The following is a 56,944-nucleotide window of genomic DNA, read 5'->3' on the forward strand; positions in this document are numbered from 1 at the left end:
GGGTGTCCTTTCCGTACCCCCCCCCCCCGCCCCCCCGGGCCCGGGATTTCCCCCACCCGGTTGTTGAACCCCCCCCGCCCCCCCCTTTCCCCCGCCCCGCCCCTTCACCCGTCCCCGCAGCCACCCCTCCCCGTACCCCTGCACGTATTCCTGCACGAAAGGACACCGCCATGCCCGCCACCACCCGGGTCCGCACCGCCCTCCTGCGCTCCCTCGCCGCCGCGGCGGCCCTCACCGCGACCCTGACCGCATGCGGCGGCAACGGCTCCTCGGCCGGCTCCTCGGACCCGGGCGCGGCGAAGAAGTCCTCGCAGAGCACCGTCACCGTCGGCGCGCTGTCCAACGGCGCCGCCCGGCAGACCGACCTCACCGTGCCGGTCGTCGCGTCGATCCGCGCCGAGCTGCCGCAGCGGGTGATCGACGCGAACGAGCTGGTGATCGGCGTGGGCGCGCTGCCGTCCGGCTCCGCGCCGATCAACTTCATCGGCAGCGACCAGCACACCCTCACCGGCTCCGAGCCCGACATCGGCCGGCTGGTCGCCGCCGTCCTCGGCCTCAAGCCGGTCGTGAAGAACTCCACCTGGGAGAACCTGTTCGTCGGCATCGACAGCGGTCGCACCGACGTGGGCTTCTCCAACATCACCGACACCGAGGAGCGCAAGCGGAAGTACGACTTCGCCTCCTACCGCCAGGACAACCTCGGCTTCGAGGTCCTCAAGTCCAGCACCTGGAACTTCACCGGCGACTACGAGGCCCTGGCCGGCCAGACGGTGGCCGTCGGCGCCGGCACCAACCAGGAGCGGATCCTGCTGGAGTGGAAGAACAAGCTCCAGAAGGAGGGCAAGAGCCTCACGGTCAAGTACTTCCCCGACAACAACAGCACCTACCTGGCGCTCAGTAGCCACAAGATCGACGCCTACTTCGCACCCAACCCCGGGGTCGCCTACCACTCCGCGAAGGACGCGAACACCCCCAACCCCACGCGCAGCGCGGGCACGTACTCCGGCGCCGGCGCCACCCTCCAGGGCCTGATCGCGGCGACCACCAAGAAGGACAGCGGACTGGTCAAGCCGGTCGCCGACGCCCTCAACTACCTGATCAAGAACGGCCAGTACGCGAAGGTGCTCGCCGCCTGGAACCTCTCCGACGAGGCCCTGCCGTCCTCCCAGATCAACCCGCCCGGCCTGCCGCTCAGCAACTCCTGAGCGCAACGCCCGCCCCCGCCGCCCCGTCCGCACCACCCCGGAGTCCGCCATGCCCGACCCGACCCCCGACCCGATCCCTGCCCCGGCCCCCGCCGCGCCCACGCGCATCGACCCGCGCGGACCGCGCTTCGGCGCCGCCGTGACCACCGTCGTCCTGCTGGCGGTCCTGGCCACCGGCAGCGGAGTGCTGCTCGCCGCGCAGGCCGCCGTCTTCGCCGCCGGCGCCGTAGGGGGGCTGCGGTTCTCCCCGTACGGCTGGGTCTTCCGGCACCTGGTGCGCCCGCGCCTCGGGCCGCCGCAGGAGCTGGAGGACGAGCGGCCACCGCGGTTCGCCCAGGCCGTCGGCCTCGGCTTCGCGGTGATCGGGGCGGCGGGCTATCTGTCGGGCACCGGCTGGCTCGGCATCGCCGCGAGCGCGGCGGCACTGGTCGCGGCGTTCCTGAACGCCGCGTTCGGCTACTGCCTGGGCTGCGAGCTCTACCTGTTCGCGGTGCGCACGGCCCGGCCGCGGGCGGGCCGGCCGTGAGCGGCTGGACCGGCCCGGCCGTCGCCGCCCTCGCCCTGGCGGCGGCGACCGCCTTCGGCCTGCTCCGGGCCCGCCGCGACGGCCGGCTCCGCGGCGCCGGGCGGGGCGGCGCCCTGCGGCTGACCACCGCCGACCTGGGCGCGGCACTCGGCGAGCGGGCCACGCTCGTGCAGTTCTCCACCTCCTTCTGCGCGGTCTGCCCCGGCACCCGGCGGCTGCTGGCGGACGTCGCCGCCACGGCGCCCGGTGTGCGCTTCGTCGAGATCGACGCCGAGGACCGCCTGGACCTGGTCCGCCGCGCCGACGTGATGCGTACCCCCACCGTGCTCGTCCTGGACCGCACCGGCCGCCTGGTCCGCCGCGCCGCCGGCGCCCCCACCCGGGCCGACGTGGCCGCGGCCCTGGAGCTGGCGACGGCACCCTGAAGGCCGCACCGTTTGCCGGAACGGCAACGATGATCGCGCCGCGGGTCCCCCGGGCCGCATGATCGACGGGTAGCCGCCCGCGCCTGCGAACCCGAGGAGAAGCCATGCGCCCCGAGCCGCCCACCGGACCCCGCCACCGCACCGTCGAGGGACCCGCCGGGCGCCTGCACCTGGTCGAGCAGGGCAGCGGGCCGCTGGTCCTGCTCGTCCACGGCTTCCCCGAGTCCTGGTACTCCTGGCGCCGACAGCTCCCGGCCCTCGCGGCGGCCGGCCACCGGGCGGTCGCCCTCGACGTACGCGGCTACGGCCGCTCCTTCGCGCCCGCGGCGACCGAGGCGTACCGGATGCTGGACCTCGTCGCGGACAACGTCGCCGTCGTGCGCGCCCTCGGCGAGGAGAGCGCGGTGGTCGTCGGGCACGACTGGGGCTCTGCCGTCGCGGCCACCTCCGCCCTGCTGCACCCGGAGGTCTTCCGCGCGGTCGGCCTGCTGAGCGTCCCCTACGCGCCGCCCGGCGGGCCCCGGCCCACCGACGTCTTCGCGCAGATGGGCGGCGACGAGGAGTTCTACGTCTCCTACTTCCAGCAGCCCGGCCGCGCCGAGGCCGAGATCGAGCCCGACGTCCGGGGCTGGCTCGCGGGCTTCTACGCGGCCCTGTCCGCCGACACCATGCCCGGGCAAGGCGAGCCCGACCCGCACTTCGTGACCCGCGCCGGCGGCCGGCTCCGCGACCGCTTCCCCGCCGGCCGGCTCCCCGGCTGGCTCACCGAGGACGACCTCGACTTCTACGCCGGGGAGTTCGAGCGCACCGGCATGACCGGGGCGCTCAACCGCTACCGCTGCATGGACCGCGACTGGGCGGACCTTGCCGGCTTCGCCGGAACCCCGGTCACCCAGCCCTCCCTCTTCGTCGGCGGCGCCCTGGACGCCTCCACCACGTGGATGGCCGACGCGATCGACGCCTACCCCGCCACCCTCCCCGGCCTGGCCGGCAGCCACATCCTCGACGGCGCCGGGCACTGGATCCAGCAGGAACGCCCCGCCGAGGTCAACCGGCTGCTGACCGGCTGGCTGGACTCCCTCCCGGCCTGACCGGCCGGGAACGCCCCGGCGCACAATGGCAGGCATGCACGACGACGCCGCGGCGCTGACCGCCGCCGCACGGGAGCGGGACACCGACACCGCAGAGCGGCTGCTCGCCGCCGGGGCGCCGGCCGACGAGGCGATCCACGGCATCCGCGTCCCGTACGACGAACTGGCCGACCGGGCGCTGGCCTTCGCCCCCGGTCACGCCGGGCGCTTCGCCGCCGCGGCGGCGCTCGCGGACCGCGTGGACGACGAGACGTTCGCCGTCGCCGCCCGGCAGCTGGCCACCGCCCCCGACGCCGGGCGACGCAGGTTCGCCGCCGAGGTCCTGCTGGTGTACGGCCTGTACGCCGAAGGCGTCGAGGACGCCGAACGGCTGGAGAAGGCGGCGGGCGAGGTGCTGCTGCGCCGGGCGGCGGTGGAGCAGGACCCGGGGGTGCTCACCGAGATCGTCTGCGGACTCGGGCTGCACCACGACCCGCGTGCCGTCCCGGCCATCCTGCGGCACGCCCGCAACCCCGAGCCGGACGTACGCGCCCAGGTCGCCGCGGCGCTGACCGGCATGGTCGCGCCGGACGACACCGAGGCGCTCGGCACGCTGCTCGCCCTCGTCGAGGACCGGGACCCGCGGGTCCGCCGGTGCGCCGCCGCCACCCTGGCCGACCTCCGGGCCGACCCGCCCGCCGTGCGCGCCGCGCTGGCCGGGCTGCTGGCCGACCCCGACCCGGACGTGGCGGTCGAGGGCGCCCGCGGCCTGGGGCTGCGCGACGACCCGCGCGGCGACACCGTCCTGGTGCGTGCCTTCGACAGCCGCCCGCCGGACAGCACCCCGGAGGCCCACCGCACCTACGAGGCCATCCGCCGGATGCCCATGGCCCGCTTCCTGGCCGCCCGCGCCGCCCTCGCTGCCCCCGGCACCCCCGGCACCCTCGGCACCTGAGCCGCGCTGCCGGCGGGCGGCTCGTGCCCGTGGCCTGTGCCGTGTGTTCGAGCGTGGGCGTATCGGTGCGACGTCATTCGTCCGCTGGTGGGCGTGCGGGATTCTCCGTTATTCCTGATCCCACTCACCCGGGCGAAAGGCGGAACAGGCCCGGGGTCCGCAGGCAAGGAGTCGCATTCGGTATGAGAAGAGCCGCAGCAAGAATCGTGCCCCTCACTGTCGCCCTCGGCGTGTTCGGCGCGGTCGCGTGCAGCAGCGGTGCGTCCTCGGGCGGGGACGACGCCGGCACCACCCTCAAGATAGCGCTGTGGGACTACACGACCACCCCGGAGTTCAAGGCACTCATCGACGGCTTCGAGGCGAAGTACCCGAAGATCCACATCGAGCCGGTGGACATTCCGTCCGCCACCTATTCGGACCGCGTGACCGCGCTGCTGGCCGAGGGCGACACCACCGATGTGCTCACGCTCAAGAACGTCACGGACTACGCGCGTTTTGTCTCGCTCGGGCAACTGCGGTCGGTCACCGGCGTCGTGGAGAGCCTCCAGGAGAAGTCCGCTTACGGCGGGCTCCCCGACTTCGAGTACAACGGCCGCTATTTCGCGGTGCCTTACCGGCAGGATTTCTGGGTGCTGTTCTACAACAAGGCGTTGGTGGGCAACGCCGACATGTCGCATCTGACGTGGAGCGGCTTCGCGACCCTGGCCGAGCAGCTGACGCACGGGTCGGGGCCGTCGAAGGTGTACGGGACGTATCTGCACACCTGGCGGTCGGTGGTGCAGGCGGTGGCGGCGGCGCAGACCGGCGGGGATCTGCTCGGCGGGGACTACTCCTTCTTCAAGGACCAGTACACGATGGCGCTGGACGTGCAGAAGGCCGGGGCGACGCTGCCGTTCGCGACCGCGTCCAGCCGGAAGACCACCTACGACGCGCAGTTCACCACCGGTAAGGCCGCCATGGTGCCGATGGGCACCTGGTGGGCCGCGGCGCTGCTGGCGGAGAAGGCGCAGGGCAAGAACGACGTCGACTGGGGCATGGCACCGCTCCCGCAGATCCGCGACGACGGCACCGTGACCACCTTCGGCTCACCCACCGCCTTCGCCGTCAACATGCGCTCCACTCATCTGGAGGCGTCCGAGAAGTTCATCGAGTGGGCGGCCGGTCCCGAGGGGGCCGCCGTGCTCGCCAAGATCGGCATCGTCCCGTCCTACACCGACGACGCGATCACCGAGGAGTTCTTCGGCGTGCGGGACATGCCCACCGACGTGACGTCGCAGCAGGCCATGCAGCCGGCGAAGGTGCAGCTGGAGATGCCGGTGAGCGCCAGGTCCGCGGGCATCGACCAGATCCTCACCGAGGAGCACCAGCGCGTGATGACCGGGCAGAAGTCCGTGGGCGCCGGGATCGCGGAGATGGACCACCGGGTGCGGACCGAAGTCCGCTGAGGGCGTTGCGCCACACCACGTAGAGGGCGCAGCCGGGAAGGACGGCCAGTCCCAGCAGCGGGGCGCGGTCCACCAGGGCCGCCGCGGCGACCAGCACGACCAGGTTCGCCAGCGCCGACGCCGGGCGCCGCAGCAGGCCGTACGGTGCGGCCAGGTAGTCGGCGGGGGAGAGCGGGCGCCCGGGCGCCGCCGTCGCCGCCAGCACCATGGCGTGCACACCGGACAGCGCCGAGCCCACCGCGACCAGCGCGAGGGCGGGGCACACCGCGAGGCCCACCGCGGTGTGCCGCAGCAGCACCGCGTCGGTCCCGCACACCGCGGCGAGCAGGGCGTACGGCGTCCACAGCGCCGCGGCGCGGCGGAAGAGCCGGCGGTAGGCGCGCGGCAGTTCCACCGCCCGGGCCGATCCGGCCCCGTCGTCCGCGGCCCGCTCCAGGTAGCCGAACACCCCGGCGAGCGCCGGTCCGACGCACAGCCAGAGCAGGGTGAAGGGCACCGGGTGCCGCCACGGCTGGTGCGTGGCGGCCAGCGCGGCCAGCAGCGGCAGGCAGCCGGCCGCGAACCCGGCGTTGACCACCAGCACCTGGTGGACATGGGACCAGATCAGCTCCCACGACCCGTAGGACACGTTGGTCGGCAGCCGCCGTGTGGTGCCCCGGGGCGTGGTGGTGGGCGAGGTCATGGCGGTCACCCCTTCATTCCGGTGGTGGCGATACCGCGGACGAAGTAGCGCTGGCCGAGCAGGAAGATGACGAGGATCGGGACGACCGAGATCACCGAGCCGGCCATGATCATGGCGTACTGCGCGTCGTACTGCCCGATGAAGGACCGCAGGCCGATCTGCACGGTCCACAGGTTGTTGTCGGTGAGGTAGATGAACGGGCCCATGTAGTCGTTCCAGGTGTTGACGAACGTCAGCAGGGCCAGGCTCGCCAGCGCCGGCTTGGACAGCGGCAGCATGATCCGCGCCCAGATCCCGTACTCGCTCAGCCCGTCGAGCCGGGCGGCCTCGCTGATCTCGTCGGGGATGGTGAGGTAGAACTGCCGCATCAGGAACACCCCGAAGGCGCCGAACGCCTGGATGAGGATGAGCGACCAGCGGGTGTTCACCAGGCCGAGCTTCTGCATGATGATGTACTGCGGCACCATGTACGCCTGCCAGGGCACGGCGATGGTGGCGATGTAGCCCATGAAGAGCGCGTCCCGGCCGGGGAAGCGCATCTTGGCGAAGCCGTACGCGGCGAAGCTGCCGGTGAGCACCTGGAGGAAGGTGATCACCACGCTCAGCAGAACTGAGTTCTCCAGGTACGTGGCGAGCGGTATCTGCGTCCAGATGTCGGTGAAGTTCTGCCAGTGGTAGCTCTTGGGGATCCACTGGATCGGGACGGTGAAGACGTCCCGGTCGGCCTTCACCGAGGAGCTCGCCATCCAGCCGAACGGCAGCAGGATCAGCACGGCGAGCACGGCCAGGAACACGTACATCAGCGCCCGGCCGACGGTGTGCCCCGCCCGCCGCCCGGGCAGGGCCGCGGGCGGGGCGGACGCGGCGCCGGCCGCGGGGCGGGTCTTGCGCAGCACTGTGGTGTTCATCGTTCGCTCCTGCGCTGGAACCGGAACTGGACGAGCGTGATGGCCAGCACGATCACGAACAGCGCCAGGGAGATCGCCGAGGAGTAGCCGAACCGGCCCTGGGTGATGCCCTCGCGGAAGATCAGCTGCGACAGCACCAGGGAGGAGCGGCCGGGTCCGCCCTCGGTCATCACCTGCACCAGGTCGAACACCTTGAAGCTGGAGATGGTGAGCATGATCATCACGAAGTACGTGGTGGGCCGCAGCCCCGGCAGGGTCACATGCCGAAAGCGCGTCCACGCGCCCGCGCCGTCCATCCGCGCCGCCTCGTACAGCTCGGCGGGGATGGTCTGCAGGCCGGCGAGGAACAGCACCATGTAATAGCCCATGTCGCGCCAGACGCTGGTGAGGATCAGCGCCGGCAGCGACCAGTCGGTCGAGGTCGTCCACCCCGGCGGGTGGGACCACCCCAGGTGCCGCAGCACCTGGTTGACCGGGCCCATGTCGGGGCTGAGCAGCATGTTCCACACCACCGCCACCGCGACGAGCGAGGTGACGTAGGGGAAGAAGAACGCGGTGCGCAGGATGCCGACGCCGCGCAGCTTCTGGTTGAGCAGCACCGCGAGGCCCAGCGAGGCCGCCAGGGTCAGCGGTATGTGCCCGGCCGCGTACCAGCACGTGTTGCGCACCGCGGTCCAGAAGTTGTCGTCGTGCCACATCCGGCGGAAGTTCGCCGTCCCGACCCAGTTGGGGGTGGAGTACGAGTCCCAGTCGGTGAAGGCGACGACGAACGCCCCGACCACCGGGACCAGGGTCAGGGCGGCGAAGCCCAGGAAGTTCGGCAGGACGAAGCTCCAGCCGACCAGCACGGTGCGCCGGCGCCGGCGGCGGCCGTTGTCGGCCGTCGCCGGTGCCGGGGAGGAGGAGACCGCCGTCACTGGACTTCGTTCTTGACTCGGCTGTCCATCTCCTTGATGCCGGCGTCGACGGACTTCTCGCCGGTCATCACGAGCTCGTGCTCCTCGGTCAGGATCTGGTCGATGTCGGAGGACTTGTCACTGACCGGCATCTCCAGCTGCACCTTCGACGGCTGCATGGCCTGCTTGGACAGCGCGTCGGTCGGCATGCCGGCGACCCCGAAGAAGGCGTTCATCACCGAGTCGCTGTGGTAGGACGGCACGATCCCGATCTTCGCCACGGCCGCGGCGCCCTCGGGGCCCGAGGCCCACTCGACGAACGTGGTGGCGGCGTCGGCGTTGCGGGCCTTCTTGTTGACGGCGAAGGCCGTCGGCGAGCCGAAGGTGGTGGTCTTGCCGTCGTCGGCGATCTGCGGGATCGGGGCCATCGCCCAGTCGACCGGGTTCTTGCCCTGCGCCTTCTCCGCCAGCAGGGCCGCGCCCCACCAGGTGCCCATGGGGACCATGGCGGCCTTGCCGGTGGTGAACTGCGAGTCGTAGGTGATCTTCTGGCTCTTGGCGGTGCCGAACGGGATGGTGGCGCCCGCCTTCTGGATGTCCAGGGCCACGGTGTACTGGTCCTTCATCCAGCTGTAGTCCGGCTTGAGCAGGTCGCCGCCGGTCTGCGCGGAGGCGATCGCCTGCACCACCGAGCGCCAGGTGTGCAGGTAGGTGCCGTAGACCTTGGAGGAGCCGGAGCCCTTGGTGGACTGCTTGGCGAGCGTGTCGAACTGGTCCCAGGTCAGATGGGACATGTCGGCGTCGCCCACCAGGGCCTTGTTGTAGTACAGCACCCAGAAGTCCTGGCGGTAGGGCAGCGCGTAGTACTTGCCGCCCAGGTCGAAGTCCTCCAGGCCGGAGTACGACGCCTTGTCCGGCAGCTTGCCGACGTAGTCGGTGAGCGGCAGCAGCTGCCCGCGGGTGCCGTAGCGGGCGTAGTCCGTGACGTTCTTCATGGTCAGCACGTCGGTCTTGTCGCCGCCGGCGAGCATCGTGGTGACCTTGTCGGAGTAGTCGTCGGCCAGGATGTCGACCGGCTCGACGTGGATCTTGGGGTACTTCGCCTCGAAGCCGTCGATGAGCGCCTTGAACTCCGGGGTGGTCTTGTAGTTCCACAGCGCGATCTTGATGGTGGTCCTGCCGTCCGACGTCGTGCTGGAGCCGCCGCCGCCGCAGGCCGCGGCGCCGAACAGCGTGGCGGCGAGCGCGACGGGGAGGACTCTTGCGGTCGTCTTTCTCATGAGGGTGCGGCTCCTTGTGCGGTGGATGCGTGGGGTGCGGTGGGGTGTGCGATGGAGTGTGCGGTGGGATGTGCGAGGGGGTGCGGTGAGGGTGCGGTGCGTTTCGGAGGCGGGAGGGAAGTGTGGATGGTTGCGTAAACGTGGGTCAAGCGCTGAGACCGGACGCCCAGTGCTCCGCGGTGATCTCGGCCGTCAGCGGCTGGTGCGCCGTCCAGCGCGCGAGCTCGTCGAGGGTGTGGTCGGTGAGCCGGCCGATCTCGCTGCCCAGCGACCCGGCGATATGGGGTGTCACCATGACCCGGTCCGTCCGCCGCAGCGGTGAGTCGGCCGGGAGCGGCTCGGGATCGGTGACGTCGAGGATCGCGAACAGCCGGCCCGCGGCGCACTCGGCGGCGAGCGCCTTGCCGTCGATGAGACTGCCGCGGGCGGTGTTGATCACGGTGGCGTGGTCCGGGAGCCGGCTCAGCTCCGCGGCCCCGATCAGATGCCGGGTCTCGGCGAGTTCGGGGGCGTGCAGGGTCAGCACCTCCGCCCTGGGCAGCAGTTCGTCCAGGGGCACCAGGGTGGCGCCGGCCGCCGCGACCTCGTCCGGGTCGGCGTAGGGGTCGGCGACCAGGCAGGTCGTGCCCTCCAGCAGGCCCAGCAGGTCCACGACCCGGCGCCCGATCCGGGAGAAGCCGACCACGCCGACCGTACGGCCGAGGTTCGACAGGTCGCCGTAGCCGGTGACGCTGCCCCACCCGCCGTACGCCAGGCGTTCGTCGGCCGCGAGGAAGGGCGCCTTCTTCCCGGCGAAGATGATGGCCGCCAGGGTGTACTCCGCGACGGGCACGGCGTTGGCGTCGGCCGCGCTGGTGACGCGGATGCCGCGCTGCCACACCGGATCCCCGACCAGGCCGCGTACGCTGCCCGCGCAGTGCAGTACCGCCCGCAGCCTCGGCGCCGCGGCCAGCCGGGCGGGCGTGAGCTCGGGCGCGCCCCACGAGGTGAGCAGCACCTCGACATCGGCCAGCCGCCTTCTCGCCCGCCGGCTGTCGAGGTCGTCGGTCCACAGCGGGTCGCCCAGCGTCACCAGCGAGTCGAGCCGGTCCAGCCGGCCCCGGTCGAAGTGCGCCTCGAAGCTCGACCGGCTCATCGCGACCAGCGCGTGCGGCTTGGTCTCCATGGGTCGTCGGATCCTTTTCCTCGGAACGAGTGCTACACCGGTGTTTCCGATGAGTTCCGTTCCAAATACGTTGGAACAGAGATAGTGGTGTTCGGCATATGTTCACTAGAGTCCGAACAGAGCCGCAACCAAACGTTCAACTTCGAACACAGGGAGAGGCGCCTCGATGGGCGACGATCGGCTCTTCGCACTGCAGCGGCGTGAGCGGGTGATGGACGAACTGCGCAGGCACGGCGCGGTGCGGGTCCGCGACCTCGCCAGAATCCTGGAGGTCAGCGAGCTGACCGTCCGGCGGGACATCGCGGCCCTGGCCGCACGCGGGCTGCTAACCCGGGTGCACGGCGGTGCGACGCTGCCCACCGAACTCGACCCGGCCACCCCGGCCGTGCCGAGCCGCCGGCCGCGCACCGCCGCCACGGCGTTCACGATCGGCATGGTGGTGCCGTCGCTGGACTTCTACTGGCCGCCGATCGTCAGCGGCGCCCGCGCGTCGGCCGCCGCGCTCGGCGTGCACATCCAGCTGCGCGGCTCCAGCTACGACCAGGCGGAGGACCGGCGGCAGATCTCCCGGCTGATCGCCGCACAGCAGGTCCAGGGACTGCTGCTGGCGCCCAACCTCGAAGGCGAGGGGGCCGACGAGCTCATCGACTGGATCGGGAACCTCCCGGTGCCGACGATCCTGGTCGAACGGCAGACCCCGGACTGGACCCCGACCCCCCGCCAACTGGAATGGGTGCGCAGCGACCACGCCCTGGGGCTGGAGACCGCGGTACGCCATCTGCACGAGCACGGCCACCGCCGGATGGGGCTGGTGCTCTCCAAGGGCAGCCCCACCTCGGCCCATCTGAGCGTGGGATGGCAGCGGGCCTGCGCGGACCTGGGCCTGCCCGCCGAGTTCGTGGTGCGCGAGAGCGTCGCGCTCGACGTCCCCGGCCACCGCGAGATCATCAGCAGGATCCTGGAGCGCTGCCGGCACCACCGCACGACCGCGCTGATCGTGCACAGCGACCCGGACGCGATCTCCATCGCCCAATACCTCGCCGAGCAGGGCCTGTCGATACCCGGCGACATCGCCATGGTCAGCTACGACGACGAGGTGGCGCAGCTGGCGGAGCCGGCCATGACGGCGGTCCGCCCGTCGAAGTCCCGGGTCGGGCGGGTGGCGGTGGAGATGATGGTCGCCCGCCTGGTCGAGGGCAAGCGCCGCCCGCCGCAGCGCGTGCTCATCCTGCCCGAGCTGGTCATCCGCAACTCCTCGGTGAACTCCACCGGGCAGCTGTGGTCGGCCGCCACCGGCGACGCGGCGCCGTACACCTGACGCGGGCCGCACCGTACGGGCGCGACCGCACGCGCGAACGCGTTCGATCGTGAACGGTCGGTTTCGGATACGTTCCCGGCTGTTGACCCGGCGGCGTCCGGCGGCTTGGGTGGGCGGTCATCCGCCACCGGCCTTTTGCACCCACGGAGTTCGCCATGACGGCCGTCCCGCCCCCCGAAGACCGCAGCCGGTCGCCCTTCACCGGCTGGACCCGGGCGCACTGGACGGCACTGGCCGACCACGGCCTCGCGGCCGTCGAGCCCTACCGCTCCCCGAAGGGCGCCTACGTCGACCTGCCCGGTCCGGCCAGCCGCAACGGCCGGGTCTCGGACGGGCTCGAAGGCTTCGCCCGCACCTTCCTGCTCGCCGGATTCCGCGTCGCCGGCGAGGGCGGCGACGACCCGGCCGGGCTGCTGGAGCGCTACGCCCAGGGGCTCGCCGCCGGAACCGACCCGCACTCGCCCGAAGCCTGGCCGCGCCCCGACGTCCTGGACCAGGCCAAGGTCGAGGCCGCCTCGATCGCCCTGATGCTCCAGATCACCCGCCCCTGGCTGTGGGACCGGCTCGACGACCGGGTGCGCGAACGCGTCGCCGACTGGCTGGGCGCGGTCGTCGGGCAGCCGTACCCGCCCATCAACTGGGTCTGGTTCCGGATCGTCGTGGAGTCGTTCCTGCGCGAGGCCGGCGGGACCTGGAGCGCCGCCGACATCGAGGCGGACCTCGCCGTGCACGCCTCGCTGCGCCGCCCCGGCGGCTGGCTCAGCGACGGCCAGGAGCGCGCCTACGACCACTACACCGGATGGGCCCTGCACCTCTACCCGCTGCTGTGGACGCACGCCTTCGACGTGACCGGGACGCTGTGCCCGCCGCAGCTGCGCGACCGCTGGGCCGGCGACCTGGCCCGCTACCTGGACGACGCGGTGTGCCTGCTCGGCGCGGACGGCTCGCCGCTGCTCCAGGGCCGCAGCCTCACCTACCGCTTCGCCGCCGCCGCGCCCCTGTGGGTCGGCGCGCTCACCGGCACCGGGAACCTCGCGCCGGGGCTGGTGCGGCGGGCGGCCAGCGGCATGCTGCGGCACTTCCACGACGCGGGCTCCTTCGCGCCGGACGGGCTGCTGCGGCTGGGCTGGCACGGGCCGTGGCCGCCGATCCGGCAGGCGTACTCCGGCCCAGGGTCGCCCTACTGGGCCGCCAAGGGCATGCTCGGGCTGATGCTGCCCGCCGGGCACCCCGTGTGGACCGCCACCGAGGAGCCGCTGCCCGTCGAGCAGGGCGACGTGGCCCGGACCGTGACCGCGCCGGGCTGGCTGGTCTCGGCCCGCAGCTCCGACGGCCTCGCCGTTGTCGTCAACCACGGCACCGACCACGCCAACCCCGGCGCCACCTGCGCCGACAGCCCGCTCTACGCCCGCCTCGGGTACTCCACCGCCACCCTGCCGCCGCTGACCGGGCCGACCACCGCCGATCCGCTCGACAACAGCGTCGTCGTCCTGGACGCGGCCGGACGCGCCTCGCACCGCAGCGGATTCAGCACCCTGCTCACCGAACAGCGCCCCGGCGGCGTCCTGGTCGGCGCCTCCCGCGGCCGGGTCCGCTGGGTCGACACGGCCGGCGACACCACGCCCGACCACGGCTCCGGCCGCACCGGCGGATACGTCCAGGGTCCGCTGGTCACCGTGGCGTCCGTGCTGCGCGCCGGGCACGAGGTCCGGCTGGTCCGGGTCGACGCCCCCGAGGGCGCACCGCCCTCCTGGCGCGCACTGCGGCTCGGCGGCTGGCCCGTACCGCTCGCCGCCCCGCCCGCGCAGCAGCCCGGCCAGGACCGTACGGCGGCGGAGGTCGCCGGCCCCCGGCTGCGCAGCCGGCTGCGGGCCCTGCGCGGCTTCTCCCGGGCCGGCGTCACGTCCGAGCCCGCCACCGGCCCGCTCGCCGCGTGGACCGCCGTGCCCTGGCTGGCGACCGAGGACCCCGTGCCGCTCGGCGAGGTGCTGGCCGCCTCCGTCGTGCTCGACCGGGGCGCCGGCGACACCGCGGAGCCCACCGTCACCGTCCGGGACGCGGACGAAGGCGGACACCGGGTCACCGTCGCCTGGCCGGACGGCGTCCGGGCCGCACTCACCCTGCCCGCACCCTCATGAACCCGCAGGCCCCCGGCGTCCTGGCCCGCCGGTTCGCCGCCGCCCTCCCGCCCGGCGCCCGGCTGGCCGGCTACGCCCGCGCCGGCCGGCCGCCGGTGCCGGCCGCGGAGGACCGGGCGGTGTGGGACGCGGTGGACCCGGCGACCCGCGAGCGCATCCTCGCCGACGCCCAAGCCCACCTCGCCCGCCCCGCGCCGGTGCTGCGCGCCTCGGACTGGGCCCGCACGTTCCGCGACGGCGTGCGGACCGCGTACGAGGACCGGGCCCGCGCGCTGCGCGACCGCGTCGCCCTGACCACCCTGGCCGCGGTGCTCCGCGACGAGACCGCGCCGGCCGGTGCGCCGCCGGGCACGGCACCGTGCCTGGACGCCGCCGCGGACGGCCTGGTGGCGCTGCTGGAGGCGAGCACCTGGTGCTGGGCACCCCACGAGCGGTTCGCCGCCGAACGCGGCGAGCAACTCCCCGACCCCGACCGGCCCTTCCTCGACCTCGGCGCGGCCGAGACCGCGCTGGTCCTGGCCTGGGCCGACCATGTGCTCGGCGCCCGGCTGGACATGCGGCTGCCCGGCATCCGCCGCCGGATCAGGCGCGAGATCCGCCACCGCGTCCTCGACCCGTTCCGGGACGTACGCGACTGGCACTGGCTCGGGCTCGCCGGCGACGCGCACAACTGGAACGCCTGGATCCACCACGCCGTCCTCACCTGCGCCCTGCTGCTGGTCGACGACGACACCGAACGGGCCGCTCTCGTACGGCTGGTGGTCGAGGGCCTGGACCACTACCTGGCCGTGCTGCCGGACGACGGCGGCATCGACGAGGGCGTCGCCTACTGGTGGCTCGGCGCGGGACAGCTCCTGGAAAGCCTCGACCTGCTGGCGACCGCGGGCGGCCCCGCCCTGGACGCCCGCGACCTGCCGCTGCTCGCCGAACTCGTCCGCTACCCGCTGCGGATGCACCTGGCCGGCCCCTGGTACGTCAACGTCGGCGACGCCCCGGCGCGGCAACCCGACCCGCAGCCCTGGCAGTTGCTGCACCGCTGGGGCCTGCTGCTGGGCGCCGCCGACGTCACCGCGCACGCCGCGGCGCAGGGCCACGCCCTGGCCCTCGACGCGCACCCCGCGCAGGGCCTCGGCCGTACCCTCGCCGCCCTCGCCGACCCGCGCTGGCGCGCCGCCCGCCGCGCCGAGCCCGACCCGCGGGCCGGCCGGCCGCCGGCGGCCGTATGGCTGCCCCGGGTGCAACTGCTGGTCGCCAGGGAGGCGGAGGGCACCGCGGCCGGCCTGACGCTGGCCTTCAAGGGCGGCCACAACGGCGAGCGGCACAACCACCTCGACGTCGGCTCGTTCACCGTCGCGCTCGACGGCCGGCCGATGGTCGTGGACGTCGGCAAGCCCACCTACACCGCCGCCAGCTTCGGCCCCGACCGCTACCGGGCCTGGCCGCTGCGCTCCGACTGGCACAACGTGCCGCAGCCCGGCGGCCAGGGCCAGCTCCCCGGAGCCCGCCACGGGGCCAGGGACGTCGTCGTCCGGCTCGCCGGCGACTGCGCCTCCTGCGAGGCCGACCTGGCCGCCGCGTACCCCGACGGGCTCGTACGCTCCTGGCGCCGCACCGTGCGCCTGGTGCGCGGCCGGCGCGGGGGAGCGGCCCATGTGCTGGTCCTGGACACCACCGGGCAGGTACCGGCCGGCGGCGTGCTGCTGCGGCACGTCCTGGCCGGCGAGGTGACCCTCGACGACGCCGCCGGCACCGCGCTGGTGACCGCCGAAGGCGGCCGGGCGCTGCGACTCGGCTGGGACCCGGCACTGCTCACCGCCCGGCTCGACCACCGCGACCTGGACGACCCGCAGCTCCGGGCCTCCTGGGGCGACCGGCTGGCCCGGCTCACCCTCGCCCCGCGCGACCCGGAGGACGGGAGCACGGGGCTGCGCGCCCGGGTGCGGATCGAACGGGCGGGAAAGGCCCCGCACCCGCAGGCGCAGGTGCCCGGCGAAATGCCCCCGGGATTCACCGGAAGATGAAGCGCGCCCTTCCTGCCGCCGCCCGGCACGGCATTATGCGACGCCTGCGCGGGCGGCCCCATTCCGTACGGCCGGCTGCGGCACCGCAACGGCATATTCCGGCGAAGTCCCTTTCGCGCGCGGAAGGTTACGGGAATAATGAATACCCGCCGGAACCGCCGGTCGCCAGGGCGTGTTCGTACCCGAAGCGGAAAATCCACACTCGTACACGGAACAGGCTGCGGTAATGCCTTCGAGGCGGTGCCGGCGGCCTTTTGTTTCCGCGGTATTGACTCCGCCTCAGCCCGGCTGTAACAATCCTCGGCACATGGCTGTGAGCGATAACAGCCATCGGCGGCCGACAAAGCCGAACGCCACCGAATACCGGCCCCGGCGGTGGGCCGGCACCACGGGGCGGCAATTGGCGGAACGCCGCGAACCGACGGCATCACCCGGCCGTCATAGCCCCGCGCTCATGCGCTCGCCGATCCCCGTACGCGAGCCCCGAACCGGATTCCGCACCGCGCATGTGCCCGCGGGTGCCCGACCGTTCCGGACACCTCCCCCACAGAAGGGCAACGACCATGGCCGACGACACCCCCACCGGCGCTCCCCCCAGGGCGCCGTCGCGTCGCCAGACCCTCGGCATGCTGGGCGCGGGACTGCTCGCCGCCGCCGGCCTGCCGGCGACCCGCGCCGCCGCCGCCACCCCGGCGAGCACCAGTGTGCTCATCTCCGGGTCGCTGGCGTCCTACAGCACCTTCGAGAGCAAGTGGAACTACCTCTACCCCTGGGGCGACAGCCACAACGGCTCGGCCCTGATGGTCGCCAGCTCCTCCAACCACAACCACGTCTCGCTGTCCGGCGGCGTGCTCACCCTCACCTCGACGCCCTACGTGGGCGACGGCTTCAACTACCACTCGGGCACCGTCTACGCCAAGCAGCAGGTGCTCGTGGACAGCTCCTGGCCGTCGTGGGAGGTCAGCGGTGACTTCCAGGCGCCCTCCGCCAAGGGCACCTGGCCGGCCTTCTGGCTCACCGGCGTGAACAGCTGGCCCCCCGAGAGCGACATCCTGGAGTTCAAGGGCTCGGCGACCAACTGGTCCAACACCTACAAGAACACCTCGGGCGCCTGGTCCAACACCCTCACCCCGATCTCCGACCCCGGGGCGTGGCACACCTACCGGGCCGTGCTCAAGAAGTCCGGCAGCAGCAATGTGCAGATCCAGTACTTCATCGACGGCGTGCTGAAGGGCACCCACACCGGAGCGGGATTCGTCGGGCAGCCGATGTGGCTCATCATCGACTACCAGATGGAAGGCTCCTCCGGATCGCCGGGCCCGACCACGACGACGTACTTCCGGGCGCGCAACCTCTACCTCGCGCGCAGCTCCTCCTGATCCCCGGGGCCGGCCACGACCGGCCGTCCGCCCCGCCGGCGGCGCGATGTTTACGTAAACATCGGCCGCCAACACCCCCCACACCCACGGAAGGAACGCGGCAATGAGAACGCACACCCCCGCCACGACCGGCGTCACCCGCCTGGTCGCCGTCCTGGCGGCAGCGCTTCTGGGCTTCTTCGCCATGACCCAGACCGCCCAGGCCACCACCGTGACCCGCTATCCCGGCACCGTCGCCTACGACACCTCGGGCAACGTCATCCAGGCCCACGGCGAGGGCCTGATCAAGGTCGGCAGCACCTACTACTGGCTGGGCGAGGACAAGACCAACGGGTCGCCCTTCCAGAACATCAAGTGCTACTCCTCGACCGACTTCAAGAACTGGACGTTCGTCCGCAACGTGCTGACCCGGCAGTCCAGCGGCGACCTCGGACCCAACCGGATCGTGGAGCGCCCGCACGTCATCTACAACGCGGCCACCTCGACGTACGTGATGTACATGCACATCGACAACAGCAACTACTCCGAGCGCAAGGCCGGTGTCGCCACCAGCAGCAGCGTGTGCGGCGCCTACACCTACCGCGGCAGCTCCAAGCCGCTCGGCCACGACAGCCTCGACGACAACCTCTTCCTCGACGGCAGCACCGGCTACTTCATGAGCGAGGACCGCACCAACAAGAAGCTGCAGATCTACAAGCTCTCCTCGGACTTCCTGAGTGTGTCCTCCCTGGTCAAGACCCTCGACCAGTACGAGGCGCCGGCCATGGCGAAGATCAACGGCACCTACTTCGTCTTCGGCTCGCACCTGACCGGCTGGTCGACCAACGACAACCAGTACGCCACCGCGAGCTCGATCAGCGGCACCTGGTCGTCCTTCAGGAGCTTCGCGCCCTCCGGCACCAACACCTGCAACTCCCAGACCACCGCGATCGTGCCGGTCTCCGGCTCCAGCACCACCAGCTACATCTTCCTCGGCGACCGCTGGAACTCCGGCAACCTCGCCGACTCCCGCTACATCTGGGAACCGCTCACCGTCAGCGGCACCAGCGCCTCCCTCACCTGCCGCGACTCCTGGACCATCGACACCTCCACCGGTGTCGTCGGCTAGCTCTCCCCCCCCCACCCCCCCGGTCCGGCCGCGTACGAGGCGGCCGGGCCGGGGCCTGCGGCGGCGCGGGCTCACTCCTCGGTCGGCCCCAGGTCGGGGGTGCCGCACAGGCCGACCTCGGCGCGGGCGGTGGCGTGCAGTTCCAGCACGACGATCTCGTTGCGTCCCGGGCGCAGCGCCGGCCCCGGGACGTAGAGGCGGCGCTGCGGGCCGCGGGACCAGTAGCGGCCCAGCGCGAAGCCGTTCACCCAGGCGCAGCCCTTGGTCCAGCCGGTCAGGTCGAGATACGTGTCGGCCGGTGCGGCGACGTCGAACTCACCGCGGTGGAAGACCGGTCCGACCAGCGGGGCCGGCCCCGGGTCCGCGAAGGCGAGGCCGGACAGGTCGGTCAGCGGCAGCGCCGTGCTGGACCAGCCGGTCAGCGCGGCCCCGTTGGCCGTCACGGTGCCGAGCAGCCCCTTGCGGTCGTGGATCGCCCGGCCGTAGTTGACCCGGCCCTGGTTCTCCACCAGCAGCGACAGCAGCGCGCCGCCCTCGGGCACGGTGAACGCCAGCGCGTGCTCGTGGTTCTCCCGCTCCAGGACGCCGGCCGGCTGCCCGTCGAGGAAGACCTGCGCCCGGTCGCGCACCGCCGGCACATGCAGCACCGTGGCGCCGGGGACGGTCAGCCGGGCCTGGTAGAAGGCGAAGCCCAGGCCGTCCCCGGCGCCGTGCCGGGCGGCCAGCTCCTCCAGCGTCAGGGGCCGCTCGCCCGGGACCGCCGTCCCCAGGGCCGGCAGCTGCGCGAGCAGCGCGGCGCGCCGGGGCAGCGCGATGCCGGGCAGGTCGAGCTTCTTGGACGGTTCGGGCAGCGGCGCGTCGGGGACGGGCGCGTAGCGGGCGATGACCTCGCGGAAGGCCGCGTACTTCGGGGTCGGGTCGCCGGCTTCGTCCAGCGGCGCCCCGTAGTCGTACGAGGTCACGGTCGGCCGGTAGGTGTGCTTGTCGTTGGCGCCGTTGGTGAAGCCGAAGTTCGTGCCGCCGTGGAACATGTAGAGGTTGACGCTCGCCCCGGCGGCCAGCAGCCGGTCCAGATCCTCGGCGGCGCTCTCCGGGGGCCTTGCCGCGTGCAGGCCGCCCCAGCGGTCGAACCAGCCGTTCCAGAACTCCCCGCACATCAGCGGGCCCTCGGGCTGGTGCCCGCGCAGCCGGGCCAGGCTCTCCGCCACCCGGCTGCCGAAGTTCGCGGTGGCCAGCACACCCGGCACCGACCCGCGGGCCAGGTCCGCCGGCTGGTCGCAGGTGAACAGCGGGACGTCCACGCCGTGCGCCCGCAGCATCTCGGCCAGCCGCAGCAGATACGGCCGGTCGTCGCCGTAGGCGCCGAACTCGTTCTCCAGCTGCACCGCGAGCACCGGCCCGCCCCGGGTGCCCAGATACGGCGCCGCCCTCGGCAGCAGCGCGGCGAAATACCGCTCGACCGCGGCGAGGAAGCGCGGATCGGTGCTGCGCAGCCGGATGTCCGGCTCGGCCAGCAGCCAGCCGGGCAGCCCGCCGCCCTCCCACTCGCCGCAGATGTACGGGCCCGGGCGCAGCAGGACGTACAGGCCCTCCTCGGCCGCCAGCCGCAGGAAGCGCTCCAGGTCCAGGCCGCCGTCGGCGGTGAACTCGCCGGGCCGCGGCTCGTGCAGGTTCCAGGGCACATAGGTGTCGACGGTGTTGAGCCCCAGCAGCCGGGCCTTGCGCAGCCGGTCCCGCCACTGGTCGGGGTGCACACGGAAGTAGTGCAGGGCCCCGGAGATGATGCGGAAGGGCGCGTCGTCAAGACGGAAGCCCTCCTTGTCTATCCGCAGTACGGGCATGGGGTCCTGGTCCTCCGCGGTGGGTTGCTTCCGAAGATCGATGTTTGCGTAATCATTTCCCTCCGCGAGTCTGACCAGCGCCGAGTGCGGTGTCAAGGCTCGGCAATCGGGCGGCCGGCGATCGGCGATCGGCGGGGGAGAGGGGCAGGGGGGAGGGGGGAGGGGGGAGGCGGCGGTGCGGCTCAGCGGGCGGTCGCCGGCGGCGGTGGCGCGGTGCTGCTGCGGACCACCAGCCGGGTCGCCACCAGGTCGGTGCCGCGCTCGGCCTCGTCGTTGCGGATCTGCCGCAGGACGCTCGCGACGCAGCGCCGCCCGACCTCGGCGAAGTCCTGGTGGACGGTGGTCAGCGGCGGCAGGTACGACGCGGCCTCCGGGATGTCGTCGAAGCCGACGACGCTGACGTCCTCCGGCACCCGGCGGCCCGCCTCGTGCAGCGCCCGCAGCACCCCGAGGGCCATCTGGTCGTTGGCCACGAACACCGCCGTGCAGTCCGGGTCGGCGGCCAGCGCCAGCCCGGCCCGGTAGCCCGACCGCGCCGACCAGTCGCCGCGCAGCACCTGCGGCTCCGGCCGGCCGGCCGCCGCCAGCGCCGCCCGCCAGCTGTCCACCCGGCGCTCCGCGGCGTACGACTTCTCCGGCCCGGCCACATGCCACACCGTGGCGTGCCCGAGATCCAGCAGATGCCGTACGGCCGCCTCGGCGCCGCCGGCCTGGTCGGTGTCGACCACGCTGTAGCGGTCACCGGCGTTGGAATCGACCACCACCACCTGCGCGTTGGGCGGCAGCGTCACGGTGGCGGTGTCCAGCAGATGCACTTCCATGATGATCACGATGCCGTCGACGGCCAGTTCGCCGAGCCGGGTGAAGGCCCCGCGCACCTCGTCCTGGGTCGGGACGGTGACCGGCAGGAGGGTGGTGGCGTAGCCCTCCTCGGCCGCCGAGGTCGCGACGGCCTCCAGGGTGCGCATGTTGCCGGTGGTCGACAGGTTGAAGAGGATGACGCCCAGCGTGCGGAACTCCCCGCGCTTGAGGGCGCGGGCCGCGCTGTTCGGCCGGTACCCGAGCTCCTTCATCGCCGCGAGCACCTGCTGCCGGGTGCTCTCGACGACCCCGGGGAAGCCGTTGGAGACCCGGGAGACGGTCTGCGCCGAGACGCCGGCGAGCTTCGCCACGTCCGCCATGGACGCGCCCCGCCTGCGTCGCGGCCCGCTCACGGCCCCGCCCTCGGCGGCCGGCACCGCCGGCTGTGCCTGGCCGGGGGCGCCGCGCCGGCCCGGCCGGGCTTTCGTGCTGTCGCTCACGCCGTCGTCCACCTCGTTGTCGCGCCCGCCGTGCGGGCCTTCGCGCTCGTCGTCCTCAGGCGCCTGACCTGCCCGTTCTGGTGGGCGGCAGAGGCGCGGGGGTGATTGCGCAATCATATGGGCCGCCCACGGACCCGCCGCCCGCGCACCCGCCTGCCGGGGCCGGGTCCGCTCGGGCCCGCTCGGGCCGGCGAGTGGCGGAGCCGCGCCCACCGGGCCCCGCCACTCGGCTTGGATGCGGGCGTCAGCCCACGCTGAAGCCCTGCTGCTTGCCGTAGGAGACCGACCGGTCCTGCCACGCCTTGAGGCCGTCGGCCAGCGTGGTCGAGGACACGTACGCCTTGCCGACGGTGTCGTTGAAGACCGAGTTCGCGTACACCTGGTAGGGCAGGTACGACCAGCCGGGCAGGACGTTCTTCGCCGACGCGGAGAAGATCTTGTTGGCCTGCTGCCCGCCGAAGTACGGGAACGGCGTGTCGAGGAACGCCTGCGAGTCCAGGTCCGCGGTGGTCGCCGGGAAGGCGCCGCCCTTGATCCGGGTCTGGACGCCGGCGCCCTGGTCGGCGTACTGCGCGAAGGCGTAGGCCAGTGCCTTGTTGCCGCCGGCCTGCATCACCGCCAGCGAGCTGCCGCCGTTCTCGGCGCTGGCGTTCGCCCCGGCCTGCCACTGCGGCAGCGGCGCGGCGCGCCAGTCGCCCGAGGCCGCGGCGACGCCCGAGCTGAAGTTGGCGGGCATCCACGCGCCGGTCGCGAGGGTGGCGATGGTGCCGTCGGCCAGGCCCTTGTACCACTGGTCGCTCCAGCCGGGCACCGGCGACACCAGGTGCTCGGAGACCAGCTGCTGCCACACCTTGGTGTAGGCGGCCGTCCCCGGGTCGTTCGCGAAGTCGACCTTCACCTTGGTGCCGTCCACCGTGTACGGCTTGCCGCCGGCCTGCCAGATCAGGCTGGTGGTCATGCCGGCGTCACCGGTGTCGCTGGTGATGTACGCCTTGGGGTCGGCGGCGTGCAGCTTGCGGGCGTCGTCGAGGTACTGCTCCCAGGTGGTCGGCACCGGCAGCTTGTAGGTGTCGAAGACCTTCTTGTTGTAGAACAGCGCCATGGGCCCGGAGTCCATGGGGAGCCCGTAGACACCGCCGTTGATGTTCACGGAGTTCCACGGGCCGGGGGAGTAGGTCTTGGACAGGTCCTTGGCGCCGTAGGGGCTCAGATCGGCGACCGACTTGCCGAGCGCGAACTGGCTGAGCGCGTAGTACTCCACCTGCGCGACGTCGGGCACGCCCTTGCCGGCCTGGACGGCGTTCTGCAGCGCGGTGTACTGGTCGTTGCCGGTACCGGCGTTGACCAGCTTGACGTGCACCTTGGGGTAGGCGGCCTGGAAGTCGGCGACGACCTGCTTGAGGGTGGGCTCCCACGCCCACACCGTGAGGTCGCCGCCCTTGGCGAGCGCCGACCGGACCGCGCTCGCCCCGGAGCCGCCGTCCTTCGCGTCCGACCCGCCGGAGGAGCCGCATGCGGTGAGCCCCAGTGCGGCGGCGGCGACCGCCGCGACCGCGGGCGCCCAGCGGCGAAGTGCTCTGTTGGTCATCTCGTTTCACTCCATTGTGCTTGTGTCCCGTAAGGAGGGGATGTCAGAGGGGGCGGGGCGTTCGGGGCGCGGGCGCGGGGTGCGCCCTCGGCCGAGCGGGGGGCGGCTACTCCTTGACGCTTCCGGCCGCCAGTCCCGACTGCCAGTAGCGCTGCAGCAGGAGGAAGGCCGCGACGAGCGGGACGATGGTCAGCAGCGAGCCGGTGACGACCAGGTTGAACACCGGCTGGCCGCCCACCGTGGACGCCTGCTGGTTCCAGGAGTTGAGGCCGATGGTCAGCGGGTACCAGTCGGGGTTCTTGATCATGATCAGCGGCAGGAAGTAGTTGTTCCAGGTCGCGACCATGGTGAACAGCAGCACCGTGACGATGCCGGGGGCCAGCAGCGGCAGGCTGATCCGGAAGAAGGTGCGCAGCTCCCCGGAGCCGTCCACCCGGGCCGCCTCCAGCAGCTCGTCGGGTATCGCCTCGGCGGCGAACACCCACATCAGGTAGAGGCCGAACGGCGAGATCAGCGACGGGATGACGACCGCCCACGGGGTGTCGGTCAGCCCCATCTTGCTGAACATCAGGAAGGTGGGCACCGCGAGCGCCGCGCCGGGCACCGCGACGGCGCCGATCACCACGGCGAACACCGCGCGCCTGCCGGAGAAGTCGAACTTCGCCAGCCCGTAGCCGCCCAGCACCGCCAGGAACGTCGCCCCGCCGGCGCCGAGCACCACGTACAGCAGGGTGTTCAGCAGCCACCGGACGAAGATGTGGTCGTCGTAGGTGAACGTCTGACGGATGTTGTCCCACAGGGCGAAGTGCCCGGAGAACCACAGGCCGAAGGAGTCCAGCAGCCTCGGCTGGGTCTTGCAGGCGTTGACCACCAGCCAGGCCAGCGGGAGCAGCGCGTACAGGACGACGATCGAGGTCAGCGCGGTGAGCAGCACGCTGCGGCGCGGCCGGCCGGGGGTGTGCAGCCGCGCGGTGTGCGGGCGGGCCATGCCTCACACCTCCTTGCGCATACCGCGCAGCTGCACGACGTAGGCGACGATCATCGTGACGACCCCCATGACGATGGCGATCGTCGCGGCGTAGTTGTGCTGCTGGCCGGAGAAGGACAGCGAGTAGGTGTAGAGGTTCGGGGTGAAGTAGGTGGTGATGGCGTTGGGCGCCAGGTTCTTCAGGATGCTCGGCTCGTTGAACAGCTGGAAGCTGCCGATCACCGAGAAGATCGTGGCGATGACGAGCGCGCCGCGGATCGCCGGCAGCTTGATCGCGGCGATGATCCGCCACTGGCCGGCGCCGTCGATCGAGGCCGCCTCGTAGAGGGATGCCGGGACCACGCGCAGCGCCGCGTAGAAAATGAGCATGTTGTAGCCGACGAACTCCCAGGTCACGATGTTGCCGATACTGGCCAGCACCCAGCCGGGGGCGAGCGGGTCGGGCAGCGAGGTGTGCAGGTGCTCGTTGACGCTCGCCACCAGGCCAAAGCGCTTGCCGTACATGAAGCCCCACATCAAGGTGGCGACGACCGCGGGCACCGCGTAGGGCAGGAAGATCGAGATCCGGAAGAAGCCGCGCCCGTAGAGCCGGCCGCTGTCCAGCGCCAGGGCCACCAGCAGGGCGATGCCGAGCATGACCGGCACCTGGACGACCAGGAAGAGCCCGACGCGGGACAGGCCGGACCAGAACGCGTGGTCGTGCAGGGCCTGCGTGTAGTTGCCGAGGCCGACGAAGTGGTTGCCGCCGATCAACTGGTCCCGGAACAGGCTCAGATGGATCGAGTAGGCGATCGGGGCGAGGAACACCAGGGCGAAGACCAGCAGGAACGGGGCGACGAACGCCCAGCCCACCTGCCGCCGCCCGCCGGCCCGCCCGCCGCGGCTGCGCCCCCGGCCGGCGGCGGGGCGACCGGCCGCCGAGGGGGGCGTGAGGACCGCCATGACTCATCCCTTCGTTCACGGTTGCAGCCTCGCCGCGGACGCATGGCGAGGAGGGATGGTTACGCAATCATCACGGCTGTACGCCGCCTCTGTTTACGTAAACATCGACCGCCCGTGATGCTGGCACCGCCGTCCGGTGCCGTCAAGGTCTGCGTCAGGGCCGGGTCGGGTCCTCGCCCAGCCGCCAGCCGTGGGCGCGGGTGCGTTCGGCCCAGAAGGCCGCGTAACGGCCGCCCGCGGCCAGCAGTTCGGTGTGCCGGCCGGCTTCGACGACCCGGCCGTCGTCGAGGACGGCGATGTGGTCGGCGGCGGCGATGGTGTCGAGGCGGTGGGCGATCACCAGCACGGTGCGGTCGGCGGCGAGCTCGGCCAGGGCGGCGTGCACGGCGGCCTCGTTCTCCGGGTCGAGCGCGGCGGTGGCCTCGTCGAGCAGCACGACGGGGGCGTCCTTGCACAGGGCGCGGGCGATGGCCACGCGCTGCCGCTCGCCGCCCGACAGCAGCCGCCCGCCCTCGCCGACCCGGGTGTCCCAGCCGTCCGGGAGGCGGTCCACGATGCCGTCCACCCGGGCCCGGCGCGCGGCGTCGCGGACCTGGTCGTCGGTGGCGTCGGGATTGCCGAAGCGGATGTTCTCCTCGATCGTGGCGTCGAGCAGATGGACGTCCTGGAAGACGATCGCGACCCGGTCGAGCAGGTCGCGGCCCGGCAGGTCGCGGACGTCGGTGCCGTCGAGCAGGACGGCTCCCGAAGTGACGTCGTGGAAGCGGGCGATGAGCTTGGTGACGGTGGTCTTGCCGGCGCCCGAGGGCCCGACGAGCGCGGTCGTACGGCCTGCCGGGACGGTGAGGTCCACGCCGCGCAGGACCGGTGGCCGGCCCGGGTAGCCGAAGTGGACGCCGACGAGCTCGACGCCCCGGCCGCCGGTCGCGGCGCCCGCGGGCGGGCCGGCGGCGGGCGGGGCGGTGGCGGGTTCGGGCAGCGGCGGGACGTCCAGCAGGGCGCCGACCCGCCCCGCCGACGCCTGGCAGGCGCGCAGCGCGGTGCCCGCCGTGATCAGCGACTCCAGCGGGCGCAGCAGGCTGATGCCGAGCACGGCGAGCGGGATCATCCGGGTGGAGCCGAGGTGGTGGCCGCTCGTCAGGGCGAGGCCGGTGAGCAGGACGGCGGTGAAGGCGAGCTGCACGCCGAGCTGGCCGAGGTAGCGGCCGGGCAGGGACCCGGCGACCTCGCGCCGGGCCGCCCGGTGCTGGTCGGCCAGCGCGGTGTCCAGGGCCCGGCGGCCGACCGCGGACTGCCCGGCCGCCCGCAGCGTCGGCTGCGCGGCGGCGAACTCGACCAGCCGGCTGCCGGCTTCCGCGGCGGCGGAGTGGTGCGCGGCCTCGGTGCGCTCGGTGATCCGCCGGCCGAGGGTGAGCGCGACCAGCACGACCGGCGCCGCGATCAGCGCGGCCAGGCCCAGGCGCCAGTCGTAGCAGAGCAGGAACACCGCGACGGTGGCCGGGGTGAGCACCGCGGAGAACAGCGGCGGCACGAGGAAGACGGTGTTGGCCGTACGGGCGACGTCACCGGTGATCAGCTGCGGGACCCGCTCGGCCGACGGGCTGTCGAACCAGCCCAGCGGCAGCCGCAGCAACTGGTCGCCGATCCGGGCGTAGAGGTCGCGCCGCCACGCCGAGGACAGCCGCAGCGCCCGCAGCCCCAGCGCGTAATGGACGAGCCACCCGACGGCCGCGGTGAGCGCGAGCGGCAGCAGCCACCACCCGGCCGCACCCACCCGGTCCCGCAGCAGGTTGCTGAGCACGGGCACGAACAGGCCGTACGCGGCGCCTTCGCTGACCGCGTAGACCGCGACGGCGAGCAGGTACCGGCCCCACGCGCGCCGCTCGCCCTCCGGCACAAGGGCCCGCAGCGCGCCGCCGGCGCCGGATGCGGTCCCGGCCCCGGGCTTGGCTGCGCCGCGGGCCGCGCCGGCTCCGGGCCTCGCCCCGGCGTCGGCCTCGGCTGCGGCTTCCGGCGCGGGAGCCTGCGGTGGCGGCGTCTTCTTCATGCGCGGTCCCCCTGCTGTGCGCGCCACAGGGCGGCGTAGCGCCCGCCGAGGGCGAGGAGTTCTTCGTGGCGGCCCTGCTCGGCCAGCCGTCCCTCGTCCAGGACGAGGATCCGGTCGGCCGCGGTGATCGTGTAGAGCCGGTGGGCGATGACCAGGAGCGTGCGGCCTGCGGCGAGTTCGGCCAGCGCGTGCTGGACCGCGGCCTCGGAGTCCGGGTCGGCGAAGGCGGTGGCCTCGTCCAGCACCACGATCGGCGTCCTGGCCAGCAGGATGCGGGCGATGGCGATGCGCTGGGCCTCGCCGCCGGACAGGTGGGCGTCCTCGCCGACGACCGAGGCGTAGCCGCGCGGCAGCGCGAGGACGCGGTCGTGGATCGCGGCGGCCCGGGCGGCGGCCTCGACCGCCGCGTCGTCGGCGTCGGGGACGGCCAGCGCGATGTTGTCCCGGACGGTGCGGCGCAGCAGGACGACGTCCTGGAGCAGGAAGCTCACATGGCGGTACAGCTCGTCGCGGTCGAGGTCGCGCAGGTCGGCGCCGCCGATACGGATCGCGCCGCCGGTGACGTCGGCGAAGCGGGCCACCAGCGTGGCCAGCGTCGACTTGCCGGCGCCGGACGGCCCCACCACCGCGGTCACGGTGCCCGGTTCGAGCCGGGCGGTGATGCCCTTGAGCACGTCGCCGCCGCCGTCGGGCCGGTCCTCGCCCGCGTGGCGCGCCGGGTAGCGGAACCGTACGTCGTCGAACTCCACGGTCAGCGGTGTGCCCGGCTCCCGGGCGGCACCGGGGGCGACCTCGGGCTGGCGCGGCTCGCGCAGCAGCCCGCCGATCCGGTGCGCCGCGGCGCGGGCCCGGTCGCGCTGGTCGCGGGCGGTGTAGATCGGGGTGAGCTGCTCGAACAGCCCGACGCCGAGCAGCGCGAAGGCCACCAGGTCCACCGCGTCGGCCGGGCCGGCCCAGCCCGCGGCGGCGAGCCCGGTGCCGGCGGCGGCCAGCACGGCCAGCGTCGTCGCGGGGGCCACGGTGGCGCGGGCGAGGCTGCGCGGGCGTACGAAGATCAGCGCGGCCTGCTCGTCGGCGTCGGCGTGCTCGGCGGCGGCTGCGGTGAAGCGCGAGGCGCCCCGCCGGCCGGCGAACGCCTTGACCACCGCGATGCCCCGCACCGTCTCCAGGACGGCCGCGGTCAGTTCGAGGTGTGCCGCCCCGATCCGCCCCACCGGCTGCGCCGCGAGGCGCTTGAGCCGCATCCGGATCGCCTGCGCGGCGAGCACCAGCGCGAGCGTCACCAGCGCCAGCCGCCAGTCCAGCCACGCCAGGTAGCCGAGCACGACGACCGGCGCGGTGACCGCGGCGGCCAGGTCGCCGCGGGAGTGGGCGACGGCGTGGTGCAGCGTCGCCACGTCGTCCTGCACGGTCGTGCGCACCCGGGCCGACACCCCGCCGGCGAACCACGCCAGCGGCAGCGCGGCCAGCTGGTCCACCAGCCGGCTGCGCAGCCGGAACGCCAGGTCGGCGTCGGCGACATGGCTGAGCAGCCCGGCGGCGGCGTACAGCACGAACCTGGCCAGCAGCAGCCCGACCGCGAGCCACGCCAGCGGCCACACCGTGCGGTCCTGGTCGCCCAGCAGCCGCCGGCCGATCTCGACCAGCACCAGCGTCGGCGTCACCGCGAGGACCGTCGCGGCGGCCTCCAGCGCGGCGGCGACCGTGACCCGGCCGCGTACCGGCCGTTGCAGCGCGGCCAGGTCGGCCGCGGCGGTACCGGCCGCGGCCGGGGAAGCGGACTGGCTCATGTGTGCGGCCCGCCGGCTCAGGCCCTGCCGGCGGCGGCGACCAGCTGCGGGACCATGGTCGCCAGCCCGTACGGGATGCTCAGCACGGACGGGAAGGCCAGCGACACCGCGGCCCCCATGTCCAGGGCGATGTACGAGCCGCGCTGGACGGCGGGGAGCTGCTTGAAGACCGGCAGCGCCTCGAACTTCGCCCGGGTGGCCGCGTCCTGGTACGACAGGATCACCACGTCGGCGTCCAGCAGCGCCAGTTGCTCGGCGGAGATCTGGGCCCGGCGCGGCGTCGAGGAGTCGGGCAGCGAGGTCACCTTGGGGGACAGGACCATCCCGAGCTGGGCGAAGAACTGCGCGCTCGCGTCGGCGGTGTCGTTGATCGTGTAGATCGAGTTGAGGTTGCTGACCGGGCCGAAGGTGAAGGTCTTGCCGGCGAGCGAGGGGTTGTCCGCCTTGGCCTTCGCGATCGCGGCCTGCGTCTGCGTCACCAGCTGCTGGGCCTCGGCCTTCTTGCCGACCGCCTCGCCGACCCGGGTGGTCATGGTCTGCCAGGTGTCGGCGCCCACGCCGGTCTCGTAGCTGAGGGTGGGGGCGATCCGGGCGAGCTTGGGGTAGTCCTGGGCCAGGCCGTAGTCGTCGCCGGCCAGGATCAGGTCGGGGCGCAGCGCGGCGATCTGCTCGAAGGGCAGCCCGTCGGTGGTGTCGAACAGCTCGGGCTTCGTGGTGGGCTTCTGCCAGGGCGCCAGCCCCGAGGGAAAGGTCGCGTTGCGCGAGCCGCCCACCAGCGGCAGCCCGAGGGCCAGCGCGAGGTCGGTGTCCCGCAGATAGCCGGCCGCCACCACGCGCCGGGGCGCGGACTTGACGGTGAGCGAGCCCTCCTTGCCCGGCACCGTCACCGGGAACGATCCCTGGGCGGCGTCCGCCCCCGCCGTCCCGCCGGCCGAACCCGCCCCGGACGCGGGCGCCTTGGCGTCCTTCCCGTCGCTGCCGCTCCCGCAGCCGGCCAGCACGGCGGCGGTCGCGCCGAGTCCCGCGAGCAATATGCCGCGCCGCGGCAGCGCCTGCCCTGCGCCGGCCGGCCAAGACCCCAGTCCCCTCACGGTTGCACCCCTTCGTCCACGTTCGGCGGTCCGCCGACCAGGCTTGATGGTTAGGGAAGGCTATCCTAAGTAAGATCGACCGGCCAGGGGGGTGGGGGACCGGGGCCGGGCCACCCCGCCTTTACGGCACCGGTTAGGCAAACCTAACCTGTCCGGGTGGCTGCTCCCGTTCTCACCCGTGGTCCGCGCAGGACCCCCGCCCGCCCGGCAACGGGCCCCGTACCGGTCGGGTCGTCCCGGCAGCTGCTGTGGGGCGCGCTGCGCACCCGCCGCCGCGACCTGCTGGCCGCGTCGGTGCTCTACAGCACCCACCAACTGGGCGAGTCGATGGTGCCGGTGGTCATCGGCCTGACCATCAGCCACGCGGTGGACCACGGCAGCCGGGCCTCGATCGGGCTGTGGCTGGGCGTGCTCGCCGCCGACTTCGTGCTGCTGTCGATGTCGTACCGCTTCGGCGCCCGGGCCAGCATGCGCGCCAAGCAGCACACCGGCCACCAGGTGCGCATGTGGCTCACCGACCGGGTCGTCGGGCCCGCCGGCGGGGTGAGCCATCCGCCGGGCGACCTGCTCTCGCGCGCCTCCAGCGACGCCGACCGGGTGGGCGCCTACGCCGGCATGTTCGCGATCGCCGTCGCCGCCGCGGTGGTGCTGACCGCCGCCACCGCCGTGCTGCTGTCGTTCTCGCTGCTGCTCGGCGCGGTCATCGTGGCCGGCACCGCCGTCCTGCTGGTGGCGCAGAACTCCGCCTCCCGGCTGCTGCGCAGGCGCAGCGGTACCGAGCAGCACCAGCGCGCCCGGGCCACCACGCTGGCCGAGGACCTGGTGCGCGGGCTGCGGGTGCTCAAGGGCATCGGCGCCCAGCGCAACGCCGCCGACGCCTATTGCCGGGCCAGCCGCACCGCGGGCGCCGCGTCGCTGCACGCGACGTCCTCGCAGGCCACGCTGGCGTCCGTCGGCGCGCTGCTGACGGGCCTGTACCTCACGGCCATCACCGGCCTGGGCGGCTGGCTCGCGCTGGACGGCCGCCTGGACCTCGGCCGGCTCGTCGCGGCCCTCGGCCTCGCGCAGTTCGTGATCGGCCCGATGCGCGTGCTGTCCGGCGCCTCCGCCGCCTACGCCCGCGCGCTGGCCTCCGCCGAGCGGGTACGCGAAGTCCTCGCCTCCGAAAGCGCGGTGCAGGATGCGGTGCAGGTGCAGGTGCAGGTGCAGGTGCAGGACGCGGCGCAGCAGCAGCACACGGCCGTCGGCCGCGGCGGGAAGGGCGCGGGCGAGATCGCGTTCGCCGGCGTCGCCCTCGGCGGCGCCGCGGACCGGGCGGCCCTCCGGCTGGAGGCGGTCGTCCCGGCCGGCACGATGACCGGCGTCGTGTGCGGCGACCCGGTGGCCGCCGCCCGCATCCCGCACCTGCTGGCCCGCGAGCACGACCCGTCCTCGGGCACCGTCCTCCTCGACCATGTGCCGATCCGCGACCTGCCCCTGGACGACCTCAGGGCGCGCGTCCTGGTCAGCCCGCACGAGGCCGTGCTGCTGCCGGGCACCGTCGCCGACAACCTGGCCGCCCTCGCCGCCGAGCCCGCCGCGGTGGAACGCGCCGCCGCGGCGGCCTTCGCCGACCAGGTCGTCGAGGCCGTCCCGGCGGGGGAGCGCACACCGGTGGGCGACCGGGGCGAGGCCCTGTCCGGCGGGCAGCGGCAACGCGTCGCGCTCGCCCGGGTCCTGGCCGCCGCCCCGCCCGTCCTGGTGCTGCACGACCCGACGACCGCCGTCGACGCCGTGACCGAGGCCGGCATCGCCGCCCGGGTCGGGCGGCTGCGCCAGGGCCTGACCACGCTGGTGGTCACCACCAGCCCCGCCTGGCTCGCGCGCTGCGACCAGGTCGTCCTCCTCACGCCCGGCGGCTGCCGGGTCGCCCCCCACACCGCGCTGCTCGGCGAGGACGCCTACCGGGAGCTGGTGGCCCGATGAGCGCACCGCACGCGCAGCCGGCCCTCCTCCCGGTCGCGACGGGACGTCAGGTCCGCGACTATCTGCGCACTCTCCTACGGGGCCGCCGGCTGCTGCTGGCCGGCACGGTCGCCGCCATGGCGGCGCAGAGCGCGCTCGCGCTCGCCGGGCCGGTCGCGATCGGCCGGGCCACCCAGGCGGTCGTGGACCACCGGTCCTCCGCAGCCCTGGCCGGCCCGGTCGCGCTGCTGGCGGCTGCGGCCCTGGCCGCCGCTGCCACCGGATGGGCGGCCACCGTACTGCTCGCCCGCCTGGTGCTCCCGGCGATCGCCCGGCTGCGCGAGGACGCGGTCACCACGGTGGTCGAGCTCCCCGTCGACGCCGTGGAGGCCGGCGGCACCGGCGACCTGGTCTCCCGCGTCTCCGGCGACGTCGAACTCGTCTCGGACGCCGCCTCCGGCGCGCTCGGCAGCTTCGTCGGCTCGGCCCTGGCCATCGTCTCGGCGCTCGCCGGACTGGCCGCGCTCGACTGGCGCTTCGCCGTGGCGGCGCTGCCGGCCGTCCCGATCCAGGCCGGCACCCTGCGCTGGTACCTGCGCACGTCCCGGCCGATCTACGCCGCCGGCCGGATCGCCGACGGGCGGCGCGCCTCCGCGCTGCTGACCGGCTTCACCGCGCTGCCGACGCTGCGCGCCCTGCGCCTGGGCGCGTCCCAGCAGCAGCGGATCGGCGCGGCCTCCGCCGACTCGATGGAGTACGAGTTCCGCGCGACCCGCGCCGCCACCCGCTTCTTCGGCCGGCTCAACCTCGCCGAGTTCACCGGCCTCGGGGCGATCCTCCTGGTCGCCTTCCTGCTCGTCCGCTCGGGACAGGCGGACGTCGGCGCCGCGACCACCGCCGCGCTGTTCTTCGCCGGCCTGTTCGACCCGATCAACGCCCTGCTCGGCGTGTTCGACAGCATGCAGCAGGCCGGCGCGGGCCTCAGGCGCCTGGTCGGCATCACCACCGTCCGCCCCGCCGCCGCGCCGCCCGACCCCGACCCCGGCCCCGACCCCGGCCGCCGGCCGCCCACCGAGCCGAGCCTGGCCGCCGACGACGTGCGGTTCGGATACGGCCCCGGGCCCGATGTGCTGCACGGCGTGAGCCTGCGCGTCGAGCCCGGGCAGCGGCTGGCGGTGGTCGGCACCACGGGCTCGGGCAAGTCCACCCTGGCCTCGCTGCTCGCCGGCCTGCGCGAACCCGGCGCGGGCTCGGTGACGTTCGGCGGCGCCGCGCTGACCGCACTCGACCTGCCGCAGAGGCACATCGCGCTGGTCACGCAGGAGACCCACGTCTTCGCCGGCTCCGTCGCCGACAACCTGCGCCTGGGCCGCCCCGGCGCCGGCGACGCCGAGATCCGCGCCGCGCTCGCCGCCGTCGGCGCCACCGCGTGGGTCGACGCCCTGCCGGACGGCGCCGGCACCGCGATCGGCGGCGGCGGGCATCCGCTGACGGCCGGTCAGGCCCAGCAACTCGCCCTGGCCCGGGTGCGGTTGCTGGACCCGTCGGTCGTGATCCTCGACGAGGCCACCGCCGAGGCCGGCAGCGATGCCGCCAGGGCCCTCGACCACGCCGCCGCGGCGCTCGTCGAGGGCCGCTCCGCGGTCGTCGTGGCCCACCGCTTCACCCAGGTCGTCGACGCGGACGCGATCGTCGTCCTGGAGCAGGGCCGGGTCACCGCGCACGGCACCCACGACCAACTCCGGTCCGCGGGCGGCGCGTACGCGTCGCTGTGGCGGGCCTGGTCGCAGGGCCGTCCCGCGGACGAGGACTGACGGGCGGGGGCGCCGCCACCTGCGTTGACATCTTAGGTTAGGCTGACCTAACTTGATCGCGGGCGGACCGCCCCGACGTGCGGGAGGGTGAATGGTGAGCGTGGCCGAAAGACCTCCGCGACCGGCCGAGGCGGCCACCGGGAGCCGCCCGGCGAGCCGGCGGACCGTCACCCTGCGGGCGGCCGGACTGCTGGTGGCGCTGGCCCTGCTCGCGCTCATGGCGCTGCTGAGCGTCGCCGTCGGCTCCAAGGCGATCCCGCTCGGCACGGTCGTCCACGAGCTCTTCCACTACGACGGCTCCGACGACGGCGTGGTGATCCGCAGCCTGCGCATCCCGCGCACCCTGCTCGGCCTCGCCGTCGGCGCCGCACTGGGCCTGGCCGGCGCGCTCATGCAGGCGCTCACCCGCAACCCGCTCGCCGACCCGGGCCTGCTCGGCGTGGACGCCGGGGCCGCGGCGGCGGTCGTCACCGCGGTCGGCGTCCTGCATCTGGCGAACCCTTCCGCGTACGTCTGGTTCGCCCTGCTCGGCGCCGGCATCGCCTCGGTGCTGGTGTACGTGCTCGGCAGCCGTGGCCGCTCGGCGGCGACCCCGATCCGGCTGGTGCTGGCGGGGGCGGCCATCAGCGCGGTGCTCACCGCGTACGTCTCCGGGCTGATCCTGATGGACCAGAAGACCTTCGACAGCTACCGGTTCTGGTCGGTCGGCGCGCTCGCGGGCCAGCCGCTGTCGGTCCTGCGGCAGACCGGCCCGTTCCTGCTCGTGGGCGCGGTGATCGCGCTGGGCCTGGCCCGCCCGCTCAACGCGCTCGCCCTCGGCGACGACGCCGGCCGGGCGCTCGGCGCGCGGCTCGGCCGCACCCGCACCCTCGGGGTGCTCGCCGTCACGCTGCTGTGCGGGGCGTCCACCGCGGCCACCGGCCCGATCGGGTTCGTCGGGCTCACCGTGCCGCACATCGCCCGCGCCATCACCGGCCCCGACCAGCGCTGGGTGCTGCCCTACTCCATGGTGCTCGCCCCCACGCTCCTGCTCGGCGCGGACGTCGTCGGCCGGGTCATCGCCCGCCCCGGCGAGGTCGAGGTCGCCATTGTCACCGCCTTCATCGGCGCCCCCATCTTCATCCTGCTCGCCCGCCGCCGCCGGCTGGTGCAGCTGTGAGCGCGCTGCTGGCCGACGGCACCCGCACCGGCCGGCCGCGCCGCCGGGTCGTCGCCCACCTCGGCGGAGGGTACGCGGTCCGGCTCGACGTGCGGACGTGGCTGGTCGGCGCGGTGCTGCTCGCCGCGCTCGCGGTCGTCAGCGTCGTCACGCTGTCCACCGGCGACTACCATGTGCCGCCCGCCGACGTGGTCCGCACCCTCCTCGGCGGCGGCGACCCCGGTGACTCCTTCGTCGTCCGCACCCTGCGGCTGCCCCGGCTGCTGACCGGCCTGCTGGTCGGCGCGGCGCTCGGCGTCGGCGGCGGCATCTTCCAGAGCGTCTCCCGCAACCCGCTCGGCTCGCCCGACATCATCGGCTTCGACACCGGCGCCGCCTCCGGCGCGCTGGTGGTGATCCTGGCGCTGCACGGCTCGATGGCCGAGATCGCCGCCGGATCGGTCATCGGCGGCGTCGGCACCGCGGTCCTGGTCTACCTGCTGGCCATGCGCAAGGGCGTGCAGGGCTACCGCCTCATCCTGGTCGGGATCGGCATCGCCGCGCTGCTGGCGTCGGTCAACTCCTACCTGCTCACCCGTGCCTCCGTCACCGACGCCCAGTCCGCCGCGGTGTGGCTCACCGGCAGCCTCAACGGCCGCGGCTGGAGCCAGGTGCGGGCGGTCGCGCTCGCCGTCGCCGTCCTGCTGCCGCTCGCGGTGCCGCTCGGCCGGCTGCTGCGTATGCTCGAACTCGGCGACGACACCGCGCGGGCCCTGGGCCTGGCGCCCGAGCGCATCCGGCTGAGCGCCATCGTCGTCGGCGTCGGCCTGACCGCCACCGCCACCGCGTGCGCCGGGCCCATCGTCTTCATCGCCCTGGCCGCACCGCAGATCGCCCGCCGGCTGACCAAGGTCCCCGGCCCCAACGTCGTCCCCGCCGCCCTCACCGGGGCGCTGCTGCTGGTGGCCGCGGACCTGGCCGCGCAACGGGTGTTCGACCCCAAGCAACTGCCCGTCGGCATCGCCACGGGCGTCCTGGGCGGCCTCTACCTGGCCTGGCTGCTCGGCCGGGAATGGCGCAGGGGGCGCGGATGACCACCGGCGACGACAGACGACGGCTGCCGGGGACGCAGCCACGACAGCGGACGGGACGGACGGAGCGGACGATGGGCCGGAAGACACCCACACAGCGGCAGCCCGGCGACAACCGGCTGCACGCCGCGGAGCTGACGCTGGCCTACGAGCAGCGCACGATCATCACCGACCTCGACGTCAGCATCCCCGACCACGAGTTCACCGTGATCGTCGGCGCCAACGGCTGCGGCAAGTCCACGCTGCTGCGCGGCCTGGCCCGGATGCTCACCCCGCACCGCGGCGCGGTCTACCTCGACGGGCAGGCGATCGGATCGCTGCCGTCCAAGCAGGTGGCCCGCCAGCTCGGCCTGCTGCCGCAGGGCCCGATCGCCCCGGACGGCATCACCGTCGCCGACCTCGTCGGCCGCGGTCGCTACCCGCACCAGGGCCTGCTGCGGCAGTGGAGCCAGGCCGACGAGGCCGCGATCGACCAGGCGATGGCCGCCACCGGCGTCCAGGAGTACGCCGACCGCTACCTCGACGAGCTGTCCGGCGGGCAGCGGCAGCGCGTCTGGGTCGCCATGGTGCTCGCCCAGCAGACCCCGATCGTGCTGCTCGACGAGCCCACCACCTACCTCGACATCGCCCACCAGATCGAGCTGCTCGACCTGTGCGCCGCGCTGCGCACCGAGCACGACCGCACGCTCGTCGTGGTCCTGCACGACCTCAACCACGCCTGCCGGTACGCCACCCACCTGATCGTCATGCGCGAGGGCCGGATCCTCGCGCAGGGCCGGCCGGGCGAGATCGTCACCGCCGAGCTGATCGAGGCGGCCTTCGGCCTGGCCTGCCGCATCATCACCGACCCCGAGAGCGGCACCCCGCTGGTCATCCCGCGGGTCAACAAGACGCCCGCCCGCGGCGGCGCCGAGCCGCACGCAGGCGCGGAAGCCCTCACGCCCAGCGAGCGCTGACGCCGTCCCTGCCGTGCCGGCGCACCGCGCACCGGCTCCCCGGCGCACCGGCTCCGCGGCTCTTCCGCTCTTCCGCTCCACAGAACGAAAGCGACCCCCTCGTGCCGACATCCCTGCACCCCCGCGCGGCCGACACCCCCGCCGGCCGCACCCCCGAACCCCGCGCCGCCGCCGGCCGCATGACCCGCCGCGGGCTCCTGGCCGGCGGCATCGGTGCCGCGGCCCTGCTGGGCCTGGCCGCCTGCGGCTCGTCCGACGACTCCGCCGGCTCCCACAGCCCCGGCTCCGGCTCCGCGCCGCGGGCGAGCTCCGCCACCAGCCGCCGGGTCTCGACCCTGCACGGCGAGGTCACCGTGCCGGCCGCCCCGAAACGTATCGTCCCCTTCGACTTCCCCGAGGTCTGCGCGCTGCTCGACCTCGGCATCATCCCGGTCGGACGCACCACGTACGTACCGGACTTCGCCGCCTACAGCACCGCCCTGAAGGGCGTGCCCGCCATCGACGAGGCGTCGAGCGGGAACCTGGCGATCGAGAAGATCGCCGCCCTCAGGCCCGACCTGATCATCGGCGACGACTGGGCCGACCCGGGCAAGCAGCGGGCACCGTACGCCACGCTCCAGAAGATCGCGCCTACCGCCGTCTTCGCCTGGGAGCAGGCCGCGGGCAACTGGCCGGCGCTGGCCGCCCAGACCGCGGCGGCGGTCGGCAGGACGGCCGAGCTGAAGGCGCTGCAGGCCACGTACGCCGACAAGGCCGCCACGACCAAGAGCCGGTACGCCGCGCTGCTCGCCGCCACCCGCTGGGACGTCATCGACTGCGGCAAGGACTCCTGGGACCTCTACAGCGCCAACTCCTCGCACGGCAAGGTCCTGGCCGGCGCCGGGCTGCGGCTGGGCGCGGGCGCGAGCCAGAGCGACGGGTACAAGCAGTACTCCCTGGAACGGCTCGGCATGCTCTCCGCCGCCGGCGCGATCATCACCACCCCGGCCAGCCTGCCGTTCCTGCGCGCGCAGCCGCTCTTCACCGCCCTGCCCGCGGTCAAGGCCGGCCGCGTCTACACCACCAGCCTGTTCTTCCCGGCCAGCTACGGCATAGCGACCGCCCTGCTGGACGAATTCGCCACCATGTGCGGCACGCTCCAGAAGGGCGCCTGACGATGACGACCACGCTCCTGCCGCCGCCGGCCGGCCCCGCCACCGACGAGGAATTCCGCCGTATCGCCGCCGAGCTGACCCGCCGCGGCCTGCTGGCCGGCGGCGCCGCGGCGGCCCTGCTGGGCCTGTCCGGCTGCGGCCCGGGCGAGTCGCGCTCCACCGCGTCCTCGCCCGCCGCCCCGGCCACCCGCCGGGTGCACACCGCGGACGGCGAGGTGACCGTGCCCGCCGACCCGCGACGGGTCGTCAGCATCGACTACTTCACCGCCGTCTTCCTGCTGGAACTGGGCCTGACCCCGGTCGGCGGGATCGACTACTCGTGGGTCGACGACACGACGATGTACCCGCCCTACGTCGCACCGCTGAAGAAGCTGGCGGACATCGGGCAGATCACCTCCACCGACTACGAGAAGGTCACCGTCCTGCGGCCCGACCTGATCCTCGGCCCCAAGCAAGGCAGCCGCTACGACAACTCCAAGGGCGCGATGAAGACCCTCAGGACGGTCGCCCCGGTGGCGTCGGTGGACTTCGGCAACACCGGCGACTGGCGCGGCCCGCTCGCCCAGGCCGCCGCGATCGTCGGCCGCACCGCCCGGCTGCAGCCGCTGACCGCCGCGTACCGGGCCGCCGTCACAGCGGCCCGCAGCCGCTACGCCGACCTGCTCGCGACCACCAGGATCGCGGTGCTCGACTACGCCCAGGACGGGCAGTACACCGTCGACCTGGCGAACTCCGGCAACGGCGTCCTGCTCGCCGACCTCGGCGTCCGCTTCTCGGCGGTCGCCTCCCGCACGGGCGACCAGGGCGTCAGCCTCTCCTTCGAGCGCGTCCACGAGCTGGCCGACTGCGACCTGATCCTTTACCGCGCCGACGCCCACGGAAAACCCGGCCCGGGCCTCGCGGAGATGTTCGCCCTCGCCTCCTGGAAGGACCTGCCGGCGGTCGAGGCCGGCCACGCCTACCCGATCGGCTGGTGCGACCTGTGCACCTACCGCTGGGCCGAGGCCGCCCTCACCGACCTCACCGGCGTCTTCGACCGCTACCGCGGCCACGCCTGACGCCCCGGCACGATCCGCCGACCGCGGCCGTACCGGCCGGGCCGGCCGCCGGTGCAACCTTCCCGGCGGCGGCGGGGTGAGTAGGGCGGAACCGGGCCCACGGCGGGCCCGGGCGGCGCCGGCCGGCGCCGTACGCGTACACCACCGGGAAGTGGGGCAGTGCGATGAGCGGTATCGGCAGGCCGGGCGACGGGCACGACGGTGCGGGGGCCGGGGCGCTCGCGGAACCCGCGGCGGGCAGGCGGGTGCGCAGGCGGCCCGGGGCGGCGCGCCGGCTCGCGGTGCCCGCGGCGGCCTGCGTGCTCGCCGCCGGCGCACTCGCGGGCGCCGGGCAGGCGACGGCCGCCCCGGCCGTGAGGGCGACCGCCGCCGCGGTCACCTGGCAGCAGACGCCGGTGGACATGCCCTGGGGCAATCTGCTGGCCGTCGGCGGCGACGGCACCCCCGGCAACACCTGGGCCACCGGCTTCTCCCTCACCGACGACGGGCAGGCCACCCTCGCGGCCTCCGCCGCGCGGTGGAACGGCACCTCATGGATGTCCACCTCCGTGCCCGTGGCTGCGGCCGGCGGCTACCGCGTCTACGGCAGCCGGCTGGACAGCCGGGTCGGCGTCGTCGCCCCCGACGACATCTGGGCCGGCGGCGACATCATGACCGACGGGCCCGGCAGCGGGACGCAGCCGCTCATCGAGCACTGGGACGGCACCGCCTGGCACCAGACCCCGGCCGACGCCCTTCCGGCGGGCAGCGAGTTCTACGGCATGGCCGCGCTCGCCGCCGACGACGTCTGGGCCGGCGGCCTGATCGCCGACGCCCCCGGGCTGGCCCACTGGGACGGCCGGACCTGGACCCCGGTCACCCCGGCCGCGCTCGCCGGGCTCCCGGAGTACAGCTACGTCACCTCCCTCAGCGCCGCCGGGCCCGACGACATCTGGGCGGTGGGCGCGGCCGGCCTGGCGGTGCACTACGACGGGCACTCCTGGAAGAAGGTGCCGCTGCCCGCGGTCGGCGACGACGAGATCTGGCTCGAAGGCGTACGCACCGACCCCGTCCTCGGCACCTGGGCGGCGGGCTACCGGGTGGGCGCCGACCACATCCGCCACCCGCTGGCGCTGCACGCCGTCGGCGGCGCGTGGCGGCAGGTGCCGCTGCCCGCGGCGGACGCCACGCAGCTGGAGGACGTGGCCTTCACCTCGGCCGGGGCCGTCGCGTTCGGGTACGTCGACAGCGCCGCGGAGATCGGCGCGTACGGCGTGACGCTGCCGGTGGCCGGGCGCGGCCGTGAGGTCCCGGTGCCGACCGGGGTCGGCAGCCTCAACGGCGCGCTGGCCGGGCCCGGTGGCCGCAGCGTGTTCGTGGTCGGCGCCGGGACGTTCGGCGCTTCCGCCTTCCCGCCGTTCGCCGCGCGGACCACATCCCGCTTCTGAGCCGCGGCAGGGGAGCCCGGCCGGCGGTCGCGGGCCGGGCTCCCCGGGGCTGCCCCTGAGCTGCCCTCAGCCCGACGCCGGGACGGTGACCGTGGCCAGGACGCGGCCCTGCCGGTCGTACGCCGTCACCGTCGCCTCGGGCAGGCTGCCGGGGAACAGGAGCGGCACGGCCAGGTAGCCGGCGGTGTAGCCGGGGGTCCCGGGCAGCACGGCCATCCGCAGCGGGTAGCGGTGGCCGCGGGTCGCCAGGGTCATCCGGGCCGGGCTGGCGGGGCCGACGTAGAGCGGCACGTACACGGTGCCGTCCGGCGCGGGCCGCGCCTCGGGCCTGATCCACGCGGTGCCGCCGTCGTCGCTCGGGGCGGCCTCGCACTGCCAGGCGCCGCCGGCGGCGGAGAAGCAGACCTTGGTCGGGGCCAGCCGCATCCGCAGGCCCGCCCCGACGTCCACGGACCGGTCCGCCGGCACCACCTCGGCCGCCGGCCCGTCGGGGAGGGCCGTGCCGTGCCCGGTCGGGTCCGGCACACCGCCCGCCGCCCGGTCCCGTAGCTGCGGGGCCGTCAGGACGGCCGCGACCGCGACCGCGGCCAGCACCGGCAGGACGGCCGCGAGCCGGCGGGCGCGGCGCCGCCGGCCGGCCCGGGCCCGTACCGCCGCCGCGGGCCAGGGCGACGGGGTGAGCGCGCCGCCCGCGGCCAGCAGGCCCTGCCGGACGGCGCTCTCGGCGTCGGACGGCTCGTCGGAGGGCTCGTCGTACGCTGCCTGCCTCACGCCCCCGCCCCCTTCCGCGCCCGCCGGTCGTCCGCCGCCGTCCCGCCGGGCCCGGGCGCGGGCGCGGACGCGCCGGCCAGCTCCGCCAGCGCCGGGTGGTCGCGCAGCTTGCGCAGCCCCCTGCTGGCCTGGCTCTTCACATTGCCCGGCGAGCATCCCAGGATGTCGGCGACCTGCTGCTCGCTCAGGTCCTCCCAGTACCGCAGGACCACCACGGCCCGCTGCCGCGGCGGCAGCGCGGCCAGCGCCGCCATCAGCAGCGCGCGGTCCTCGACGGGGGAGTGCGGATCGGCCCGGGCCCGCTCCGGCAGCAGCGGGGTCAGCAGATGCACGACCCGGCGCTTGCGGAACCGGCTGAGGTTGTTGTTGACCAGGGCGCGCTGCACATACGCCTCGGGCACGTCGAGGCGCCGGATGCGCGGCCACCCGAGGTAGACCTTGGCGAGCGTCGACTGCACCAGGTCCTCCGCCTCGTGGTGGTCCCCCGTCAGCAGATAGGCGGTACGCACGAGATGGGGCCAGCGCGCGCCCGCGAAGGCGTCAAAGTCCCAGCCCTCCTGCTCCCGCGCCTCGGCGCCGGACGGCGCCGCCGCCGCAGCGCCGCCACCGGAGATCCTCCAGGCCCCCATCGCGCCCCTCCCCACCCGCCGCCTCCCCGCACCCGCCCCGGGGCCGGCCCACCCGCCGCCCCACCCCGCACGCGGGCCCCGTCCCTCCCACTCCCCGCGGCCGGAAAAGGTTGCACGCCGGCCGGCGGCCGGACGGCGTGGCGTGCGGGGGCGGTCGTCCCGGGGCCGGTCATGATGGGGGCATGCCGCAGATGACCGAAGCCGAGTGGCGGGAATTCCTCGCCTACGGGACGCGTACCGCCAAGCTCGCCACGACCCGCGCGGACGGCAGTCCGCATCTGGCGCCCGTCTGGTTCCTGCTGGACGGCGACGACCTGGTCTTCAACACCGGCCGGGAGACCGTGAAGGGGCGGACGCTGCTGCGCGACCCGCGGGTCGCGATCTGCGTCGACGACGAGCGCCCGCCGTTCTCCTTCGTCCTCGTCCAGGGCCGGGCGTCGCTCTCCGAGGACCCGGCCGACCTGCGCAGCTGGGCGGGCAGGATCGCCGCCCGCTACATGGGCGAGGACCGGGCCGAGGAGTTCGCCGCCCGCAACGGCGTCCCGGGCGAACTGCTCGTCCGGGTGCGCATCGAGAAGGTCGTCGCCCTGAGCAGCCTCGCCGGCTGACCGCCCGGTGCCGCGGGGCGGTCAGCCGGCCACGGTCGGCACCCCCGCCCGCGCCCCGTTCAGCCGCCGGCCCCCAGCAGGCACATCTCGCGGTGCCGGTGCAGCTCGTCCAGGTCCGCGCCGGGCAGCTCCAGCGCCCGGTCGAAGTCGGCGAGCGCCAGTTCCGTGACGCCCTGGGCGGCGTACGCGATGCCGCGGTTGAGCAGCAGGTCCGGGTCCTCGCCGACCAGGCCGAGCGCCGCGGTGAGGTCGGCCACCGCAGCCGCGGGGCGCTCCTGCCGGTAGTGGGTGACCGCCCGGTTGATGAGCGCCGCCGGATAGCGCGGGTCCAGCGCGAGCGCCGCGTCCAGGTGGGTCAGCGCCGCGGAGAGCGAGCCGCGCTGCAGCTGGATCGTGCCCTGCATGCACAGCAGCCGCGGCTCGTCCTTGCGCAGCTCCAGCCCAGCCGTCACCCCGCGCTCGGCCTCGTCCAATTCCCCCAGCTCCACCAGCAGTTCCGCGCGGGCCAGCAGCGTGTCCAGGTCGTCGGGCTCCATCTCCAGGACGTAGCCGAAGTCCGCGAGCGCCCCCTCGACGTCGTCGGCGTCCGCTCTGGCCGTACCGCGGTTGTAGAACAACTCGGGGAAGGGCGGGGCGAGTTCGACCGCGCGGTCGTAGTCGGCGAGCGCCGCGTCGAGGTCGCCGCGGTCGCGGGAGATCCGGGCCCGCTCGGAGAGGTAGTCGGTGTAGTACGGGTCGAGGTCGACCAGCGTGGAGTAGTCGGCGAACGCCTCGTCCGTGCGGCCCATCGCCGCCAGCAGCCGGGCCCGGTTGTAGAGCAGTTGCGAGCGGTGCAACTGCCATTCGCTCGCGTCCAGTTCGGAGTCCAGCCAGGCGATGCCGTCCTCGATCAGCCGCAGCGAGCGGTCGAAGTTGCCGCGGTGCATCTCGACCAGGGCAAGGCCGTTGCGGTGGAAGACGCTGAAGGTGCGGCGCTCCTCGGCGTCGGGCAGCACACCGGCGATGGCGACGGCGTTGTTCTGCCAGCGCAGGGCGAGGTCGTGGTCGCGCGGCCGGAAGAACCGGGTGTGCAGCATGGCGACGGCGTAGCTCGTCATCATGTGGACCTTCGGCTCGGTGTAGCGCTGGAGCAGGTCCTCGTAGAGCGCCAGCGACTCGTCGAGCAGGCCGATCGGGATGCACGCGGAGGCGGCCTGCTGGGTGAACTCCCAGTAGTCCCGCCAGTCCTCGACCGGGTCGGTGAGCGCCCGCCCGCGCCGGCCCAGGTCCACCACGGCCGCCGAGAAGCCGGTGTTGACGCAGAAGACCAGCGCCTCCAGCAGCGTCGCGCGGCCGGCGCCGCCCGGGTCGCCGCCGCGCTCGCGGTGGTAGGCGACGGCCCCGACCACCGTCCGCGGCCCGGCCCCGGGCTCCAGCTCCGCGGCCCGCTCGTCGTGCAGCCGCCGCACCAGCTCGGGGCGGTCGCGCAACGCCGCCTGGTAGGCGGCCACTTCGGCCGGGTCGTCGGCGGTGCCGTCCGCGCGGACGTACGCGGCGACCAGGGCGTCTGCCGTACGGTCCGGGTGGGCGCCCTCCGCGCCGTCCACGCCCTCCGTGCCGTCCGCGGCCTCGCCGCCCTCGCCGGCCTGCACCGTCCGCGCGTGCGCGGCCAGCACCGCGGCCAGCTCGTCGTCCCGCTCCTCGGCCGCCCCGGCGACCGTGACCCGCAGCAGCGCCGGATCGGCCCGGCGCACCAGCAGCGCCAGGAACTCCCGGGTGGTGGCCTCGGCCTCGTGCACCTCGTCGAAGACCAGCTCCGGCATCGGCTCGCCGGCCTCCCGCGCCCGGCGGGCGTACTCCAGCAGGAAGGTGACGACCCCCTGGCTCATGCAGCGGATCATCCCGGAGCCGAAGAAGCGGGTGCGCTGCTTGAACGGCGACTGCGAGGCGAGCGTGGCCGGCGCCGCGCCGATCAGTTCCTCCAACTCCGGCATGCCGTAGAGCAGTTCCACCCGGTGCCGCTCCACCAGCTCCGGGTACGCCTGCCGCGCCCGCGGCAGCACCGCGGACAGCACGGTGTCCACGCCCGTGTACGGGCCGCGCAGCCGCTGGTGGCAGCGGGCCACCAGCGCCGCCCCGCCCTCACCGGCGCCGCAGGCGGCGATCCGCCCCGCCCACCCCGCCCCGACGATCCTGCGATGTGCCGCCATGGACTTCGTCCCCTCTCACTTTCCCGGACCGGCCTGGCCGGCCGCGGCGTTGCGCTTCCTCCTGGCGAGCACGACCAGAGCGGTGACCTGCGCCGCGTTGAAGCCCAGCGAGACCACCGAGTCCCAGAAGTGCGCGTCCACATGCCCGGAGCCGATCGCCTCGCCCGCGATGACGAAGTAGCGAATGCCGACCGGAATGCTCGCGTAAACCGTCACCGCGATGAACGTGCATACACCAAGCACCAGGAAAGGCCCGTAGTAAGCGCCGACTTTCCGGTCCCGCTCGGTCCACTGCGACTCGTCCACGATCCGGTGCGGCAAGCGCAGTATTCGCCATACGCGGTTCTTCATCAGCGCCTTGCTCGCGTCGTGCAGGTCGTACGTCTTCATCGCGGTCGCCACGACGAAGAACAGATCGGTACGCAGGTACAGCTGGAACTGCCAGACCATCCGCAGCGCCACGGTGAAGGCGAGCGCGAGGCACACCTTCGAGGCCGTCGACAGCGCGCCGCCGTCCGTCCGGGCGGCCTGCGCGGCCAGGTCGAGCAGCGCCAGCACCACCGCGTCGCAGGCCATGCCGGCCAGGAACGGCAGATAGCGCTTGCGGCGCGGCACGCTCATCAGCCCGTTGATCTGCGTCTCGGCCACGATGTACGTCAGCCGGTTGCTCAGCCGCAGCCGCGTCGGCAGCCCGAGCCGGCGGCCGGCGAGCACATGGAAGCCCTCGTGCGCGAGGATCAGCGGCACCTGGCCGAAGGTGATCACCACCTGGACGATCAGCAGCGACTTCACGAAGAAGATCTGCGACGCCTTCGGCGCCAGGTCGCCGTGCCGCACCACCACCGCCGCGGCCGTGCCGACCACCGCCGCGTAGAGCAGCCAGGCCACCGGCGAGAACACCAGGCGGCCCAGCCGCCGATAGCGCACCGGGGCCGCCGGCGCGGCCTCCACCGGGGCCTCGGCCGGGTCCGGCCCGCCGGCCGCCGGCTCGCGCAGGAAGCCCAGCTCCTGGAGGGTGCCGACGAAGTCCTCGACGTCCACCGGCTCGTCGAAGGTGGCCTCGTACCACTCGGCGGCCTCCTCCAGCGGCAGCCCCGCGGCCAGCCGTTTGAGCAGCTCGGCGCCGTCCGCCGGGAAGACCGCGTACGAACCGGTGTCCATCCGGCCGACGAGGACGTCCTCGCCCTCGGGCACGAAGCTCAGCTCATGGACGGAGAGCGTCGATACGCCCACAGCGCCACCTTCCTGGAGTACCCGCCACCCACCTCGGACCGCCGGGGCCCGCAGTGGGGCCCCGGCGGCGTCACGCGGTCACCGCGCAGGCGGTCAGGCGGCGACGGAGTACGGACACTGGCACGCCGCCGAGGTGAGGCGGACGTCCCCGGTCTTGCGCACCGTGATCTTCTTCGCGACTCGCTTCATGCCCACCGTGGACTTCATCACGATCCTCCATTCAACAAAAAAGGGGCCGACCCGGCAGGGCGACGTACGCGTTCTGAATCTCTGACCGATCCAGACTTTCCGATTCGCCCGCGGGAAGGACCCGACGGCACCGACCGATCGGCCGATGCACGAAAAGGTCCGCCAGGAAGTCGCCTTGTGTCAAGTGGAATGCGGAGCCGCCGGATACGCCGAAGTGAGCAGACGGCGTAATAACGCATGGCCAAGCGCGCCGGCCGGCACCGCATCCGGAATCGTGGCGTGAATGGTGGGCTTGATGCCCTTCCGGTGTTTCGGGCCGGCCCGGGCGGCGGCGACCACTTCCGTCACGCCGTTCCCGGCCGACTCTTACGGCCCACCCGTCGGCCCGGGTGGCGGCGCCGGCGTATCCGCGCTGCGCCACCTGCGGTATGCGGACGGTTCACCTCCGGGACGGGTAGGGCTACTCCCGGGTGTCCACGGGGTCCCGGCGCCCGCTCCTTTCGGACGTTCCGCGCGGCGCGGCGGGCGGCCGGGCCCGGCGGGCGGACAGCGAAACGGCCCGGCCGGGGGTCCCGGCCGGGCCGCTTCGGTGTCGGGTGGTGCGTCAGGAGACCGTGCAGGCGGCGCCGTTGAGGGTGAAGGCGGTGGGCGCGGCGCCGGAGCCCGTTCCCTGGAAGCCGAAGCTCGTGGAACCGCCGGCCGGGACGGCCGCGTTGTAGCCCAGGTCGGTGGCCGTCACGGCGGCGCCGGACTGGGTGGCCTTGGCGTTCCAGGCGTTGGTGATCTTCTGGTTGCCGGGGAAGGTCCAGGCGAGCGACCAGCCGTTGACGGCGCTGGTGCCGGTGTTGCGCACGGTCACGTCAGCGGTGAAGCCGTCCGTCCAGGCGCTGGCGATCTTGTAGCTGATCGCGCAGCCCGCGCCGGCCGGCGGGGTCGTCGGCGGAGTGGTGGGCGGTGTGGTCGGGGGAGTCGTCGGCGGGGTCGTCGGCGGCGTGGTCGGAGGAGTCGTGGGCGGGGTGGTGGGCGGTGTCGTCGGGGGAGTCGTGGGCGGGGTGGTCGGCGGGGTCGTCGGGTCCGACGCGGCGGCGGAGGCCAGCGCGTAGGCCTGGTCGGGCAGGAAGGTGCCCGCGGTGCCGGCGCAGCCGTCCGCCTCACCCGGGGGCTTCACCCAGAGGAAGGCGTCGATCGCCGGGTCCCCGGTGTTGGTCGTGGGGTAGGTGCCGAGGGCGCGGCCGGACGGATCGCACCACTCGCCGCCGCCGGCCGGCCCGTTGCCGTTGCGGCTGGTGTCCACCACCGCGTGCAGGTTGGCCGGATTGCCCAGCGCGGACAGCACGTTCTTGGCGAAGTTGACCTCGTTCGCCGTCGTGTTGAAGTTGGAGACGTTGGTGAACAGCCCGTCGGCGTTGGTCAGGATGCCGGCGCTGCGCAGCCGGTTGGCCTGCTCCGAGGCGCTGTTCCAGGCCGAGTGGCCGCCGTCCAGGTAGACCTTGGCGTTGGGCGCGGCGGCGTGGATGGAGGCGCCCGCGCGGGAGAGCGAGGCGAACCGGTCCGACTGCTGCTGCGCCGACAGGCAGGTGGTCAGCGCGATGGAGTCCGGCTCCAGGATGATGATCGACTGCCCGCTGCCGAGCCCGGCGGCGAAGTTGCGCACCCAGGTGTCGTACGAAGCCAGGTCCGGCGCGCCGCCGGCGGAGGCGCCGCCGCAGTCGCGGTTGGGGATCTCGTACACCGCCAGCACCGGCACCTGCCCGGCGGCTGCCGCGGCGGAGGTGACCGTCCGGACGTCGCTGGTGATCGTGCTGGGGCTGTAGTTGGAGAACCAGATCGCCTGCGGCTGGGAGGCGATCCGCCGGGAGATGATCGGCTGCCGGGAGTCGCCGGGGTTGGCGGCGACCCACCGTACGACCTGGGAGTTGGGGTCCGTGTAGAGCTGGGTGCCCGCCGGCAGGCTGCCCTGCGGGGCGGCGCCGGCGCTCATCTGGGTGCCCAGTGCGATACCGGTGGCCGCGAGGCCCGTGGCCAGGCCGAGCGCCGCGGCCTTGCGCAGGCGCGAGGCGCGGGTGGGGGCCGCAGCCGCGCCGTCGGGGCGCGGGGTGGGGCTGGGGGGTGTCACAGTTGTCCTCCGTGCTCTCGTGGGGGGAGAGGACCCTCGTGGGGAAGGGCCGGATGCGCGGGGCGTCCGTGGGAGCGCTCCCGCGCAACCGCGCCGAGCCTAGCCAGTACGGCTGGGCCGCACAAATGTCCGTACAATACCCGGGCGTTCGCCGTTCGTCCCGGCCCGCTCCCCGACCGGCGTCCGGCGGCCCGAAGAGCCAGGTCGCAGGGCCGTCCGGCCGGTGGCGGGCGGGTGACCCGGCGCCGCGAGGACCGACCACCTGAGGAGCCGTGCCATGACCTCCGCCCCCGCTCCGCGCTTCCCGCGCGGCTTCCGGTTCGGCGCCGCCACCGCCGCGTACCAGATCGAAGGCGCCACCGGCGAGGACGGCCGCGGCGTGTCCATCTGGGACACCTTCTGCCGCACGCCCGGCGCCACCGCCGAGGGCTCCACCGGCGACACCGCCTGCGACCACTACCACCGCTACCGGGAGGACGTCGCGCTGCTGCGCGAACTGGGCGCCGACACCTACCGCTTCTCGATCGCCTGGCCGCGGATCGTGCCCGCGGGCACCGGCGCGGTCAACCCCGCGGGCCTGGACTTCTACGACCGCCTCGTGGACGAGCTGCTCGACGCCGGCATCGAACCGGCCCCCACCCTCTACCACTGGGACCTGCCGCAGGCTCTGGAGGACCGGGGCGGCTGGCGGGTCCGCGACACCGCCGAGGCATTCGCCGAGTACGCGCTCGTGGTCGCCGAGCGGCTCGCCGACCGGGCCGGGCGCTGGATGACGCTCAACGAGCCGTTCTGCACCGCCTTCGTGGGCCACGCCGTCGGCCGGCACGCCCCCGGCACCCGCGAGGGGAACGGCGCGCTCGCCGTCGTGCACCACCTGCTCGTCGGCCACGGGCTCGCCGTGGACGCGCTCCGCGCCGCCGGCGCCCGCGAGGTCGGCATCGCCCTCAACCCCGACCGGCTGCTGCCCGCCACCGGCTCGGCGGCCGACGCCGAGGCCGTGGCACGCGCAGAGATCCTGCACAACCGCTGCTGGTTCGACCCGGTCTTCCTCGGCCGCTACCCCGAGGGCGAGAAGGAGGTCTGGGGCGACATCAGCGACTTCTCCTTCCGGCGCGACGGCGACCTCGCGCTCGCCTCCCGCCCGCTGGATTTCTGCGGCGTCAACTACTACCGGCCCATCACCGTCGCCGACGCCCCCTGGCGGGAGGCCGATCCGGCGCGGCGCACCGCCGACGACATCCGGGTCCAGGAGACCTGGGGCGACGACACCGCCCGCCGCACCACGATGGGCTGGCCCGTGGTCCCAGCCAGCTTCCGCGACCTGCTCGTCGACCTGACCCGCCGCTACCCCGGCCTGCCGCCGCTGGTCATCACCGAGAACGGCTCCGCCGAGGCCGACGCCCCCGAAGCCGACGGCACCGTCCACGACACCGACCGCGTCGAGTACCTGCGCGACCACCTCGACGCCCTCGCCCAGGCCGTCGCCGAGGGCGTCGACGTGCGCGCCTACTACGTATGGTCGCTGCTGGACAACTTCGAGTGGGCCTTCGGCTACGACCGCCGCTTCGGCATCGTCCGCGTCGACTACGACACGCTGCGGCGCACGCCCAAGGACAGCTACCGCTGGTACCGGGACTTCATCGCCGCGGAGCGTGCCGCACACGCGCGCTGACCGCGGCGGGCCGGCCGGCGCGGCGGGCGGCTCACCAGCTGGACTTGCGGACGCCGGGCAGGTGCCCGGCGTGGGCGTGCCGGCGCATGCTCACCCGGGACAGGCCGAAGGCGCGCAGGTGACCGCGCGGGCGGCCGTCCACGCTGTCGCGGTTGCGCACCCGGGTGGCGCTGGCGTCGCGCGGCTGGCGGCGCAACTCCCGCTGGGCGTCGGCGCGTTCCTGCGCGCCGGTCGCCGGGGAGGCGATGACGCGCTTCAGCTCCGCGCGGCGTTCGGCGTAGCGGGCGACGACCTCCCGGCGGCGGTCGTTCGCGGCGATCTTGCTCTTCTTGGCCATGGTTCCCCCTCAGACGTGGTGGCCGCGGGCGCGGATCAGCCGCACGGCCTTGTCGATGCCGATGCGGTCGACGGTCTTGATGCCCTTGGCGCTGAGCGTGAGGCGTACGTACCGCCGCTCGGCGGGCAGCCAGTACCGCTTGGACTGGACGTTGGGGTCGAACCGGCGCGGGGTCCGGCGGTGGGAGTGGGAGATGGAGTTGCCGAAGCCGGGCTTGCGGCCGGTCAGTTGGCAGTGGGCGGACATGCGCACCCTTCGGTCGGGGGGGACGGTGGGGAAGACCTTATAGAAAAACGTTTTCATTTCCAAACGAGGTCGGGTGCGTCGGATCCGGGCGTCCGGGCGGGCGCCAAGGTGGGAGTCCGGGTGCTGTTGCGAATGAAAATCGTTTCCGTATAGTGGGCGCATGGCACGCACCGACGTACGACCGATCGTCAAGCTCCGCTCCACCGCGGGTACCGGCTACACCTACGTGACCCGCAAGAACCGCCGCAACGACCCCGACCGGCTGGTGCTGCGCAAGTACGACCCGGTGGCGCGCCGGCATGTCGACTTCCGCGAAGAGCGCTGACCGCAGCCGAGCCGAGCCGAGCCGGACCCAGCCTCAGACGAACACGAGGACGCATCCGTGAAACCCGACATCCATCCCCCTTACGGCCCCGTCGTCTTCCGCGACAAGGCCGCCGGCTTCGCCTTCCTCACCCGCTCCACCGCCACCAGCGACACGACGGTGGAGTGGGAGGACGGCCGGACCTACCCCGTCGTCGACGTGGAGATCTCCTCGCGGAGCCACCCCTTCTACACCGGCACCGCCCGCGTCGTGGACACCGCAGGACGCATCGAGCGCTTCGAGCGCAGGTACGCGCGCCGGGGTGCGCGATGAGCGGCGCGGGCGCGACCGGGACCGGCGCCGACGGCAGGCTTCCCGTCGTCGTCGTGGCCGGCATGCACCGCGAGGCGCGCCGGACCGTCGTCGGGCAGCTGCTGGGCATGGTGCCGGGCAGCGTCGCCCTGCACCACGACCTCTCCCGGGCGATGCAGGGGACGGTGCGCCGCGTCGTGAGCGACGCCGACGGCCCGCTGTCGGCGCAGGACACGCCCCTGGTCAACGACTGCGCCTGCTGCGCGCTGCGCGAGGACCTGGTCCCCGAGCTGGAGCGGCTGGCGGCCGGCGGCCTGACGCGGCTCGCCGTGGTGGAGCTGTGGGACTCGGTCGAGCCGCAGGGCATGGCCGAGGTCATCGCCACGGCGGGCGCGCAGTTCCTGGAGCTGACCGGCGTCATGACCGCGCTCGACCCCGTGCTGGTCCTGCCGTGCCTCGCCAACGGCGACGACCTGCACGACGCGGGCCTGGCCGTGACGGCGCAGGACCGGCGGACCGTCGCCGACACCTGGGCCCGCCAGCTGGAGTACCCGCCGGTCCTGGTCCTCGTCGAGGACGAGCAGGCGCCGGACGCCGAGGCCGCGGACGACGAGGACCGCGCGCTGCTGCGCCAACTCCACCCCACCGCCCGGCATGTGGCCGCCGGCACCACCGAACTGGCCAGGGCGGCGTTCGCCGGCTTCGACGTCTCCGCCGCGGCGGCGGCGCAGCACCCGGCCTGCTCCCGCCTGCCGCAGGAGGCGGACGAGGCGGGGATCACCACCGTGGTCTGGCGCCGCCGGCGCCCCTTCCATCCCGAGCGCCTGTATGCCGCGCTGGAGGACCTGGTGTGCGCGGCGGCCCGCAGCCGCGGGCGGTTCTGGCTCGCCGACCGCCCCGACACGCTGCTGTCCTGGGACGCGGCGGGCGGCGCCCTGTGCGTGGAGAGCGTCGGCCCCTGGCTGGCCTCGCTGCCCGACGCCGCCTGGGACCTGGAGCCCCCGGTACGCACCGCCGCCGCGGCCCTGGACTGGGACGCCGAGCACGGCGACCGCTGCCAGCACCTGGTCTTCACCTCGCCGGCGCTGGACCGCGAAGGACTCGCAGCGCTCCTGGAGTCGTGCCTGCTCACCGACGCCGAATACGCCGCGGGCCGCACGGCGTGGCGGGCGCTGCCCGCGGCCTTCGACCACCTGCTCGACCCCGTCCCCTGACCCGCCGGCCGGCCCCCGTGGGCCGTGCCGCCCGACAACCGAGGAAGCCTGATGGCCCGCCGAACCGATCCGCGCAAGGCGCCCAAGTCCCGCCCCAACCCGCTGGACGCGGCGAAGATCACGTACATCGACTACAAGGACACCGACCTGCTGCGCAAATTCATCTCCGACCGCGGCAAGATCCGCAGCCGGCGCGTCACCCGCGTCACCGCCCAGCAGCAGCGCCGGATCGCCCGGGCGATCAAGAACGCCCGCGAGATGGCCCTGCTCCCGTACGCCCCGACCGCGCAGAGCCGCTGACCGGCTCGGGGACGGCGGCGGCCCGGTCGCGCGCGGCGACGCGGGAGGGCCGGGAGCCGCCGCCGACCGTGAGGCTGACGACAGTCAGGGCGCAGCCGACGACACCGAGCCCGGCGCCGAGCCAGGCCGGCGCGAGGTAGCCCCGCCCCTGGGCGATGACCACCGCGCCCAGGGCCGCACCGAGGCTGTTGGCGATGTTCATGGCCGACTGGTTGACGGCCGCGCCCATGAGCTGGGCGCCGTGGGCCACCGAGATGAGCCGCGCCTGGAGGGCCGGGCCGAGGAACATGCTGGCCGCGCCGAGGAGGAAGGCGGCGGTGAACAGCCCGCCGGGGGAGTGCGCGAGGAGGGCGAACACCACGAGGGCGGCGACGATGCCGGGGAAGCCCAGCAGCAGGCTCAGCCGCAGGTCGCGGTCGGCGGACCAGCCGCCGGCCGCGTTGCCCACGGTCATACCGAGGCCCACGGCGACCAGCGCCCAGGGCACGGCCGCCGAGGGCAGCCCCGCCACATGCGTCGTGATCGGCGCCAGGTAGCTGTCGACCGCGAAGAAACCCGCGAAGCCGATCGCGGCGATGGCGGCGGCCATCCACACCTGCGGGGCGCGCAGCGCGCCGAGTTCCGCCCGCGCGGACCCTCCCGCGTACGCGGTGTCCTCGGGGACGACCAGCCACACCGCCACCAGCGTCAGGAAGAAGACCGCGGCGATCGCCAGGTACGCGATCCGCCAGCCCGCGGCCTGGCCGAGGCCGGTGATCAGCGGCACGCCGATCACGTTCGACGTCGTCAGGCCCGCCAGGACGACGGCGAATCCCTTGCCCTGGTTGCCGGGGCCCATCAGGCGCGCCGCGAGCATGCCGGCCGCGCCGAAGTACGCGCCGTGCGGCAGCCCGGCGACGAAGCGCGCCGCCAGCAGCGTCCAGAACGTCGGGGCGAGGGCCGACGCCACGGTGCCGGCGACGAACAGCACGAGCAGGCCCAGCACCAGCCGCCGGCGCGGCGCCCGGGCGGCCAGCACCGCGATCGTGGGCGCGCCGGTGACGACACCGAGGGCGTACGCGCTGACCGACCACCCCGCGCGGCTGATGGCCTGCGCCGAGGAGTGCGCGTACGGGCCCGGCAGCAGGCCGCGGGCGATCTCCGGGAGCAGGCCCATCGCGACGAACTCGGTGAGCCCCACGGCGAAGCCGCCCAGGGCCAGGGCCAGCAGCGCGGCCCGGCGGCGCGACTTCGTGAGGTCGTTCATGGACCAGGAGTATAGCAACGCTGTTGCGTAATAGAGTGGGCGGATGCGCAACCCCGCTGCCGGCCTCGGCTTCCTCCGCGACTACAACGAGGGCCTCGTCCTCGCGATCGCCCGCGGCGCCGCGCCCTTCGACCGCGCGTCGGTGGCCGCCGCGACCGGGCTGACCCCGCAGGCCGTCTCCAAGGTGCTGGCCCGGCTGATCAAGCAGGGCCTGATCGCGCCGTGCGGCCTCAAGCGCCAGGGCGCCGGGAAGCCGGCCACCTTGTACGAGCTCCTCCCCACCAGCCGGTTCGCCGTCGGCATGCATGTCGCCCGGCGGACGCTGCGGACCGTGCTGACCGACCTGCGCGGCGACATCGCGACCTCGCACGTCACCCCGCTGCCGCCCGACTTCACCCCGCGGGACCTGCTCGACGCGATGACCGGCGCCGTCGCGCGGCTCACCCGGGACCGGCCGCAGACCGCCGGCCGGATCGCCGGGGTCGGCATCGGCATGGTCGGGCCCCTGGACCACGCGCTCGGCATCGTGCGCGACGCGCACCGGCTGCGGCACTGGCACGACGTCCCCTTGCGCGAGCGCGCGCAGGACGCCCTCGGCCTGCCCGTCCATCTCGACAAGGACGTGACCGCGGGCGTCACGGCGGAAGCCTGGCGCCGGGGCCCGGCCTTCGACGACGCGGCCCTGATCATGGTGGAGTCGGGCGTCGGCGCCGGGCTCTGGCTGGACGGCCGGGCGCACCGCGGCGCCCACACGAACGCCGGCGAGTTCGGCCACACCGTGCTGCAACTCGACGGGCCGCGCTGCGCGTGCGGGCGCCATGGCTGCCTGGAGGTCCTGCACGACCTCGCCGTCGCCGACGGCGACATCCCGCGCGCCGCGCGCATCCTCGCCGCGGGCGTCGTCAACCTCGTCCAGGCCGTCGACATCGGCCATGTCGTGCTCGCCGGCGCCGACCTCCTCCAGCACCACCGGACCTACCGCGCCGCCGTCACCGCAGGGATCGAGACCGAAGTGCCCCGGGCCGACTGGCTCACCGTCGAGGTGACCCTGTCCAGCCTCGGCGCCGACATCATCGCCGCCGGCGCGGCCATGCAGATCCTCGACGCCTCCTACGGGGTCCCGAGCCCGGCGTCGGCCGCGCACGCGGCGCCGGTCGCCCAGCCGGCGCCCTGAGCCGGCGCCCTGAGCCGGCGCCCTGAGCCGGCGCCCTGAGCTGGCGCCCTGAGCCGCCGCCCGGCGGCGGGACGGCCCTCCCGCGCGGCCCGTCACAGGCTGCGCAGGAGACCGGCCGCCGCGGCCGGCCAGGTGTGGTGGGCGGCCAGGCGTGCCCGCAGCGCGGTCGCGCGGGCGAAGGCCGCGTCCCGGTCGAGCAGGGCGAACTCGATCGCCCGGGCCCAGTCCTCGGCGGTCCGGCCGGCATCGGATCCGACGGGCAGCACGACATCGGCCGCCTCGTCGGCCGGCAGGCTCTCCGCCAGCAGCCGGCCGAGCCCGCTCGGCGCGCTCACCAGCGTCGGCACCCCCGCGAGCAGGCCCTCAAGACCGGCCAGCCCGAAGCCCTCGGAGCGCGACGGCATGAGGACCACGCTCGCCCGGTGCAGATCGGCGGCCAGCTCGGCCGGATCGGTGGTGAACTCCCGCACCACGACGGGGAGGTCGCGGTCGCCCGACCAGTCGCGCAGCTTCGCCGCCAGCTCGTCGCCGGTCCCGGGCGGCGCGCCCCGCACCCAGAACTCGACCCGCGCGCGCCGCCCGCTCCGCCGCCGGGCGGCCAGGGCCGTCGCCCGGGCGGCGATGTCGAGGCCCTTGAGGCGCGACTCCTCCGCCCGGCCGAAGAGCAGCACCCGCCAGGACGTGCCCGGCGGCGGGGTGCGGGCCTGCGCGTCGTCGCCGAACCCGGGGTCGAGCCGGAGCACCGGGGCCGCCTGGAGCGGGGCGAACTCGGTCGCGTACCTGCCGTGCAGGACCGGACCGACGGCCACGACACGGTACGCGGTACGCCCCAGGGCCACCTCGCGTGCCGTGCGCTGCGCCGAGTAGCCGGCCCGGTCGGCGCCCCCCACGTCCTTGAACGGGTCGATCTCGTCGGGCGCCACATGGACGAGGTGCAGCCGCCGCGACCGCGGGAACGCCGCCGCGGCGGCCTCGGCGAGGTGGCCGGTCACCCGCCCGTGCCCGATGACGATCTCGGGCACGAACCCGCGCGGCAGGTCGGCCCGCGCCACGGTGCCGGCCGGCGACACCAGCAGCCGTACGCCGTACGAGGCGGCGTCCGCGGTCTCGGGCTCACTGGCGTGGTCGACGACGCACACCACCCGGCAGCCGGCCGCGGCGAGGGCCTGGCACAGCTCGCGGTTGAGCGTGTTGAGGCCGCCGAACTCCGAGCGCCAGGCGGTGCCCATGGCCAGGACGTGGAAGCGGGGGGCTGAGGGTGGCGGCGGCTCCTGCCGTGGCCGCCCGGCGGGCTCGGCCGCGGGCCGGCGGAACCGCTGGCGCCGGAGCAGCCCGGCGCGCTCCGGGGGGAGCCCCTCGGGGTCGGACATCTGTCGCCTTCCTCCTCACTGCCCTGCCCTGCCCTGACGTGACGTCACCGGCGCCCGGCCGCGCCCGGCGGCGGTTCACGGCCAGTACGGAGCGCTGAGGACGAGACGCAGCTCGTCCCGGTCGTCGTCCGCGACCGCGTCGGCGGCCCGCCGCAGCAGCGTCCACGGGTGGAAGCAGCCGTAGAGCAGGTCGCTGCCCTCGGCCGCCGCCCGCAGCATGCCGGTGCGGTCCCGCCCGGTGCCGCCCCGCCCGGCGACGGCCGCCAGCCGTCCGGCGTTCGCCGCCCACACCAGCCGCTCGCCCGCGTCGAGGTCGACGAGCCCGTCGTCGAGCAGGTGCACC

50 protein-coding genes (1 of these 50 cut by a window edge) are annotated in these 56,944 nt (G+C 74.2%); 26 read left to right on the plus strand and 24 right to left on the minus strand.

Annotation, left to right across the window (positions count from 1 at the left end):
* The first annotated feature begins 170 nt into the window (after positions 1–170).
* The 6 genes from HCN08_RS25495 to HCN08_RS25520 all read left to right on the plus strand — a co-directional run bounded on the left by HCN08_RS25495 (position 171) and on the right by HCN08_RS25520 (position 5,626).
* On the plus strand, positions 171–1,205 hold the full coding sequence (locus HCN08_RS25495) for an ABC transporter substrate-binding protein (RefSeq protein ID WP_167985586.1): 1,035 nt from the start codon (positions 171–173) through the stop codon (positions 1,203–1,205).
* A 49-nt stretch (positions 1,206–1,254) separates the two neighbouring features.
* On the plus strand, positions 1,255–1,731 hold the full coding sequence (locus HCN08_RS25500; RefSeq protein ID WP_167985587.1) for a DUF4395 domain-containing protein: 477 nt from the start codon (positions 1,255–1,257) through the stop codon (positions 1,729–1,731).
* On the plus strand, positions 1,728–2,156 hold the full coding sequence (locus HCN08_RS25505; protein ID WP_167985588.1) for a TlpA family protein disulfide reductase: 429 nt from the start codon (positions 1,728–1,730) through the stop codon (positions 2,154–2,156). Before HCN08_RS25500 ends, HCN08_RS25505 begins: the two co-directional genes overlap by 4 nt.
* Before the next feature lie 104 nt (positions 2,157–2,260).
* On the plus strand, positions 2,261–3,247 hold the full coding sequence (locus HCN08_RS25510; protein WP_167985589.1) for an alpha/beta hydrolase: 987 nt from the start codon (positions 2,261–2,263) through the stop codon (positions 3,245–3,247).
* Positions 3,248–3,281: 34 nt separating this feature from the next.
* Positions 3,282–4,181 (plus strand): HEAT repeat domain-containing protein, encoded by a 900-nt coding sequence (locus tag HCN08_RS25515; protein WP_167985590.1) that lies wholly within the window; start codon positions 3,282–3,284, stop codon positions 4,179–4,181.
* Positions 4,182–4,363: 182 nt separating this feature from the next.
* Positions 4,364–5,626: an ABC transporter substrate-binding protein gene (locus HCN08_RS25520; protein ID WP_167985591.1), complete on the plus strand. Its 1,263-nt coding sequence runs from the start codon at positions 4,364–4,366 to the stop codon at positions 5,624–5,626.
* On the opposite strand, the gene HCN08_RS25525 is transcribed toward HCN08_RS25520, so the two are convergent.
* The 5 genes from HCN08_RS25525 to HCN08_RS25545 all read right to left on the minus strand — a co-directional run bounded on the left by HCN08_RS25525 (position 5,532) and on the right by HCN08_RS25545 (position 10,557).
* Complete coding sequence (locus tag HCN08_RS25525) at positions 5,532–6,308, minus strand: hypothetical protein (protein WP_167985592.1); 777 nt, start codon at positions 6,306–6,308, stop codon at positions 5,532–5,534. The two genes, HCN08_RS25520 and HCN08_RS25525, sit on opposite strands and share 95 nt — an antisense overlap.
* Before the next feature lie 5 nt (positions 6,309–6,313).
* Complete coding sequence (locus HCN08_RS25530) at positions 6,314–7,216, minus strand: carbohydrate ABC transporter permease (RefSeq protein ID WP_167985593.1); 903 nt, start codon at positions 7,214–7,216, stop codon at positions 6,314–6,316.
* A complete protein-coding gene (locus HCN08_RS25535) occupies positions 7,213–8,133 on the minus strand; it encodes a carbohydrate ABC transporter permease (protein ID WP_167985594.1) in 921 nt (306 codons plus the stop codon). The genes HCN08_RS25530 and HCN08_RS25535 overlap by 4 nt, the downstream gene beginning before the upstream one ends.
* Entirely contained in the window at positions 8,130–9,392 is a 1,263-nt protein-coding gene (locus HCN08_RS25540; RefSeq protein WP_167985595.1) for an ABC transporter substrate-binding protein, read from the minus strand. Before HCN08_RS25540 ends, HCN08_RS25535 begins: the two co-directional genes overlap by 4 nt.
* Before the next feature lie 145 nt (positions 9,393–9,537).
* Positions 9,538–10,557 (minus strand): hydroxyacid dehydrogenase, encoded by a 1,020-nt coding sequence (locus HCN08_RS25545; RefSeq protein WP_167985596.1) that lies wholly within the window; start codon positions 10,555–10,557, stop codon positions 9,538–9,540.
* A 166-nt stretch (positions 10,558–10,723) separates the two neighbouring features.
* Here HCN08_RS25545 and HCN08_RS25550 point away from each other — a divergent pair, with 166 nt between their 5' ends.
* The 5 genes from HCN08_RS25550 to HCN08_RS25570 all read left to right on the plus strand — a co-directional run bounded on the left by HCN08_RS25550 (position 10,724) and on the right by HCN08_RS25570 (position 18,521).
* The gene (locus HCN08_RS25550; RefSeq protein WP_167985597.1) at positions 10,724–11,875 is read left to right on the plus strand and encodes a substrate-binding domain-containing protein; all 1,152 of its coding nucleotides are present in this window, start codon (positions 10,724–10,726) and stop codon (positions 11,873–11,875) included.
* A gap of 155 nt (positions 11,876–12,030) precedes the next feature.
* The gene (locus HCN08_RS25555) at positions 12,031–14,013 is read left to right on the plus strand and encodes a DUF2264 domain-containing protein (RefSeq protein WP_167985598.1); all 1,983 of its coding nucleotides are present in this window, start codon (positions 12,031–12,033) and stop codon (positions 14,011–14,013) included.
* Complete coding sequence (locus HCN08_RS25560; protein WP_167985599.1) at positions 14,010–16,034, plus strand: heparinase II/III domain-containing protein; 2,025 nt, start codon at positions 14,010–14,012, stop codon at positions 16,032–16,034. The genes HCN08_RS25555 and HCN08_RS25560 overlap by 4 nt, the downstream gene beginning before the upstream one ends.
* Positions 16,035–16,597: 563 nt before the next feature.
* Positions 16,598–17,413, plus strand: coding sequence for a glycoside hydrolase family 16 protein (locus HCN08_RS25565; protein WP_206319242.1), 816 nt, complete (start codon positions 16,598–16,600; stop codon positions 17,411–17,413).
* A gap of 103 nt (positions 17,414–17,516) precedes the next feature.
* Positions 17,517–18,521 carry a family 43 glycosylhydrolase gene (locus HCN08_RS25570; RefSeq protein ID WP_167985600.1) on the plus strand — a complete coding sequence of 335 codons (1,005 nt, stop codon included), beginning with the start codon at positions 17,517–17,519 and terminating at the stop codon, positions 18,519–18,521.
* Positions 18,522–18,592: 71 nt separating this feature from the next.
* Here the strand turns inward: HCN08_RS25570 and HCN08_RS25575 are convergent, their stop codons facing one another.
* The 8 genes from HCN08_RS25575 to HCN08_RS25610 form a co-directional block, all read right to left on the minus strand.
* Positions 18,593–20,362 carry a glycoside hydrolase family 35 protein gene (locus HCN08_RS25575; protein WP_167985601.1) on the minus strand — a complete coding sequence of 590 codons (1,770 nt, stop codon included), beginning with the start codon at positions 20,360–20,362 and terminating at the stop codon, positions 18,593–18,595.
* A gap of 182 nt (positions 20,363–20,544) precedes the next feature.
* On the minus strand, positions 20,545–21,543 hold the full coding sequence (locus HCN08_RS25580) for a LacI family DNA-binding transcriptional regulator (RefSeq protein WP_167985695.1): 999 nt from the start codon (positions 21,541–21,543) through the stop codon (positions 20,545–20,547).
* A 364-nt stretch (positions 21,544–21,907) separates the two neighbouring features.
* Positions 21,908–23,251: an ABC transporter substrate-binding protein gene (locus tag HCN08_RS25585; RefSeq protein WP_167985602.1), complete on the minus strand. Its 1,344-nt coding sequence runs from the start codon at positions 23,249–23,251 to the stop codon at positions 21,908–21,910.
* A 106-nt stretch (positions 23,252–23,357) separates the two neighbouring features.
* On the minus strand, positions 23,358–24,239 hold the full coding sequence (locus HCN08_RS25590; protein ID WP_167985603.1) for a carbohydrate ABC transporter permease: 882 nt from the start codon (positions 24,237–24,239) through the stop codon (positions 23,358–23,360).
* Between the two features lie 3 nt (positions 24,240–24,242).
* On the minus strand, positions 24,243–25,181 hold the full coding sequence (locus HCN08_RS25595; protein WP_167985604.1) for a carbohydrate ABC transporter permease: 939 nt from the start codon (positions 25,179–25,181) through the stop codon (positions 24,243–24,245).
* 154 nt (positions 25,182–25,335) lie between these two features.
* Positions 25,336–27,228, minus strand: coding sequence for an ABC transporter ATP-binding protein (locus HCN08_RS25600; RefSeq protein ID WP_167985605.1), 1,893 nt, complete (start codon positions 27,226–27,228; stop codon positions 25,336–25,338).
* A complete protein-coding gene (locus HCN08_RS25605) occupies positions 27,225–29,018 on the minus strand; it encodes an ABC transporter ATP-binding protein (protein WP_167985606.1) in 1,794 nt (597 codons plus the stop codon). Before HCN08_RS25605 ends, HCN08_RS25600 begins: the two co-directional genes overlap by 4 nt.
* Positions 29,019–29,035: 17 nt before the next feature.
* Positions 29,036–30,109 (minus strand): iron-siderophore ABC transporter substrate-binding protein, encoded by a 1,074-nt coding sequence (locus tag HCN08_RS25610; protein WP_167985607.1) that lies wholly within the window; start codon positions 30,107–30,109, stop codon positions 29,036–29,038.
* A gap of 156 nt (positions 30,110–30,265) precedes the next feature.
* Between HCN08_RS25610 and HCN08_RS25615 the strand changes: the two genes are divergently transcribed.
* From HCN08_RS25615 to HCN08_RS25650, 8 genes are all read left to right on the plus strand, one after another.
* The gene (locus HCN08_RS25615) at positions 30,266–32,074 is read left to right on the plus strand and encodes an ABC transporter transmembrane domain-containing protein (RefSeq protein WP_167985608.1); all 1,809 of its coding nucleotides are present in this window, start codon (positions 30,266–30,268) and stop codon (positions 32,072–32,074) included.
* A complete protein-coding gene (locus HCN08_RS25620; protein ID WP_167985609.1) occupies positions 32,071–33,867 on the plus strand; it encodes an ABC transporter ATP-binding protein in 1,797 nt (598 codons plus the stop codon). Before HCN08_RS25615 ends, HCN08_RS25620 begins: the two co-directional genes overlap by 4 nt.
* A 91-nt stretch (positions 33,868–33,958) precedes the next feature.
* The gene (locus HCN08_RS25625) at positions 33,959–35,026 is read left to right on the plus strand and encodes a FecCD family ABC transporter permease (RefSeq protein WP_167985610.1); all 1,068 of its coding nucleotides are present in this window, start codon (positions 33,959–33,961) and stop codon (positions 35,024–35,026) included.
* Positions 35,023–36,099 carry a FecCD family ABC transporter permease gene (locus HCN08_RS25630; RefSeq protein ID WP_167985611.1) on the plus strand — a complete coding sequence of 359 codons (1,077 nt, stop codon included), beginning with the start codon at positions 35,023–35,025 and terminating at the stop codon, positions 36,097–36,099. Before HCN08_RS25625 ends, HCN08_RS25630 begins: the two co-directional genes overlap by 4 nt.
* A gap of 71 nt (positions 36,100–36,170) precedes the next feature.
* Entirely contained in the window at positions 36,171–37,052 is an 882-nt protein-coding gene (locus HCN08_RS25635; RefSeq protein WP_167985612.1) for an ABC transporter ATP-binding protein, read from the plus strand.
* Positions 37,053–37,153: 101 nt separating this feature from the next.
* The gene (locus HCN08_RS25640) at positions 37,154–38,206 is read left to right on the plus strand and encodes an ABC transporter substrate-binding protein (protein WP_167985613.1); all 1,053 of its coding nucleotides are present in this window, start codon (positions 37,154–37,156) and stop codon (positions 38,204–38,206) included.
* A gap of 2 nt (positions 38,207–38,208) precedes the next feature.
* Positions 38,209–39,264 carry an ABC transporter substrate-binding protein gene (locus HCN08_RS25645; RefSeq protein ID WP_167985614.1) on the plus strand — a complete coding sequence of 352 codons (1,056 nt, stop codon included), beginning with the start codon at positions 38,209–38,211 and terminating at the stop codon, positions 39,262–39,264.
* A 164-nt stretch (positions 39,265–39,428) separates the two neighbouring features.
* A complete protein-coding gene (locus HCN08_RS25650) occupies positions 39,429–40,691 on the plus strand; it encodes a hypothetical protein (protein ID WP_167985615.1) in 1,263 nt (420 codons plus the stop codon).
* Between the two features lie 66 nt (positions 40,692–40,757).
* On the opposite strand, the gene HCN08_RS25655 is transcribed toward HCN08_RS25650, so the two are convergent.
* Positions 40,758–41,462 (minus strand): hypothetical protein, encoded by a 705-nt coding sequence (locus HCN08_RS25655; RefSeq protein ID WP_167985616.1) that lies wholly within the window; start codon positions 41,460–41,462, stop codon positions 40,758–40,760.
* On the minus strand, positions 41,459–42,091 hold the full coding sequence (locus HCN08_RS25660) for a SigE family RNA polymerase sigma factor (protein ID WP_167985617.1): 633 nt from the start codon (positions 42,089–42,091) through the stop codon (positions 41,459–41,461). Before HCN08_RS25660 ends, HCN08_RS25655 begins: the two co-directional genes overlap by 4 nt.
* 182 nt (positions 42,092–42,273) lie before the next feature.
* Between HCN08_RS25660 and HCN08_RS25665 the strand changes: the two genes are divergently transcribed.
* Entirely contained in the window at positions 42,274–42,699 is a 426-nt protein-coding gene (locus HCN08_RS25665; protein WP_167985618.1) for a PPOX class F420-dependent oxidoreductase, read from the plus strand.
* A 59-nt stretch (positions 42,700–42,758) separates the two neighbouring features.
* On the opposite strand, the gene HCN08_RS25670 is transcribed toward HCN08_RS25665, so the two are convergent.
* The 4 genes from HCN08_RS25670 to HCN08_RS25685 form a co-directional block, all read right to left on the minus strand.
* The gene (locus tag HCN08_RS25670) at positions 42,759–44,888 is read right to left on the minus strand and encodes a tetratricopeptide repeat protein (protein WP_167985619.1); all 2,130 of its coding nucleotides are present in this window, start codon (positions 44,886–44,888) and stop codon (positions 42,759–42,761) included.
* A 15-nt stretch (positions 44,889–44,903) separates the two neighbouring features.
* Positions 44,904–46,121, minus strand: a complete 1,218-nt coding sequence (locus HCN08_RS25675) for a PqqD family protein (RefSeq protein WP_167985620.1) — start codon at positions 46,119–46,121, stop codon at positions 44,904–44,906.
* Between the two features lie 369 nt (positions 46,122–46,490).
* Positions 46,491–46,658: a hypothetical protein gene (locus HCN08_RS25680; protein WP_167985621.1), complete on the minus strand. Its 168-nt coding sequence runs from the start codon at positions 46,656–46,658 to the stop codon at positions 46,491–46,493.
* A gap of 256 nt (positions 46,659–46,914) precedes the next feature.
* Positions 46,915–48,426, minus strand: a complete 1,512-nt coding sequence (locus HCN08_RS25685) for a glycoside hydrolase family 6 protein (protein WP_322974675.1) — start codon at positions 48,424–48,426, stop codon at positions 46,915–46,917.
* 277 nt (positions 48,427–48,703) lie between these two features.
* Between HCN08_RS25685 and HCN08_RS25690 the strand changes: the two genes are divergently transcribed.
* The gene (locus tag HCN08_RS25690) at positions 48,704–50,098 is read left to right on the plus strand and encodes a GH1 family beta-glucosidase (RefSeq protein WP_167985622.1); all 1,395 of its coding nucleotides are present in this window, start codon (positions 48,704–48,706) and stop codon (positions 50,096–50,098) included.
* Between the two features lie 31 nt (positions 50,099–50,129).
* On the opposite strand, the gene rpsN is transcribed toward HCN08_RS25690, so the two are convergent.
* Together rpsN and rpmB are read right to left on the minus strand one after the other, a co-directional pair.
* Positions 50,130–50,435 carry a 30S ribosomal protein S14 gene (gene rpsN / locus HCN08_RS25695; protein WP_167985623.1) on the minus strand — a complete coding sequence of 102 codons (306 nt, stop codon included), beginning with the start codon at positions 50,433–50,435 and terminating at the stop codon, positions 50,130–50,132.
* A 9-nt stretch (positions 50,436–50,444) separates the two neighbouring features.
* On the minus strand, positions 50,445–50,681 hold the full coding sequence (gene rpmB / locus HCN08_RS25700; protein ID WP_167985624.1) for a 50S ribosomal protein L28: 237 nt from the start codon (positions 50,679–50,681) through the stop codon (positions 50,445–50,447).
* A 160-nt stretch (positions 50,682–50,841) separates the two neighbouring features.
* On the opposite strand from rpmB, the gene rpmG reads away from it, so the two are divergent.
* Genes rpmG through rpsR form a run of 4 tightly spaced genes read left to right on the plus strand, consistent with a single transcriptional unit; the run spans position 50,842 to position 52,811 of the window.
* A complete protein-coding gene (gene rpmG, locus HCN08_RS25705; RefSeq protein ID WP_167985625.1) occupies positions 50,842–51,006 on the plus strand; it encodes a 50S ribosomal protein L33 in 165 nt (54 codons plus the stop codon).
* Between the two features lie 57 nt (positions 51,007–51,063).
* Positions 51,064–51,318 carry a type B 50S ribosomal protein L31 gene (locus HCN08_RS25710; protein WP_167985626.1) on the plus strand — a complete coding sequence of 85 codons (255 nt, stop codon included), beginning with the start codon at positions 51,064–51,066 and terminating at the stop codon, positions 51,316–51,318.
* Positions 51,315–52,511, plus strand: a complete 1,197-nt coding sequence (locus HCN08_RS25715; protein ID WP_167985627.1) for a CobW family GTP-binding protein — start codon at positions 51,315–51,317, stop codon at positions 52,509–52,511. The genes HCN08_RS25710 and HCN08_RS25715 overlap by 4 nt, the downstream gene beginning before the upstream one ends.
* A 51-nt stretch (positions 52,512–52,562) precedes the next feature.
* Complete coding sequence (rpsR, locus tag HCN08_RS25720; protein WP_167985628.1) at positions 52,563–52,811, plus strand: 30S ribosomal protein S18; 249 nt, start codon at positions 52,563–52,565, stop codon at positions 52,809–52,811.
* On the opposite strand, the gene HCN08_RS25725 is transcribed toward rpsR, so the two are convergent.
* On the minus strand, positions 52,753–54,057 hold the full coding sequence (locus HCN08_RS25725) for an MFS transporter (RefSeq protein WP_167985629.1): 1,305 nt from the start codon (positions 54,055–54,057) through the stop codon (positions 52,753–52,755). The two genes, rpsR and HCN08_RS25725, sit on opposite strands and share 59 nt — an antisense overlap.
* Before the next feature lie 43 nt (positions 54,058–54,100).
* Here HCN08_RS25725 and HCN08_RS25730 point away from each other — a divergent pair, with 43 nt between their 5' ends.
* The gene (locus HCN08_RS25730; RefSeq protein ID WP_167985630.1) at positions 54,101–55,231 is read left to right on the plus strand and encodes an ROK family transcriptional regulator; all 1,131 of its coding nucleotides are present in this window, start codon (positions 54,101–54,103) and stop codon (positions 55,229–55,231) included.
* Positions 55,232–55,323: 92 nt separating this feature from the next.
* On the opposite strand, the gene HCN08_RS25735 is transcribed toward HCN08_RS25730, so the two are convergent.
* Together HCN08_RS25735 and HCN08_RS25740 are read right to left on the minus strand one after the other, a co-directional pair.
* A complete protein-coding gene (locus tag HCN08_RS25735) occupies positions 55,324–56,601 on the minus strand; it encodes a glycosyltransferase (protein WP_167985631.1) in 1,278 nt (425 codons plus the stop codon).
* Positions 56,602–56,676: 75 nt separating this feature from the next.
* A protein-coding gene (locus HCN08_RS25740; RefSeq protein WP_167985632.1) for a P-loop NTPase family protein crosses the window boundary here: on the minus strand, positions 56,677–56,944 show its end. Its footprint extends 3,311 nt past the window's final position; the window shows 268 of its 3,579 coding nt (coding positions 3,312–3,579); the start codon falls outside the window, past its right edge; the stop codon is at positions 56,677–56,679.

The sequence above is a fragment of the Actinacidiphila epipremni genome (genome assembly GCF_012034175.1).
GTDB lineage: Bacteria > Actinomycetota > Actinomycetes > Streptomycetales > Streptomycetaceae > Actinacidiphila > Actinacidiphila epipremni.

Coding starts and splice junctions, on each gene's coding strand:
- HCN08_RS25495 (WP_167985586.1), top strand. CDS start 171: ATGCCCGCCACCACCCGGGTCCGCACCGCCCTCCTGCGCTCCCTCGCC.
- HCN08_RS25500 (WP_167985587.1), top strand. CDS start 1,255: ATGCCCGACCCGACCCCCGACCCGATCCCTGCCCCGGCCCCCGCCGCG.
- HCN08_RS25510 (WP_167985589.1), top strand. CDS start 2,261: ATGCGCCCCGAGCCGCCCACCGGACCCCGCCACCGCACCGTCGAGGGA.
- HCN08_RS25515 (WP_167985590.1), top strand. CDS start 3,282: ATGCACGACGACGCCGCGGCGCTGACCGCCGCCGCACGGGAGCGGGAC.
- HCN08_RS25520 (WP_167985591.1), top strand. CDS start 4,364: ATGAGAAGAGCCGCAGCAAGAATCGTGCCCCTCACTGTCGCCCTCGGC.
- HCN08_RS25525 (WP_167985592.1), bottom strand. CDS start 6,308: ATGACCTCGCCCACCACCACGCCCCGGGGCACCACACGGCGGCTGCCG.
- HCN08_RS25530 (WP_167985593.1), bottom strand. CDS start 7,216: ATGAACACCACAGTGCTGCGCAAGACCCGCCCCGCGGCCGGCGCCGCG.
- HCN08_RS25540 (WP_167985595.1), bottom strand. CDS start 9,392: ATGAGAAAGACGACCGCAAGAGTCCTCCCCGTCGCGCTCGCCGCCACG.
- HCN08_RS25545 (WP_167985596.1), bottom strand. CDS start 10,557: ATGGAGACCAAGCCGCACGCGCTGGTCGCGATGAGCCGGTCGAGCTTC.
- HCN08_RS25550 (WP_167985597.1), top strand. CDS start 10,724: ATGGGCGACGATCGGCTCTTCGCACTGCAGCGGCGTGAGCGGGTGATG.
- HCN08_RS25555 (WP_167985598.1), top strand. CDS start 12,031: ATGACGGCCGTCCCGCCCCCCGAAGACCGCAGCCGGTCGCCCTTCACC.
- HCN08_RS25560 (WP_167985599.1), top strand. CDS start 14,010: ATGAACCCGCAGGCCCCCGGCGTCCTGGCCCGCCGGTTCGCCGCCGCC.
- HCN08_RS25565 (WP_206319242.1), top strand. CDS start 16,598: ATGGCCGACGACACCCCCACCGGCGCTCCCCCCAGGGCGCCGTCGCGT.
- HCN08_RS25570 (WP_167985600.1), top strand. CDS start 17,517: ATGAGAACGCACACCCCCGCCACGACCGGCGTCACCCGCCTGGTCGCC.
- HCN08_RS25575 (WP_167985601.1), bottom strand. CDS start 20,362: ATGCCCGTACTGCGGATAGACAAGGAGGGCTTCCGTCTTGACGACGCG.
- HCN08_RS25580 (WP_167985695.1), bottom strand. CDS start 21,543: ATGGCGGACGTGGCGAAGCTCGCCGGCGTCTCGGCGCAGACCGTCTCC.
- HCN08_RS25585 (WP_167985602.1), bottom strand. CDS start 23,251: ATGACCAACAGAGCACTTCGCCGCTGGGCGCCCGCGGTCGCGGCGGTC.
- HCN08_RS25590 (WP_167985603.1), bottom strand. CDS start 24,239: ATGGCCCGCCCGCACACCGCGCGGCTGCACACCCCCGGCCGGCCGCGC.
- HCN08_RS25595 (WP_167985604.1), bottom strand. CDS start 25,181: ATGGCGGTCCTCACGCCCCCCTCGGCGGCCGGTCGCCCCGCCGCCGGC.
- HCN08_RS25600 (WP_167985605.1), bottom strand. CDS start 27,228: ATGAAGAAGACGCCGCCACCGCAGGCTCCCGCGCCGGAAGCCGCAGCC.
- HCN08_RS25605 (WP_167985606.1), bottom strand. CDS start 29,018: ATGAGCCAGTCCGCTTCCCCGGCCGCGGCCGGTACCGCCGCGGCCGAC.
- HCN08_RS25620 (WP_167985609.1), top strand. CDS start 32,071: ATGAGCGCACCGCACGCGCAGCCGGCCCTCCTCCCGGTCGCGACGGGA.
- HCN08_RS25625 (WP_167985610.1), top strand. CDS start 33,959: ATGGTGAGCGTGGCCGAAAGACCTCCGCGACCGGCCGAGGCGGCCACC.
- HCN08_RS25635 (WP_167985612.1), top strand. CDS start 36,171: ATGGGCCGGAAGACACCCACACAGCGGCAGCCCGGCGACAACCGGCTG.
- HCN08_RS25645 (WP_167985614.1), top strand. CDS start 38,209: ATGACGACCACGCTCCTGCCGCCGCCGGCCGGCCCCGCCACCGACGAG.
- HCN08_RS25650 (WP_167985615.1), top strand. CDS start 39,429: ATGAGCGGTATCGGCAGGCCGGGCGACGGGCACGACGGTGCGGGGGCC.
- HCN08_RS25660 (WP_167985617.1), bottom strand. CDS start 42,091: ATGGGGGCCTGGAGGATCTCCGGTGGCGGCGCTGCGGCGGCGGCGCCG.
- HCN08_RS25665 (WP_167985618.1), top strand. CDS start 42,274: ATGCCGCAGATGACCGAAGCCGAGTGGCGGGAATTCCTCGCCTACGGG.
- HCN08_RS25670 (WP_167985619.1), bottom strand. CDS start 44,888: ATGGCGGCACATCGCAGGATCGTCGGGGCGGGGTGGGCGGGGCGGATC.
- HCN08_RS25690 (WP_167985622.1), top strand. CDS start 48,704: ATGACCTCCGCCCCCGCTCCGCGCTTCCCGCGCGGCTTCCGGTTCGGC.
- rpsN (WP_167985623.1), bottom strand. CDS start 50,435: ATGGCCAAGAAGAGCAAGATCGCCGCGAACGACCGCCGCCGGGAGGTC.
- rpmB (WP_167985624.1), bottom strand. CDS start 50,681: ATGTCCGCCCACTGCCAACTGACCGGCCGCAAGCCCGGCTTCGGCAAC.
- rpmG (WP_167985625.1), top strand. CDS start 50,842: ATGGCACGCACCGACGTACGACCGATCGTCAAGCTCCGCTCCACCGCG.
- HCN08_RS25715 (WP_167985627.1), top strand. CDS start 51,315: ATGAGCGGCGCGGGCGCGACCGGGACCGGCGCCGACGGCAGGCTTCCC.
- rpsR (WP_167985628.1), top strand. CDS start 52,563: ATGGCCCGCCGAACCGATCCGCGCAAGGCGCCCAAGTCCCGCCCCAAC.
- HCN08_RS25725 (WP_167985629.1), bottom strand. CDS start 54,057: ATGAACGACCTCACGAAGTCGCGCCGCCGGGCCGCGCTGCTGGCCCTG.
- HCN08_RS25730 (WP_167985630.1), top strand. CDS start 54,101: ATGCGCAACCCCGCTGCCGGCCTCGGCTTCCTCCGCGACTACAACGAG.
- HCN08_RS25735 (WP_167985631.1), bottom strand. CDS start 56,601: ATGTCCGACCCCGAGGGGCTCCCCCCGGAGCGCGCCGGGCTGCTCCGG.